Source organism: Lachnotalea sp. AF33-28 (genome assembly GCF_003477885.1).
In the GTDB taxonomy this organism is placed as follows: domain Bacteria; phylum Bacillota; class Clostridia; order Lachnospirales; family Lachnospiraceae; genus AF33-28.
This window is the reverse complement of the sequence record NZ_QUEE01000010.1, coordinates 57,672-115,342: the sequence shown is the minus strand read 5'-3', so window position 1 is coordinate 115,342 and position 57,671 is coordinate 57,672. Positions and strand designations below refer to the sequence as shown.

Below are 57,671 nucleotides of genomic sequence, written 5' to 3'. Positions count from 1 at the left end.
GCAGAGTATTTTGTGCCCCGGGCTGATGGGATTCTGGATCTTGTCCGCGGCGGGCACCTGCTTCTTCTGCCCTGCTGGAACGCAGGTATTGAGGGATGGAAAAAAGAAGAGAATCCATTTCCCAGCGATGTGATCGCCCCACATGTGGTGCTTTACATAACGGTCCTTAACCGTCTGCAAAACAGGCTGCTGATCAATCTGTACTGGGAAATCCTGCATTATGCCCGTTTTCCGTTTTTAATGAGGCAGGAGGACGCCGCACTCAGCGGCAGCATGGCTGACCGCCAGGGGCCAGATGCACTCGCTGACCTCTGCCAGGGACTGACGGACACCTTCACACAGCATGTAAAAAGCCTCTTCACATTCATTGAGGAGGCCCGCATAGGTTATTCCCTGGAACAGACCGCCCCCGTCCCCTTTCAGTGGCGCATTTACCGGCATCAGCCGCAGCTGCGGTATTCATTTGCTTCCCATCTGATCCGCGGGATCATGTATCACCGATATCCGGTCGGCAGCAAGCTGCCCTCTCTGTCCTGTTTGGCAAAACAGCATGGCATCTCTGTGAATACGGTGCGCCGCACATTAAATCTGCTGGAAAAGCTGGGCGTCGTGGAATCCCATCAGGGCAAACGGAGTACGGTCCGTATGGAGGCCGCCGCCTTTGACGTAGACGAACCGGAAATCCGCGAAGGACTCCGGCTCTATCTGGATGCTCTGCACATTGTCGAACTGACTCTACATCCGGTGATGCTCCATGTGCTGGAAAACGCTTCTCCTAAGGTTCATACAGAATTGGAAACAGGGTTTACCGCTATGCGGGAACAGGGAAAAAGCAACGCATGTTTTGAAGTGATCTTCGCGTTTATTATCAAACACAGCGCGTTTGCGATTGTCCGCGAGTGCTACAACACGCTTCTGGATCTGATCACCTGGGGGTTCCCTCTGGCCCTGTACCGGCTCTTTGGACACAGCCTTCATGAGCAGTATCTGGATTTTAACATCCGGGCCGAGCGGCATCTGCAGGATCAAGACTGGTCCGGTTTTTCATATGGCTGTATGGGATTAATGTCGGACGAACGCCGGCAGGCACTCGCTTTTATCTCACAAAAAAGCGGCAGACCTACCGATTGGCAGCATTAGAGGACATGGTTTCGCGTACGGAAACGGCAAATCCGGTAAGAATCTGTTCCAGCGGCTCTCCGTCTGCCATCTGTAGAGTCGCCTCATTGAGCAGTTTTAACAGGTTAAACGGGATGCGGGCATCGGTATCGCTGAAAATTCGGCCGGCCTCAATCAGAGCGAGTGGCTGTGCAAGCAGCGGATCATCGGTTTTTGCGCCGGCGAGAGGACTTAGGCTGGTCTGCGCGGCCGCATAGCGTTCAATATGTTCCGGCTGCATCAGGAAATCCAGGAAAGCGGCCGCCTCTTTTCTGTGCTCCCCTTCGTTGTTGACCGCCACCAGAACCGACGCACGCACACCTGCCAAAGGGCCCGCATCGCCCACAGGCAGCCCGGCATACCGGTATTCAAATTCCGGTTCTCCGGACTGAAATGCAGTCAGCGTCCAGCTGGGAGCCACGGCAAAAGCCACACCGCCCGACGCGAACTCTTCTCCCAGTACGGTTTGATATGCCCGCGCCTCTGTCTCCCCTGCAAACTGTGCCCGGTCGATGAGCCCTGCCTCTATCAGCCCATATATGTCCGTGATTCCCCGGGAAAATACTTCCGCGGCTGTTACACCTTCATCATAGGTTTTCACGCCTTCCACATAAGCTGCAACCGACCGGCCGGCCATCAAAAATGAGAGGCTCGCGGCATTGCCCTGATAGTTGACCATGGGCGTAAATCCATATTCCTGTACGGTTTCCATATCCCTCACCCACTCGTTAAAGGTATCGGGCATCCGGTCAATTCCACAGGCGCTTAAGACATCCATATTTCCCAGCATCCCTACCGTACTAAGGCACATGGGAACCGCCGGTACCTGACCGTCCAGGGTGATCATCTTCCGGATCATGGGGCTGTACTGCCGGACAAATTCCTCTCCGGACAGATCAGCAATCTTCGTGCCGTACCAGCCATTGGCCGCATAGGTGGATACCGCCTGGTCGCCGATCATAAACAGATCGCCGGCCCTCCCGCTTTGAAGCCGGTCACTCATGATATCCACATATTTTTCCGCAATACCCTCATATACAATGACCACATCTTCATTTTCTTCCATATAGCGGTTTAAGATCGTGTCGATCTCTTCCACCTTGGATTTTCCCACCTTATAGCCAATAAAGCGCAGATTCACTGTGTCCGCCTTCTGCCCCACAATCTGGATGCCGCTGCTTCCGCATCCCGCTGCCAGCATGACCGCAATGAGAAACATAGCCAGAAGAAGGTGCCCGGCGGCGCTGGATTTAGTCCTCATGAATATCCCCCCTTTTGATGGCTTTTTGAATCTCCCGTATGAGAATCTTCACATCTATGGGCTTGGCGATATGGCCGTTCATGCCGGCCGTTTCCGCCAGGATCATATCTTCCGTAAAGGCATCCGCCGTCATGGCGAGGATCGGAATCCGCGCAGCATCCGGCCTGCCCAGGGCCCGTATAGCCCTGGCTGCGTCATAGCCATTCATCCGGGGCATCTGGATATCCATCAAAATCAAATCAAACTGCCCCTCCTCCCCGCTCTCGAAAAAGCGCACTGCCTCCTCGCCGTCCGTGACCCTTTCCACCTGGGCGCCAAAATAGCTTAGCAGCTCTTCAGCGATCTCAGCGTTCATTTCGTTGTCCTCCGCCAGGAGGATACACAGTCCTTTCAGAGGCGCCTCTGACTGTTCCGAGGAATTCCGTATCTTTCTTGGTTCCAGCGCATCCAGAAGCTTCTGCAAAAACAGGGGTTTCGCCAGAAAACCGTCTGCTCCCAGCGCCTGATACCCGGCGGGCAAAAGCCCGTATCCTGACACAAAAAGTTTCGCACCGCAGTTATGTGCGGCCCCGGCGATCTGTAAAAGTCCTTCAAACCCGCTGTCAAGTATGACGATTCCGGGCTTATTTTCCGCCGCCAACGCCTCCATGGCCTCTTCCAGCCTGGCCGCGGTACTCACCCGTACAAATAGGGTTTCAAACGTAGGACGGGCGGTCTCCAGGATCTCCGGATCCCGGTCAATCAGTAAAATGCCTGTGTCTGCCTCCGGCGCAGTGCTGCGAGAGTCCTCCACCGTCGCCGGCAGCGACAGCCGTATGCAAAAAGTACTGCCTTTATCCCGCTCACTTTCCACGGTAATCTCACCGCCCATCTGGCGGACCATCTGTGCTGCGATGGACATGCCCAGGCCGGTTCCTCTGCTTAGAGAATTTTTCTCCTGGGAGAACGGCTCGAAAATAATCTTTTGATACTCCTTGCTCATACCGATCCCGTTATCCGCCACCTCAATGCGAAGCCAAACCGTGCCTTTTCGGTCCGGATCCCACCCACCGGACAGCCGCAGCCGGATCTGTCCGCCCTCCGGCGTATACTTTACGGCATTGGAAAGTATATTGACCAGTACCTGGCTAAGCCGCATCCCATCTCCGGTGAGACAGTCCGGTCCCTCCCAGCGGGCGCAGGCGCTAAACGTATGCTGACGCATCTGTACCTGGGGCTGGATTAAGTCCACCGCCTTTTCTATCACCGTGCTGATGGAAAAAGGGCTGTGCTCCAATATCATTTTCCCGCTTTCAATCTTGGACATATCCAGAACATCGTTGATGATACCAAGCAGATACTGGGAAGATGCGCCGATTTTTTCGATACAGGCTTTCACCCGTTCCTCATCCGACAGATCCAGTTTCATCAGCTCCGTCATACCGATGATCGCGTTCATCGGGGTGCGGATCTCATGGGACATATTGGAGAGGAATCCGCTTTTTGCCTGGTTTGCCATCCGGGCTGCTTCCATCTCATACCGCAGTTTCCATCGGCGTCGGTCGACCACAGTCAGGGCCACTGTTCCCAACAGCAGCACCCCTGTCAGAAGCAGGATGGCCAATATAGCGTCCATACCGTTTTGCTGCAGAGCCGCCGCAGGAATCACCGATACGATGAACCAATCGGTATGATCGGTGAGCGGCACGAAGCACAAATAACAGTTCTCTCCCCGAAAATCCATCCGTACCGTAAACTGCTCCCTGTTGACCAGTGCGGCACGCATGCTTTCAATTACCGCAGGATCATTGCCCTGATAAGCTTCAAGCATGGTAAACAGGCCTGAGTAAAGTCCCTGTCCGAATCGATTCTTGGGAAGCATGATAAAATCCCCTTCGCTCCCGGAGACCATGTAGCAATAGCCCTGTCCATTGTGGAAGACCATAAAGTCTTCCATATACAAATCATCCAGCACACACTCAGCATAGATTCGGCATGGAATTTGGTTAATCACCGCGGAATATGCGATAGCAGTCTGCCAATATCCGCTTTTCCCAATGTAACAACTGGAGAATTCGCCGTCATTCGGGCAGCGCTCCGCCAACTCTTCGGCTCCCTCCAAATCCAGGGCCGATCCTTCTGTCAACGGCGTACCGTCCTGCGCAAGGATGTGGATATGGTAAACCGTGCCGGCCCCCAGTTCATACGCGGCCAGCCGGTCCACTCCGTCCGTACCGATACTTTGCAGAGAGACCTCATTGGCAAAGGAGCGAAGCGAAGTCCTTATGTCATCCAGACGCAGCTCCAGCACCTCGGCGGACTTCACAGTCATCTCCCATGCCAATGTTTTGCTTTCGTCCACAATGCGCGTATAAAGCTGATATGTATAGACACCCACATAAAGCAGGACCAGAAACAGCAGAACAGCTGCTCCGGCGCCAAACCGTACACCGCCCGATCTTTCACTTTTTTGAACCACAATCGTTCCCTCCCCGGAATACCCGCCGAACATCCACCTACTCTGTCTCGTATTATAGCATTTGTTGCAATCTGTTACAAGGGTGGACAATGTTTTCGAGGAACAGAAATCCGGGTACGGCTCGGCGTACCCGGATTTCCGGCAGATTATTTCTTTTCCTCTTTTTTCAGTAAATCGCGTCCTAAATATTTATCCAGCTCTTCCTTCATATTATCAGGCATTTCGCGAACGACCGGAATCACGTAAGCATTCGCCATTGTTTCAACAAACTTCAGGATAAATTCGGTATCTTCTCCTAATATCCTCTGTGATAAATGTTCCATTACATCAAAGCGGCAGTGAATCCTCGCGGTACCCGCGCTGCCTCTTGCAAATGAAACGGCCGGAACACCCGCGTCCGCAAAAGGTGTGGAATCACTGGAATATACACCCTGGCTGGATTCCAGCGGATATCCCTCCACCCTGGCATAATAATCTATGTAATGGACCAGCGACATGTCCGCTGTGCTGACCGCAATCCGATTGCCGAGAACAGAGCCTAACATATCCACATTTACCACCAACTTAATATGCTCCAATTCCTCCCCATGGTCTTTCACATAAGCCTTGGAACCTAACAGCCCTCTTTCCTCGCTTCCGCACCATATAAAACGGATATTATGCTTTAAATGCCTATCCTTTAATTCTTCCGCAATGCTGTACAGACAAACGGCTCCTGTCGCATTATCATAAGCGCCTTTCGAATTCGGCACGGAATCATAGTGCGCGCAGCAGACAATCCAGTCCTCGCTCTCACCTTTGATCTCACAAATCAGATTGTGCGATTTTTCATCCTGCATGGTCTGTTCGACCGTTAGCTTTACATGTGTGGCCTGGCGTTCAATTAATTCAATCGCATCCTGAATACGTATATTGACACCCGGCATATTTCCAAATACCTGCGAACTCTCTCTTAATTCTCTAGGATCCAGATCATTTTCTTCCCGGTCAATATCACCGTTATACGTTATGAAACCGATCGCATGCGCTTCACATAAGGCTTTGAATTTATTCATGCCCAAATACCCATTTACAAGGGCAATTCTGCCCTCTGCGTTTTTGCGTGAGACCGGTGTATCGCTTTCAAAATATGCCAGCTCTGCCGACAGTCCGTCCGCATTTACACATCCCATATAAGCGGTTGCTTCATATACTTTATGGTATGGCTCTGTCACTTCGAATTTAACTTTCTGTACTGTATTTCTCACCACATCAAAGGCCTCAATCCGGCTATCCAATCCTATCTTGGTCAGTTCATCCGCAATGATTCTGCAGGCCTTTAATTCTGACTCCGTACCGCTAATCCTTTCAAAATATAGCTGATTTAATAATTCATATTCCTTGCCGATATTCATCTTTAACTCCTTCCTTTTTATCATGCATTTTTCTTAGGTGAATCAAAGGTCATCTCTGATGAAGCGTTTTGGTTCAATAGGCCGTATTTTGCTAATGAACGAAATAAAAAAACCGTAAACACCTGCTAATGAGGCATCTTACGGTTCTTTTGCTCTGCAGATGGCGGGACTTGAACCCGCACGGGCGTTATGCCCACATGAACCTGAATCATGCGCGTATGCCAATTCCGCCACATCTGCTTATACTGCACTTGGCATGCTTAATTATTGTAATCAACATTTAAAGAAATGTCAAGATTTTTCTTGGATTATTTAGCAATTTCGGTAACAGTGTGTTACTGTTCACACGCTGCCAATAAAGCAGCGTAAGAGAGGGCAGGGTATGGTCCTCATAGGGATCCCTTGAAGCCCGCCGGTACTTATTGCTGTGTATTTTACAGCATTAGTACCGCTGCGCGCTTCACGGAGCGAGAGCGGGTCCCAATGAGGACCATACCCTGCTCTCTCTTACGCGGGAATTTTTCGGTAACTGTGAACAGCAACAACAGTGTTTATCCAAACACTTTTTCCGCCTGTACCATCCTCTCCCGGACCTTCACACCGAAGGGACAGCGCTTCTCGCATCCGCCGCAGGCAGTGCAGTCTTTCGCATTGGCCGTCAGGCTGCCGTAATGAGCATGGACGGTGGCCGGCACTTCCTCCTGCATAGCTGCCAGATCATACAGCTTGTTCACCATAGCGATATCAATGCCTGCCGGACAGGGAGCACAGTGCCCGCAATAGGTACACTGTCCGTAGTAGGCATGCTTCGGCGCACCGGCCAGAACGCTGGCATAATCCTTTTCCTCTTCTGTGGCCGTCTCATATGCCACGGCGGCACGCACATGCTCCGGCGTATCGTATCCCACCATCACGCTGGCCACAGCCGGCCTGGTGAGCGCATAGTGCAGGCACTGTACCGGCGTCAACGCAACGCCAAAAGGCGAGCTTTCCGCCGAAAACAGGCGGCCCCCGGCATACCCCTTCATCACGGTGATGCCCACGCCCTCCCTCTCACATACGCTATAGAGCTCGGCCCGCTCCGGCGCTATACCGCCAAGCTCTTCCGCATAATCATCGCTGAAATATATATTCAAATCTTCAGTGGCCGGCATCATATCAAAAGCCGGATTGATGCTGAACAGAATCATCTCGATCTCACCCTGCAGGGCCGCCAGACGGGCCACATGGGAATTATGGGTGCTAAGTCCGATATGCCGGATCATCCCTTCTTTTTTCAGTTCCCGCACATATTCCATGAATTCCCCATCCACAACGCGGCGAAATTCCGCCTCCTCATCCACAAAATGAATCATTCCCAGGTCTATGTAATCCGTGCGCATCCGCTCCAGCAAGTCCTGAAACGCTTCCTTTACCTTACTAAGCTCACGGGTCCGCACATACTGCCCGTTCTGCCAGGTTGAACCCAGATGTCCCTGAATCACCCATTTCTCACGGTGCGGTTCAATAGCCGCGCCGATATTTGAGCGCACATTTGGCTCCGACATCCAGCAGTCCAGGATATTGATCCCATTCTCCTCACAGCAGCGAATTACCTCTTCTACCTCTTTTGCATTATGGCGCTCCAGCCATTCCCCTCCCAGACCGATCTCACTGACCTTTAATCCGGTTCTTCCCAGCTCTCTGTATTTCATATTCCCCTTCTTTCCCCGCACTCTCCTCCTGTGACAGGATGTCCTTATGTGCAGCATTTTGCATTACTTCCAATACTTCTAGCGGACATCGATTTATTTATTATTATAGCTTTACCCTCCAAAAATCTCAACACTTTTTTCGGCCTTGGGGGAATAACTGACGGTGCAAGCGCCATATAGAAAAATATCCTGAAGTATGGTATCATTAACAGATAGAATCCCATTCCCAATAAACCGAGGTGTCTGCATTATATGGAAAACAAAGAGAGCAGGATAACAAAGAAAATTACAATCGCCGATATTGCCGATATGGCCGGGGTCACCAAAAGCACAGTCTCCAGATATTTTAACGGGGGCAGTGTCAAAGGATCCACCAGAGAAAAGATTCAGGAGATCGTTAAGGCCCATGACTATGAGCCCAATACCTTCGCACGTTTAAAGGCCAGCAAAAGCAATGTGATCGGGGTTGTGCTCCCCACTCTGAACTCCAAGGTCACCAGCAGGGTGATCACCAGTATCGGCCGCTATCTGCGCGAACATGGATATGAAGCTCTGATAAAGGACTCTGACCACAGCAGCGAACTGGAACGCAGGAATATTCAGTGGCTGATCGCCCAGAATGTGGACGGGATACTGTTAAGTGCTATCACCATGTCTGAGGAGCACCGGCAGCTGATCCATGAGTGTCCGGTTCCGGTAGTGGTGCTGGCGCAGGACTATGGGGACGGAATCACGGTAACCCAGGACGATTACGGCGCGGGCAGAGCCATGGGAATGTATATCGGCAGGAGCGGCCCCGGCAGAGTCGCATATCTGGGTGTGAATGAAAGTGACGCGGCTGTGGGCATCGAACGCAGACGCGGAGTGATTGACGGTCTTAAGGAATGCGGCATCACGGATATCCTGACCGTTACAGGCGATTACAGCTATCAGAGCGGCCAGGAAATGGCCGAAGCGGTGCTGAAGGAAGGGCCGGTGGACGCAATGATCTGCGCTACGGACCGCCTGGCCTTCGGCGCATACCGGGTTCTGGAACGTCACGGTCTAAATATACCGGATGACGTATCGGTTGCGGGCTTTGGAGGCTATGATGAAAGTGAACTGCTCAAGCCGCAGCTGACCACTCTGCGCTTTGACTCCTATACCCTCGGTTATCTGGGCGCCGAAACACTTTTGAAACGCATCCGCAAGGAACCGGTGCCAAAAAAGCAGATCGTAGATTACACTTTAATTGAAGGCCAAAGCGTAAAAATTCCAAGCAGGTAGCCGGATTCTGTAATATTTTCTGCCGTAGGCGGACCGCACGCAAGCGGAAGGGCTGTTGCACTTTCATACAAAACGAACAGAGCTTGCTTATACAGCGAAGCTTATTTTACTTTGTCCAACAACTTATTGGCATAGTTATTCAGTTTTTCACACGGCCCATATTTTGTCTTATATCCTGTACCGTTAATTACAACAAACGGATTGTATGCCGTAATTTCTTCCTGGGAACCATCAGCCATTGCAAGTGTGAACATAACTGCCTGACCGTCATATTCCGTATATGAGTTATCTTCGTTATAAATAACGACTTCATTGAGATATGCAACAAGTTCTTTAATCTCTGTTACTTGGATTGTCTTATCAGGCGGAGCCAAATGGACTGTTGCAGAAACAATATCCGATGCTTCTAAATCCTTATAAGGCTTTCGACCAGAAAAAGCAAACACAACAATACCTATAACGGCTAAGCAGCCTATTATTGCTAGTAATCCTTTTTTTCTTCATAGATATATCCCCTTTCAAAATTATGTTTCTATTTATATAGACGAAAAAATCAACAAAATGTTACAGATTTCAGTCTGAAATACCTTTGTTGCACGTTTATCTGCTTGTGTATATGTAATTGTACTTGAAAAACTATCCAAAAACAATTGCTTACTTAAAATAAAGAAAGAGTGCGTTCGCTGGTGCGGCAGCTCTTTTTATATATATTGCACAAAATATCACTGTGTTTTTCTACATTTAAAAACGGTACCGGTTCCATTATTCGCATTGACTTTTACGGCTTCAAGCGTTATCATTTAAGTATGGAACCGGTGCCAACATTAAAAGGAGAAGGAAAGGGGCAGAGCAATGAATTATACGGAAACAGCCAAAAAGGTAATACAATACGTAGGGGGAAAAAGCAATATAAAATCGGTGACGCACTGTGCGACGAGACTTCGGTTTCAGCTGCGTGACAACGGACTTAGAAACGAAGACGCGATCAGCGATCTGGAAGGGGTAAAAGGCGTCTTTCTGACACAGTCCCAGTTTCAGATCATATTCGGATCAGGCACCGTAAATCTGGTTTGTGATGAGGTGCAGAAGCTCCTGGGGGAGACATCGGAACAGCCCGAAGAAAAGGAAGAGAAGAAGGGCAATCTCCTTCAGCGTTTTATCAAAATGCTAAGCGATATCTTTGTACCGATCATCCCCGCCATTGTGGCCGGCGGTCTGCTGATGGGGCTGAACAATCTGCTCACATCCCCCCTGATAAACGGCCACTCCGTCATAGAGCTGTATCCGCAGTGGCAGGGACTCGCCTCAGCCATCAATACCTTTGCCAACGCGCCGTTTACATTTCTCCCAGTACTGATCGGCTTCAGCGCAACGAAAAAGTTCGGCGGCAATGCCTTTCTGGGCGCCGCCATGGGCATGATCATGGTGCATCCCGACCTGCTGAACGCTTATCAGATCGGCCTGGCAGACCCGCCGGTATGGAGTATATTCGGATTTGAGATCGCTGCCATCGGCTATCAGGGCACTGTGCTGCCAGTGCTGGCCGTATCCTGGATACTGGCATCCATAGAGAAACGGCTGCACAAGGTGACCCCGTCCTGGCTGGATAACCTGACCACACCGCTGCTGTCCATACTGGTCACATCCTTTCTGACCTTTATCTGTGTCGGCCCTGTTTTGAGGGAAGCCGGCAACCTGCTGGCTGCGGGCATCACCTGGCTCTACAATACGCTCGGCCCAATCGGTGGCGCTTTATTCGGCTTCGCCTACGCACCCATCACAATGACCGGCATGCATCACAGCTTTATCGCCATTGAGACACAGCTTCTTGCAGACAGCGCCAATACCGGCGGCAGTTTTATCTTCTCCACAGCCAGCATGAATAACGTGGCCCAGGGGGCCGCTGTCCTGGCGGTGCTTTTAATGACGAAAAACAAAAAGATCAAATCCATCTGTTCCGCTTCCGGTATCTCCGCACTCCTCGGAATCACCGAACCCGCCATGTTCGGCGTGACGCTGAAGCTGAAATATCCTTTTTATGCAGCCATCATAGGCTCCGCGGCAGGCAGCGCTTACCTGGCCTGGACGAAAACATTGGCACAGGCGCTGGGTGCGGCAGGGCTTCCCGGGTTCATCTCCATGAAGCCGGATCACTACCTGAATTTCGCTGTTGGCCTGGTGCTGTCCATGGGGATTTCCTTCGCGCTCACAATCCTGTTCTGGAAAAAGTTCGGGCTGGAAAAGGAAGAGGCACGCCCAGCATCAGGCACAGATGTAACAGACACAGACAACGCGGCAGCAGAACCCTCTGCAGCGCTCCTGTATCCGCCCATGAACGGAGAACTGCTGCCTGTAGAGCAGGCGGACGATCCGGTTTTCGCATCCAAGGCTCTGGGCGACGGCATCGCCATAAATCCGGCGGACGGTATGGTTTATGCCCCCTGTGACGGCACGGTAAGCCTGCTGTTTCCGACAAAACACGCCATAGGCATCACGTCGGACAGCGGCGTTGACGTGCTGATCCACATCGGAATCAACACGATACAGCTGGACGGGGAAGGTTTTGAGGCGTTTGTGGAACAGGGAATCCGGGTGAAAAGAGGCGACCGGCTCATCAAAGCGGATCTGGACTATATCAGGCAAAAGGGGCTGAATCCGCAGACCATCATGATATTTCCGGAGGGGGACGGCCTGACTGTCGAAACCTTCCCGGCGGCTGCGGCTGATCTGAATACCCCTGCAGTTAAAGTAAGCAGACATTGACCCGTTGGGCGCAGCCGGTCTGCGTAAGGAACATATAAACGATACGTATGCCCATAAGGCCGCCACTCTCGCGCTGATGGCATAGACCAGGAGGAATTTCATGAAAAAATACGAAAAAGTTACCAAAGCGGATTATGAAAGATGGTATCGGGAAAACGAGGAATACCGCCGCCGTGTAAGCCAGGACGGCTGCCGGCTTAGTTACCACCTGATGCCGGAGACCGGCTGGCTCAATGACCCCAACGGCCTGTGCCAGTTTCACGGTATCTATCATATCTATTTCCAGTACACCCCCTTTGAACCAAGCGGACAGATAAAGCTTTGGGGGCATTACACCACAGAAGATTTCATCCATTATACGGACTGCGGGCCGGTGCTGTTTCCGGATCAGGATTTTGACGCCCACGGTGTCTACTCAGGCTCCGCCTTCATAGAGGATGACGTAATCCACTATTTTTATACCGGCAATGTGAAATACTTCGACCGGAACGATTACGATTACATCATGACCGGACGCGGCAGCAATACCGTACACTGTACCAGCAGAGACGGTGTTCACTTCTCCACCAAGGAGCTTTTGATGACCAATGCGGATTATCCGGCGGATATAAGCGCCCATGTCCGTGATCCCAAGATTATTAAAAAAGACGGTATCTACTATATGGCCCTCGGCGCCAGAGATGTCCATGATAAGGGCATGGTGCTTTTATACCGCTCCGAAGATTTAAAACACTGGAACTCTTACAGCCGCATCACCACCGGCGAGTCCTTTGGCTATATGTGGGAATGCCCGGATCTCTTTTATCTGGACGGCAGGCTCTGCCTGATCTGCTGTCCCCAGGGAGTGGAGCCGGACGGCATGGACTACTGGGATGCGCAGCAGTGTACGGTTATGATGTTAGAATACGATTTCACACCGGGGCAGTGCAGCCCGGATGCCATAAAGGATATCCGGGTGGTGGACCGTGGATTTGATTTCTATGCCCCTCAGACCTTTTTAGATGAGCGGGGACGCCGCATCCTGATCGCCTGGATGGGAAACGCGGGGACGGACTATACAAACCCCACTGCTGCCGCGGGATGGCAGCATGCCCTCACCCTTCCCCGCGTCTTACACGTAAAAAACGGCCGGCTGATACAGCAGCCGGTCGAAGAGCTGAAAAACTTAAGGAAAAACAGCAGCACCTGTTCCCTGCCCTGCGAGTCGGGCTGCCGGTCCGGGATTATCTATGAAGCGGAACTTGTATTCAGCCGCTGCGAAACCATGTGCGCGCAGCTGCGAAACAGCGTCCTCCTCTCCTATGAGGCAGGCTTGCTGACCCTGGATATGGGGAGTGCCGGCAGCGGCAGGAAACGCCGTTATTTAAAGCTTAACGGACTGCATTCCCTCCGGATTTTTTCCGATACCACATCTCTGGAAATCTTCGTAAACGGCGGAGAAGAGACATTTACCACCAGAGTTTACGACGGCGTTCTGCCGGAGGGAGAAATACAGCTCACCATAAACGGAATATGTGAAGGCACGCTGACACTCCATGAGCTTAACGGCGTATCCTGGATGCAGGATCACTGATCCTGCTGCGCCTTCTCTCAAACCAGCAAAGCAGGCCGTCCATGAGGGAGCAGAGCAGGGAGCCAATAAAGAGGAGTATCCCAATCTGGAACAGGATGGCGGCGAACACGGCAAAGCCGCTGCTTTCTGCCGCCTCTTCCAGCAGCCTTTTTCTTTTCCTACCGGTTTTATCCGATGATTTTCTGATGAAATTATCTGTCCTCACAGGGCATCCTCCTCTCTTTCCGGCTGCAGCGCACTACTCTTTTCTGCCGCTGACAATATTATAATAAGCGTGTGACGTCATGTTGTATACCATTACATAAAACAGCGAAAATACCAGAAAACAACCGGCGGTTACAAGGATCAGCAGCTTTGTATTGAGTAGGTTAAACAGCGCCAGCAGTTTTGAAATCATCGGAAACGCAAAGGCGACATGCATGCCCGCGGTGACGAGCGGCAGGAAAAATACCGTGAGCACTTGGGAATTGATGCTCTTTTTAATCTCCCTTTTTGTCATGCCCACCTTCTGCATGATCTCAAATCTGGACTGATCCTCATATCCCTCAGACACCTGTTTATAATACATGATCAGAACCGCAGCGAATATAAATACCAGTCCCAGCAGCACTCCCAGGAAGAATAATCCGCCATAGAGCGCGTAAAAACCGCCCCGTTCATTTGCAACGCTCTCCACGGGAACGCTGGGAAAGCTGTTGTCGTCTATCTGCAGCTGCCGCACCTTTTCTTTTATCCCTTCATAAACGGCAATCTGCTCTTCATCTGCACAGTCCAGATCAAAACAGTAATAATAATGCTTGTAGGAACGGTTATCCCCATACTTCTCTGCCTGTATGTCGAATATGTCTTCCATCACATTTAGATCCGGCACAAACAGATAGATGCTGGGAAGCACCTGCATGGCGTCATTTCCGTTATCCAGAAATCCCGGCACCACCTCTTTGATCTTCAGAGTGCCGCAGTCCTCTATGCTGATTGTATCATACGGGTAATCCGTATCCGTGCTGCAGATCAGCACCTGGTCAGCCTCCAGCGTCTCCGTTCTTCCCATCAGCCGGTTATAGTCCTCCAGCGGGACGAAGAACAACTGCCGCATCTTGCCGGCATCCGTCAGCTCAAATCCGGTCATGCTGCTCTTGTCAAACAGCACCCGGTCACCTTCCAATAAACCCGCCACATCCAGATACCGGTAATCCAGGACATTTTCCTGAATAAGCCCGTGCTCCGCAAGAGTGCTCTGCACCGCTTCCTGCACTCTGGCCACATGCGGCTCCTCTATGGAATAGGTATCCACAACGATGTTTCCTGGATAGCGCGTTCTTAAGCTCTCTTCTGTCCCGATATATAAGCAGACCGTGGACGAAAGCATCACCAGAACCATCGTGGAGAGGATACAGATGGATGCCAGACCGGCCCCGTTGCGTTTCAGCCGGTAAGCCATGGAGGAGACGGACACGAAATGATTCGTCCTGTAGTAATAGCGCCTGTTTTTCTGAAGCAGCTTACAAACAGCCACCGAGCCGGCGGTAAACAGCATATAGGTGGCGATGATCACCATGATTACCGCGACAAAAAACCAGAGCATGGCCGCCAGCGGTTCCTCCACCTTGACCGCCACATAATAAGCGCATCCCAGCATCACCGCTCCGATTAATGCCAGCAGCCAGTTGGCTTTCGGCGGTTTCTCTCCTACCGATTCGCTGTGAAGCAGCTCCACCGGCTTTGATACATGGATCTGCCGCAGTGTATTCAGCAGGATCAGCAGAAAGATCGCTGCAAAAAGCGTAAGCGTCTGCGCAATAGAGCTAAAGCCTACAGTGAAAGTAAAGCTGACCGTGCCTCCCAGTATGTTGGTCATACAAAGCTCCGCCGCTTTGGAAAACAGGATGCCGCACAGCAGCCCGCCTGCCATGGAGATCACATAGATGATCAGGCTCTCCCAGATCAGGATTCTTCCCAGATTCCATTTGCCCATGCCGAGAATATTGTAGAGTCCAAACTCCTTCTTCCTTCTGCGGATCAAAAAAGAATTGGTATAAAACAGGAAAATCAGTGCAAACACATCGATCACGCCGCAGCCCATGGACAGGATCATCTGCATCGACTCACCGCCCGGCATGGCGGACACCGCCTCACTGCGGGAGAGAAACGAAATGATGTAAAACATCATCACAATTCCGATGCAGGTCAGGATATAGGGCAGATACGTCTGGCGGTTTTTGCGTATTCCGTTCCATGCCAGCCTGGAATAAAAGAACCGCTTCATGATCTATCACCGCCTGTCGCGAGCAGTGTGAGCGTATCGGATATTTTCTGATACAGCTCTTCATTCGTGCTGTTGCCGCGGTAGATCTGATGGAACACTTCCCCGTCCTTGATAAACAGCACCCGGCCCGCATGGCTGGCCGCTTTAACAGAATGCGTCACCATCAGGATCGTCTGGCCGTCCCAATTGATCTCCGAAAAGAGCTGCAGAAGCTCTGCTGTCGCCTTGGAATCCAGCGCACCGGTGGGCTCATCCGCCAGAACCAGCCTTGGGCCCGTGATCAGCGCCCGTGCCACTGCGGCGCGCTGCTTCTGCCCGCCGGATACCTCGTAGGGATATTTCTGCAGCAGTTTAGAGATTCCCAGCTTTTCAGCGATGGGGGTCAGCCGCTTATTCATATCTTCATAGGTATGCCCCGCCAGCACCAGGGGAAGAAAGATATTGTCCTGCAGGCTGAAGGTATCCAGCAGGTTAAAATCCTGAAACACGAACCCCAGATTATCCCGGCGAAACGCCGCGATTTCCGATTCTTTGATCTTGGACAGGTCATGTCCGTCCAGGAAAACAGTGCCGCCGCTGGGCTTATCCAGCGCGGCCAGTATATTTAAAAGCGTCGTTTTGCCGGAGCCGGACTCTCCCATGATCGCCACATATTCTCCCTTTTCCACGCTGAAGGTCACATCTCTTAAAGCCTGTACCTGGTTTCCTCCAAAGCGGGTGGTATAGATTTTTTTCACATTGTTTACTTCCAATATCGGCATCTCAATTACCTCCGTTTGATTTCTTACGGGCTCATTATAGCAAAAGAGGGAAATGCGCCGCCATCGATCCGGCTTACATTTCCCCATTTTGATCTTACACTTTTGAAAGGTGCCGGTTCACTCCGTCTCCAGATCGGCGCTGTCCAGGCAGATTCGGATGGAGGTGCCGGCACCTACGGCAGAGGAAACCTGGATCTTATGGCCCAGGTTTTCGCAGATGCGGCGGCAGAGATAGAGGCCGATGCCGCTGGCCTTTTTATCGCTGTGGCCGTTGTATCCGGTATAGCCCTTTTCAAATACCCGGGGAATATCCTCCAAAGCTATGCCTATGCCTGTATCCCGGATACAGAGAGTCTTCGGCTCCTCCAGCGTGATGGATATGCTGCCGCTCTTCGTATATTTAATAGCGTTTGACAGCACCTGTTCGATGACGAACAGCAGCCATTTCTCATCGGTCAAAACGCTGCAGTTTACGGGCTCATATTCCAGGCGGAGCTTTTTGCGTATAAACTGTGAAGAGAACCGCCGCACCGCCTGCTTTATGATGCTGTCCAGATCGCAGCGGCGGATCAGGTAATCCGTAGTGCCCGCATCCAGCCGAAGATATCCCAGCACCATCTCCACATACTGCTCGATGCGCAGCAGATCATAGGAAAGCTCCTTATTAAGAGGCGTATCCTCGCTCTGCAGATTCAGGCGCATGGAAGCGATGGGGGTTTTAATCTGATGGGCCCAGACCGTATAGTATTCCACCAGATCCGTATATTTCGCGTTCATCCTGTCCTCCAGCTTCTGGCGTTCATCATATACAATGCGGACCAGCGCCTGATAATCCTCTTCCAGCAGCCCTTTGGGGGCCGGCAGATGATCGGCGGTAACCGTGATCTCATGCATCAGAAATTCCAGCTGCCGGTGTTTCCTGTAAAAGGCGATGTAATCCAGAAGCACGGCTGCCGCGCCGATAAAGGCGCTGATGGCGCAGGCATACCCCACGGCGGATACCGGCAGCCGGTACAGCGCAAATGTGACGGCAAATACGGCGCAGAAAATAAGATAAACAATAACGTTCCTTGTGTGTATTAAAAGATAGCGCATAAATAATTTCATGATGCTCTCCTGTCTTAGGTGAGAACGCATTTATTCGATGATATACCCCATCCCCACTTTGGTTGTGATAAATCCGGTCAGGCCTGCATTGTCCAGTTTTTTTCGCAGCCTGGCCACGTTGACCGTCAGCGTGTTCTCATCCACAAAACTGTCCGTCTCCCAGAGCCGTTCCATCAGCGAATCGCGGCTCACAACTTTCCCTTTGCTTTGCATCAGGGCCTGGAGTATGCGGTATTCATTTTTGGACAGATCGATTTTCTCACCTTTGTAGGTCAGCGCCGCGTCCGCGATGTTGAGCATAGCGCCTCTGTGCTCCAGGATATTCACCTGTCCTCCAAAATCATAGGTCCGGCGCAGCACCGCCTGCAGCTTGGCCACCAATACATTCTGGTCAAAGGGTTTGGCGATAAAATCATCCCCGCCCATATTCATCGCCATGACGATGTTCATATTATCGGAAGCGGAAGAAATAAAAATGATCGGGACCTTGGATACCTTCCGTATTTCCGTGCACCAGTGATAGCCGTTGTAAAAGGGCAGAGATATATCCAGCAGCACCAGATGGGGATTGAACTGTGCGAAATCCGCCAGCACATTGCGGAAATCCTCCACACACTTTGCCTCCAGATCCCAGGCTTCAGTCAGCCTGCGGATCGCACCGGCGATGCCCATATCATCTTCTACGATTAATATTCGGTACATATGATTCCTCCATTTTAAAATGGTATGTAAAAATATGCTACCATAAAGATGCGCTGCTGTCAGCTTAAATTTATTTTATGGATATTTATACCCATAATCGGTTGATGCATATCAAACTTGGTCTGCAGGTATAATCAAGATTGACAGTATAACGGTTGACCGATATAATAATATTAAGGCAGGTGATTATAATGACTATAAACGAAATTATGGAAAAACGAAACATCTCTAAATATAGATTATCAAAAAACAGCGGTATCCCATATACCACTCTGACAGATATTATAAACGGCAAGGCGCAGCTTGAAAAGTGCAGTGCACAAACCGTATATAAACTGTCACAGGAACTCCATATTACAATGGAAGATTTGCTTTCCCCTTATTTAGAAAAGCGGTGTAGCTTTGAGCTGTTCAAAAGCAATGTCTGCCATACGTTAAGAGAGCTTGGTGATATCGACTTTATTATCAACACCTTGCAAAAAAATAAAATCCGAACGTATTATGAGCGCAAATGGTATCCCGAATGCTTTTATCTGCTGGCAATGCTAGATTATATCAGCCGTATACATGATGTGCCGTTGTGTAAAGAATACAGCGATCTTCGCAGACAATCTCTTAAAGATGTGTTGTACCCTGCCAGTATTGTAGCAGCTGCAGCCATATCGAATGACGAGATGGTAAAACAAAGGGCAATAGCAGAATCCATTCCTGAATTCATGCGATTTAATATCGTAGAAAATGAGGTGCGAAATGTCATCTGAAGACACAAATTATTTCACTAAAGCAAATCTTGATGATTATCTCAGAGAGCTTGGCAAAGAATATAGGCGTCTGAACGGCAAGAAAGGTATGCCTGCCGAAATCATTTTAATTGGCGGCGCTGCTATTATTGCCAATTATGGTTTCCGCGATACGACTACCGATGTAGATGCCGTAATACATGCCGTATCTTCGATGAAAGACGCAATTAACCGTGTAGGCGATAAATATAAACTGCCGAACGGCTGGTTAAATGCAGATTTTATGAAAACAGGCTCTTATTCCCCAAAGCTGGAAGAATTTTCGGTGAGATACCGTGAATTTTCAAATGTGTTAGAAGTACGGACAATTGCGGCTGAATACCTGATCGCGATGAAGCTGCGATCAGGCAGAAAATATAAGAACGATTTATCTGATATTATAGGGATTCTGTATGAACACGAAAAACGTGGTAATCCCTTGATGCTGGAAGATATTGATAAAGCCGTCTCCAATCTTTACGGAGGATGGGAAACCATTCCTGCCGACTCAATATCATTTATTAAAGATACAATGAAAAAGAGCAATTTGGAAAAAGCCTATCAAGCTGTACGCAATGAAGAAAAACGTTCAAAAGATTTGCTTATTCAGTTTGAGGCTGACTATCCCGGTATAACCAACACCGAAAATGCAGACACCATACTGGATACGCTTAAGCGTAAGAAAAAACAGGAATCGGAATAATAACCGAATATACAAAACAATTGCATGCGCAGATCAGCCGATTGCCTGCTGCGCTTCTTCACACATCAGGAGAAACGCGCCTGCGCCGTGCAGGTCATTGACCGATACCGGACGGTCACAGTAATGTTTGTAGTCACCAACGCCTGTTCCGATGCAGACATTTCCCACAAGCAGATCCTGCCCTTCCCATTCCAGGCTGCGGATCACGCCTTCATATCCTTTTCTCGCATACTGCAGATAGCGGGAGCTTAATATACCGTTTCTCACCGCCTTACACAGCGCAGCCGTAAACAAACAGCTGCAGGAGTTCTCCAACCAGTTACCGGCTTTTCCGCCTTTATCCACCACCTGATACCAGCGGCCCTCATCGGACTGGAATGCACAGACGGCTTCCAGCAGACGCGCCGTCATATCAGACAGTATCATACGGCCCGGGTGCCCGGACGGCAGAAAATCCAGATCGTCCAGAAGCGCCACCGGCACCCATCCGATGGAGCGGCCCCAAAATTCCGGCGAACGCCCCGTCACAGGATCCGCCCACTCCGCCTTCCTGCGAAAGTCCCAGGCATGATACAGCAGCCCGGTCTTTTCATCCCTGGTCTTCTCTTCCATCATTAACGCCTGATGCACCACCAGATCCAGAAGGTCCGGGCGCCCATACTTCGCTCCGTACTCGGCGCATACAGGGCCTCCCATATACAGTCCGTCCAGCCACATCTGATCCGCAAACAGGTCCATATGCCAGAACCCGCCCTCCGGATTTCGCGGATACTCATCAATATGGGAAATCAGCTTATCCAGCGCTTTTCGGTATCTTACATCCCCCGTCCGCTCTATCAGCGGATACAGAAGGATGCCGGGCTGGATATCGTCCAGATGCTTCGGCGCGTAATCCAGGATATTCCCTTCCTTATCCGTTACCGAATCCACCCAGTCCTTTATATAGTCAAAATATCTGTCTTCTTTGCTCAGAAGCCAGGTTTTATATACCCCTGACAAAAATACCCCCTGGTGATAATGGAAGTGGCCCTTTGGCGGCAGGTCTGCGGCTTCATATTTTCTCATTATTGTATCGCAGGAGCATTTCGCATAAAAGATCGGTTCATGCAAGTCTTTCATAATTTACATCCTTTCACTGCAGGCTGTTTTCATTTTTAATATAGATTACATAACCGGATACGCCTTAGCGTCTCTGCACCGGTATATTTCCCATGTCCTTCACCATGTCCCGCAGCGTGTCCATACTCTCCGGGAGTGCTTCACGTATGAATTCCAGCGCCACGATCACATTGAGACACCACTGTGAGATAAAATTAGTGGATATCCAGGGTTCTTCCTGCAATTCTTTATCCCCGTTCTGGCCGCGCTGCACGGCATAGGTCACCGGTTCGATACCGCATCGGCCATTAAGCATCGCATCAGCCAGGACCTTCCAGGCAAGCTCCATCAGATGCCGGTCGCCTGTTTCCCTGGCGGCATAGGCTGCCAGCGCGCCTTCGGCAATGGGAAATCCAAAGGACCGGTTGGTGATCTGCCCGCCGGTGAGCCGGATCTTCTCCTCTTTTGGCAGCCAGTAGAATCTGCCGTGTTCAATCAGCATCCGCCTAAGTCCCTCATGCTCCAGCATATCCGCCAATTCCAGCCAGATCTCCGGCCCGCCCATGCAGACCTGCAGATGCATGTTGGGGGTCTCTTCATCTTCTCCCTTGTATATCAGATGTCCGCTTTCCATATCGTATTCAAATCCGGGGCCGGAAAGCAGACGGAAGGGTGCTGCGGCGATATCGGAAAGACCTCTCTCTATTCTTTCAAGATACTTTTGATCCAGCGTCCGTTCATACTCCGTCATCCAGTTGGATACAAAAGAAGACCAGTCCGGTCCGCTCCGCACACAGAGCTTTTCCGAACCGTCTGCACCGGGCCCCATATAATAATACAGGTCTCCCATGGACTGATCCGCATCCCGCACATCCTCAAATACGTCGCCCAGCCTGTAATCTCCGGTCAGATAATAGAGATACCGGTGATGTCCCGCCATGGAAACCCTGGGTTCCTTGCAGGAGCAGCCCCAATGGCGCACATTGTGGCGGGAGCCTATGCCCTTTTTCGGGCCGAAATGGTAGATGTCCACCTCGGAGCAGTGTCGGGACATGGCCTCCATCACCGTATACACATCTTCCCGTCCGGTGCGCAAAAAATACAGCCACAGCCAGTAAGTCGGCACCAGCTCCGTGTTCTGCCACGCAAAACCTCCCATATCATAGCGCCAGCAGTGACGGACTTTGTCATAAGTATGCATGATATCTCCGTAGTCAAACAGCCCGTACCAGCTCCTGTTTTCGATCTCATCCTGATAAAACTCAAATGCCCGGTCAAGCTGCTCTTCCAGCCACTTTTCCGTTTCCGTATTCTCTTTCCTTAAGCTCCAGTAACCGAAAGCTCTCTTATCATGATAATATTCCGGTGTGCCCACATAGACCGGCCCCTTCGCTGTCCTGTCCGCAAATGCCTTCACTTCGCCGTCCGACGGCAGGGAACCGGTTAACTTCACCAGGCATTCGCTGGTGACGGCGATGCCATACGCGCTGGGGCCCGGCTTTTCAAAGCCCTCATACAGGGACAGGTTGTAGCTCTCCGTAGTATAATGGCGGAAATCGTACGCCTCCGCTTCCGGAGAATAGAACCAAGCGGTGCAGCAAGTGTTCCCGTCTCCCAGACCGTCCGCCTCCAGACCGGAAGGGTACTTCTGCCAGAAATCTTTTATGCCTATCATAAGGCCGCCTGCCTCACCGGCCACGGCCATCACTCCGGGCGCCCTGTATCCGTGCAGGCAGCTCACCGTGCAGCACTCCGGCCTGATCTGCTTTTTAATCTGAAAATGGGACGGGCTGTCCTGGCATAACGCAAACCGATTCCACATGGGCAGGTGTTTCACCGCCTCTTTCACGTTGTCCCCCTCTTTAGGTATATATCTGCCGCCGTCCATCTGGTTCTGATAAATGTCCTGTGCCACCCTCGGATGGTTGCAGAACAAAAGCATCGCAGCTTCATGAAAGAGGTTTCTGTCCGTGGCTATTTTTACATGGCGCTCCCAGGCGGGGCCTGCTAATGCCGCGTCAAAGCGGATGCCCATGCACTTTAAATAATCTTTCTCTTCCTTTCCCGCAAAGAAGAATGTGTGCACGAACCGGATCTCCGGGCTGCCGTTCCACAGATACATGCGGACGGCAAAGCGCATTGGCCCATGTGCTCCCTTAAAACAAAATACGCATTGCAGCGGACCGCTCTCTTCCATTTCTACCGACTCGATCACCGCGGGGCAGTTTTCTGTTTCCGTATATGCGGCAGCGCACCCGCCCATTTCCCTGAAACCTCTGTGTTCCAGCGCCAGGACGGGATATGCCTTTGAAACAATAAGCTTTCCGTCCATACAGATATCTTTTGCGATACAGCCGGACTGCCCGCAGCCAGCCGCAGGAACGAGCAGCGAGAGCCTGCCGGTATTTACATGGTAACCGTTCTCGTCCTGCCTGACCAGCATATTTTCAGGACTTTGGCTGACTTTTCCACCGTTTTTCTCTGGAATGAGGCTGACACAGTCCCCCATCTGCTCTGAATCCGCCGTATGCGCTGCCCACTTTACGCTTCCGTCCGGCCACCAGGCACTTATCCGGGTCTGAACAGGGATCTTTTTCCCCTGCCCGTTTAAAAGAGTGAATTTAGGATCTTTAACCTCATTCTTTTTCCATACGCTTCCAAATGTTGTATATCCGCCGATTGTTCTATTTTCCAAATTATGTAATTCCATATGCTCCCCATTCCGCGCAGCAAAGCGCTTCCCTCAGACATAAATACAGAGCTGCTGCGGCAAAAGCCACAGCAGCTCCCTTCCTCTTTTACCGTTTTATCCACTGACTCCAGTTCTCGTGTGCTGCCAGTATGATGTTTAGTTTCCGGACTCTAAGTCGGCCTTGATCGCTTTCGCATTTTCCAGATCCTGAAGTCTCCAGTCGATTATGGACTGTGCATCCAGACCTTCGCAGTCAGCTACCATGGTTTCCCAGATGCTCTCAAATTCCTCATCGCTGTTTGCATATACCATCTTCCAGCTGGCGGTAACCACCGTATCGCGCAGCGCGTCTACGGTCAGCTGCATTGTGGGATCCGGCAGAGTGCAGAGCGGCTGTACGCCGGTCAGTGCGCTGTCTGATACATAATTATCACCCAGCCATTCTTTCCATGAATTGTATCCGGTTGTCTTTATCCATTTCTGGAACGTTTCATCCTGCGCATTTAACGCGTTTACTTCTTTCCAGTTTTCTATTCTTCCGACTCTGTAATTTCCCTCTCCATCCATATAGGAGTTAAAAACACCGGTATTCACAATCCAGGGGGTATTCCAAAGTTCAGGCTTTTCACCGTCAGAATAGGTGAATGTAGACTCCTCGCCTGCTCTCGTCGCAATCATATCGTTCATGGCTTTTTCAGTGATAAACGCATTTCCATTCCCATCTGACTCCCAGCGCTCGCCGTCCTCTCCGTTAATAACCCAAAGATAAGCATCAGGATCAGCCAGCATATCCAAAAATTTCAAGCAGGTATCCACTTTTTCAGTCGCAGCGTTGATGCCAATGAGCTGACCGCCGTAAGGACTTTTATAGGAATAGTAAATCTTGCTTCCCGGAATATAATACTCCAGATAACTCGGCGCCCATCCCGGCAGATTGCCGCTCGGAACCATTGCATACCCTGCATCCACTTTTGCTTTCTGTGTAGGCCTGTCATTGTTAATGCTGTCAGGGTCCATTAATCCCCTTCTATAAACCTCATTATACCACTTCAGCCCTTCATAATACTTGCTGTCCTTGCTTAAAATGGAGCTTACCGTACCTTCCACCATATTTGTTTCCAGCATGTAAGCCAAATTCCATTCATCATAACCAAACCATCTGTCATACTGCTGTATACACGCGAAATAGTTCGTATCCGATCCGCTGTTTAATATGGTCCCATAATTAGGGTTTCCTTCCTCATCGGTCGGATGTGCCGCTACCATTTTTTCCATTACGTCAATGAGATCACTTGTGTTTTTGATCTCCGGAGCGCCTATTTCTTCATAAACATTCCACTTCAATCTAAGGCAGTTTCTCTCTGTAGAATCTGCAAAGCTCACTTTCGTTGAATGGTCGCCTACCGTAGTAGGAAGTCCGTATACTTCGCCGGTTCCACCGCTCTTATACTCTCTTACATAGTTCAGTGCCGTTGATAAGTCTTCAAAATTCTGTACATGCGGCATTTGATCTAAATAATCCTCGAGGTTTAACAGCATACCGGACTGTATCATATCATCCCTGTTTACCTCCGGTACATACATGATATCCGGCAAATCTCCGCTTGCCAGAATCGCATTGGTCTTTTCATCGGAATATGCCCATACCTCTACCTGAAAGCCCAGCGACGCAAAATATCTTCCCTTATAACCGCCAATCATTCCGCTGGATATGTTTCCTGCAGCAGGATATAAAGTTATTGTTGTTAATTCTCCGGAACTTGCGGCGTTTGTCGTATCGGCATCTGCTGCCTTAGTCGTATCCGCTGCGCCTGCTGCCTTAGTTGTTTCTGCCGGGTCAGTTGCACTACTGTTCTCCCCGCTGCCGCATGCGCCTAGTGACAATGCAAGCACTACAGCCAACCCCGAAGCCAACAGTCTTTTCATACTTCTTTTTTTCATAGAATCTCTCTCCTTTTTATTTTATTGCTGCGGGTAAACCCTATTATGGGCTTCCCCGTTAAAACCTGCTTAACCCTTAACTGCCCCTACCATTATGCCTTTCACATAATATTTCTGGACAAACGGATAAACCAGCATAATAGGTATTACTACCACCGCCGTTAATGTCAGTCGAATACCGGTAGGTGTGATTTTCGCAAACGGATCATCGTTTGTAATCTGCTCCGCCGCTGCCGTTATCTGATTCAAAAGCTCATACAGCAAAAACTGCAGGGTATACAGACGGGGCTTCGTAATATATAATTTTGTTGTAAAGAAATCGTTCCAATGCCCAACTGCCGAAAACAAAGCTACTGTTGCCAGAATGGGCTTCTGCAGTGGGAGCACAAGTTTAAAAAATCTGGTAAAATAACCGGCCCCGTCCAGATACGCAGATTCTTCCAGGTCGGGCGGCATGGCTTCGATGGACGTTTTAATTAATATCATGTTATACACGGAAAGCAGCCCCGGAATAATATAGATCCAGAAAGAATTTAAAAGCCCTAGCATCTTATTATTCAGGTATACAGGTATCATTCCTGCTGAAAAATACATGGTAATAACCACCAGGCGGTACCAGAATTTACGCCCCCACATCTCCTCCTTGGTAAAGAAATAGGCCATATAGGAAGAAACCAACATGCTGGCGGCTGTCCCGGTCACTGTTCTCACCACCGATATCACCGCGGCATTTCCCAAATTTTGTACTTTAAATATTTCCAGATAGTTTTTGATATGAAATCCCTTAGGCCACACTAATACCTGGCCCAGATCCACCGCCTGATTATCGCTGATCGTGCAGATCAGCAGATAATAAAACGGATAAACACACATCAGCGCAATCAATGAAAATACTGCTATTGCGACAATATGATACACAATGTCATTACCGGACATTTTCTTCTTACGGGAAGATACAGTTTTAACAGCCATTAGATAACCTCCAGTTTTTCGTTAAAATACGCTGGTTCCACGTATCTTTTTCGAAGCGAAATTTGCAGTTGCAAACAATACTACTGCTACCAGCGATTTCATAACGCCAACTGCCACACTGAATGAAATCTGTCCGCTTCCTATGCCCAGATTATATACATATAAATCCAACACTTCTATGTATTCCTTGTTCAATGCGTTGCCGAAAGCCAGATACTGATCCACACCGGTATTCAGGAAATTACCGATGCTCATGATCAGCAATACAAAGTACGTGGGAATCAGCAGCGGAATAGTAATATAGCGGATCTTTGCCCACCGCCCCGCGCCGTCCACCATCGCAGCTTCATAAAGTTCCTGGTCAAGACCGGCAATGGCAGCGAAATAAATGATTGCGCTCCATCCCAATCCTTTCCACTGCTGCAGCAGTACCTGTGCCAGCCATACATGCTTATCTGAATTCAGAAAATTTACATTTGCCGATATACCCAGATCTTTCAATACCGTATTAAACAGACCGTTTGATCCAAACATGCTAAGCGCCAGAGAAAACATGATCACCCAGCTGATAAAGTGCGGAAGCGTGGTAAAGGTCTGCACCAGCTTCTGGAACTTCTTGGATCTGATTTCGCTTAACAGCACCGCAAACAGCATGGGCAGCGGGGAAAACACATACCCCAGAAAATGTATTCCGAATGTGTTTTTCAGCACCCGGATCAGATTTTTTCTCATAACCGCATTGCCAAACAGCTGGGTGAAATTATCCCAGCCGACGAAATCACAGTCGAACAATGCCCTTCCGGGCCTATATTGGAAAAATGCAAAAGACCATCCCCACAGAGGGAGATAACTAAAGATCAATACCAGCAGTACGCCCGGCAGGATAAACAGAAACAGCTTAAACCTTTTCCATTTTTTCCTATCCGCGGCACTCATTGCAACCGCTGTTGTTTTTGCTTTTTTCACATCTTTCACCTCCTCATATCTCCTTTTTGTTTATGTATCCATTATAATTTTAAAGTTTCGAAATGTATATTTTAAAAAATTTAGTTATTTTTAATAATTTCTGTTTTATTATTTCAATACGTTTAAGTAATTATATATAATTTCAAAAATTACAGTTTTTCTGGGATGTCTGCAGTCCATTTTTATGCTATATGCGCCAGGCAGCCGGATATTCTTATGCAGAAAGCCCTACAAAACAAATGTTCCGTATTTATTTTTGTGCAATTATAAGGTAACGTATTATTCATAGCTGTTTTATCAGCGGCCCCATGGCCGTCAAAAAAAGGAGGCCGATCATGTATACGGTTCTGATAACTGATGATGAGCCCGCCATACTCAAGGCTTTATCCGATAGAATTCCCTGGCAGCAATTTGGCGTGGATACCTTATTAACCGCTGCCGACGGGCTGGAAGCGCTGGATGTGATGAAGGATAAGCGCGTCGATCTGCTGATCACGGATATACGGATGCCCCATATGGATGGGATCGAACTGCTTCACAAAGTCCGTGAAAAATACCCGGCCACCCACTGCATCCTTCTCACCGCCTACAGCGAATTTGAGTACGCCCGCACCGCCATGCAATTGGGAGTGGAAAACTATCTGCTCAAGCCCTTCCAGAAAGAAGAGATGGAGGCCACCATAGAAAAAGCGCTGGAGAACATCTATACCAGCCGGGAAAACTCCAAGCATCTGTTCCGCAACAATATCCTGCTGCGCTGGGCGGCCGGCACGATCAGCAGCGAAGAGCTTGGCGAGCGTTCCGGACTTCTGGACATCAATATCTATCTGCCCGAATATATGAGCGCCTGCATCCGGAAGAAGCAGAAGGGCTCTCTCTCCGCCTACTGCAGCGCCTGCGTGGAAGAATTATCCGGGGATTATGAGGTCCATCAGTTCTGGGACGACAAAGGGCGCTATGTTTTTATCATCGGAGGAGACGGCCTAGAGACAGACCGGATCGCAAAGACCTTCTCCCGCCTCGCCAAAAAGCTCGGAATGGAGAATTTGATTGCCCTTTCTCTCGGGTCTGCGGTAAGCGATGCCGATACTCTGTCACAGAGCTATAAAGAAGCGTGCAATCTGCTGGAAACGGCGGATCTGTCCGTTGCCGGCATGCAGATATTTGACCAGAGCCGGCACAGCATACGTCCGGACAGCCTGTTCATCGATAAACTGAACGGGCTCTTCCATCAGCCTTCTGAGGAGCTTAGAAATGAGGGCTATCAGCGGATCGGGAAAGAACTGCTGCCGTTCTTTGAGAAAGAAGAGACCAATCCGGCTCTTTTTATCCTCTCTCAAAGCCTGCAGCGGCTGTTTCTTCAGGAATTCCCGAACCGGCCGGAAATCCGCCAGCAGCTGTACAGCCGCATGCATCTGTTTTCCATCGCCTCTCTCGAGGATTTTCTTAACTCAGTGGTGGAACTGCTGGAATACAGCTATCTGCTGTTCAATTACTACTTCGACCAGCTTAGCCCCGTCATCCGGCAGGCGATCGGATATATCCACAAACATTATGCGGATGGGATTTCCATCAAGGATCTGTGCGTTAAAACCAGGATGAACCAGGCTTATCTGGGATTCCTGTTTAAAAAGGAGACCGGCATGTTTTTTAATAATTATCTGACCCAGTACCGGATCTGCTGCGCCATCCAGCTGCTTAAAAATTCCGATATGAAAATCAATGACATCGCCGGAAACGTCGGATTTTCCTCCGCCAGCTACTTTGTGACCAGCTTTAAAAAACAGACCGGCATATCTCCGGTCAAATACAGGGTATTGAAGCAGAATCTGTCCAATATGGAAGAAGTGCCGGAAGGGGATCAGGATGATGAACAGACCGTCAGATAAAAATACCGCCAGAGTGTCGCAGAATAAAACATTCCTGTCACTTACCGCTCTTTATCTGCTCCTTTTGATGCTGATTGCCGTCATCGCCTGCTTTTTTGCATACCGCCAGCGGCGGGAAGAGCTGTTCTCCCAGATGGATCTCACCTATATGCAGATGCAGCAGGACTATCAGGATACTCTGGATAATTTCTGGCAGATCTATATGCCGATCTATGAGAATAAAGGCACGATTCACGATGTGCTCCAGGCATATTTTACCACCGATGTGGATCCGGCCTCGGAGCCCTTTGCCAAATTGGATCTGAAAGACGCGCTTCAGCAGATGATTATCCGGGACAGCCAGGCTCAATGGATCGCCCTGTATTCCGATACCAGGGATATCAATTATATCCTGTTTAATACGGGCGGGAGCATACGCGAGCTTCCGGCGGATTTCCCTTATCTGGACAATATCCGGCTGGATTCATCCCTGATGGAAGTCTACGGCATGGAGCCGATTGTAAATGATTCAAATACAATTCAATCCTATGCGATCTGCGGCGGCATCCCATCCACCTGGGGCAGGGGGAAAATCCTTGTGGGCTACAGCACCTCCTCCCTGGAACAGATCTGTAAAAGCAGCATCTCTCCTCTGGAATCCTTAAGCTACCAGCTGCGAACCGGCGATGAGCTGATCTATGATTCCAGCGGGAGCTATGACAAGGCCAGGCTCTATCTGCCGGACGGCGGTCAGGAGGGCATACGGACCGGGGAAGGCGGCAGGAAACTTTATGTCCGTTCCGGGGTCTGCGGCAACCGTTTTTCCGTCATCAGCTACAACGCTTCCTGGCAGGAGATTTTCCTTTACTCCCATAAATTCACCCTGCCCATCCTGCTGATCGTGCTGCTGTTTGCGGGCCTTTCCATCATCCTATATCTCATCATGCTTCAGATGATCACAAAAGAAGTGAATGTGATCCGGGAAGGCTTAAATGATATCGGAGAAAACCATCTGGACCGCCAGATCCCTACCGGATTCAAACAGAGCGGGCTCTCTGAGATCGCCGAGTCCATCAATCATATGACCGTCCGCTTAAGTGACAATATCAACCGGGCCTATTATTACGAGCTGAAACAGAAAGAAGCGGAATTATCGGAGCTGCAGGCCAAATTCAACCCGCATTTTCTGTACAACAGTCTGGAGATGCTCTGCTCCCGCTGCTACCAGAGCGGCGATACAAAGACCGCGGAGCTGATCACGCAGCTGTCCGCGATCTTCCGGGGCTTCATCGGTTCTAAGACCTTCATTCCGCTGCAGGATGAACTGGCCTTCAGCAAACGCTATCTGGCCTTATTTGGGGCGCGTTACGGCAACAGGGTCAAGGTCAGATATAATTTTGAAAAGGGAATACTGCGCTGCGGCATCATACGCAATGTGTTTCAGCCCCTGATCGAAAACTATTTTGTACATGGGTTCGAGGTCTCCGAAGAAGATAATTATATTCTTTTCAGCGGCAGATCCCTGGATGAGAAGACCATGCTGATCACCGTGGAGGATAACGGCTGCGGCATGGAGGAAGATGAGCTGGAAGAATTAAATGCCAGGCTGCACGAACCGATCCAGCTGGATACCGAGAGTTACGGGCTGAAAAACCTGCATCAGCGCCTGCGCCTGTTCTACGGTGAAGACTGCGGCCTAAACATTGTGAAAAACAGCGGCAGGGGGATCACCATACGGATGACCCTCTTAAAGCTCACCTGTGAAGACATAGAAAAAGAAACAGCAAAACACGCAGCCGGCACACATCTGTAAATAAGGATTATAAACTTTTTACCGACTGCCGATTCATGTCTTTTTCCGTCCGTTTCATGCACACTGTCCCTTTTTCAGGAGAACTTCTATTATACTGATAGAAATATATGAAAGAAAGAAGGATTTTGCGATGAAACGAACATACCTAAGCCTGCTGCTGGCGCTTAGCATGGTGCTTTCTCTGATGCCTGCCACAGCGCTGGCAGCGCCGGCAGTATCTGTCACCGTAGGCGGCGTGTTATTAGATGCCAGTACTCCGTATCTGGAAAATATTGACACCACAGCTCCTTAAGTGGCAGGCCGATGCAAACGGCCACTGGAAGACCTGCGCCTATTGCGGTTTAAAGTTTGAAACAGGCAGTCATACCGGCAAAACCGCCACCTGTACACAAAAGGCCGTGTGCGAAATCTGCGGGCAGGAATATGGAGGCTTCGCTGCTCATATCCCGACGGTCATAAATGCCAAAGAAGCGACCGAAACCGCTCCGAAAATCGGAGATACTTACAATCCCTGGCTCTGGACTGCGCTGGCCCTGACAGCCTGCTGCGGAACGGTTGGCGCGGCATCATACGGACGGAAAAAAGAAATACAACACTAACAGTGCTTCAGCCCCTTTTTCATACCTCTATGGAAAAGCCGTCATATGCTATGAAAAATCCCATGCCTTTTGTGAGTGTCTCGAGTTCTTCCTGAATACCGCCATGATTATGTGAAAAATGCGTCAGCACACACGGAGTCGTCTTTTCAATACAGTTCATTAAAAGCAGGCGCTCCCGCACCTTCCTGCAGCACGGAATGCTCATATGATTGTGATAAACCTGCATATCCAGATGATTGCAGTCCAGGCTTACCAAATCAAACTTCCTGCCCTTCAAATACTCCCACACCTCATCCTTAAAATATCCGGTATCATTGGCATATAAAAGCGTCTTTCCATCCTTTTGTATCATATAGATGAAGCATTTCTCAGCCGGATTGTGGTCGGCTAACAGCGGAGTCACCTCATAGCCGCCCACTGTTACCGTTTCGAATTCCTCAAGCTCTACGATACGCAGTGCCTTGTCGGTGTTCGGATAGATTCCCCTTGTCACCACATTATGATGATACAGGGCGGAAAGCATATTATTACCGTATACATGCATAATGCCATCGGCATTGCCGAATGGAGCCGCTCTTGTCAGCAAATCATCGATATAGAAATGATCCTGATGACAATGCGTAATCAGCACATGTTTTATCTGCGTCAGATGAAGATTGTGCTGCAGCATATGCATATAGGTATCCGGTCCAAAATCCACCAGAAGCGCATCGTCTATCAGCGCCTGGCTTCTGGTGCGGATGCTTTTTCCACCTGCTTCTCTGGCTTTCTTACAATGCTCACACTCACAAAACAGAGCCGGAAGCCCCTCCGAGGCCGCCGTTCCCAGATAGGTCAGTCTCATCCTTTTTCCTCCTCAAATACCAGGCTAAGAAGCGGTATTCCGGATACAATATCCGCACACTCCGTTGTTTTAGCCGTAATATCCGCATAATGCTCCCTGCGCTCTGTAACCAGAATATATTCCCGGCCGGCTTCCAGTGTCACTGCCGCAGGAAGTGTCTCATAGGAAAATCCCAGCATATCACTCGGTGCGTCCGCTTTGCAGATCACCGTGCACAGCATCCTGCCATCCGCGGTCAGCAGCGTAAGCTCTGCATCTGTTTTATCCTCTGCCGTAAACAGACATCCGAGCATTCTTGCCTTACGGTCTTCCTTCAAACGGATCCGCAGGCTGGCGGCAGTGTTTTCCCGGCGGGTCGTGCATAGCTTCCAGGTAGTATACAGAGATCCTGCCTGCACACAATCCTCTGCCTGACGGTCAATCAGGGAACGGATCTGCGTCAGAGCCGCAGCATCCTCTTCCCGTACCCGGCCGGTAAAATCCGGGGCTGTCGATAAGATAACGTTGCTTGCGCCTCTTTGATACGCCTTGTGAATAAACGGGTACAATTCTTCGATAGGTGCCGGATGGCTCGGTGTCATGCCCTCGCGCGCACTGTAGGTAAACCAGCGCGTTCCCTGCACATATCCCTTTCCAACATTTTCTTCCACTTTTTGGAGGCAGATTTCATACTCAAACGGCAGATAATACGTCTCTTTGTCAACCTCACGCAGCTTGATGTGCCCGGTTTCGGGCGGAATCCGCTCTTCTCCGTTCACAGCATCCGTAGGGAAATAATGCAGTGCCGTTCCGTCCTGGATATGCTGGTTAAAATGCACCAGCGTATCCGGCTGCCTGTTTTTAATAAAATCGTAGATTCCCTGCACCGTCATTCCTTCCGGTCTCCAATTCGCCATATCCATCCACATCAGATAGATATCCCCATACTTTGTAAGCAGCTCTTCGATCTGCTCCAGCATAAGTTCGTCCGCATGTTCCTTCGGATTATAAGCACCGCCCCATATACAGTAATAGAAGCAGGGTTTAATCTCATATTTGCGTGCATAAGTCACAAATTCTTTCACAATATCTACGGGAACCGGGCTATTCATAACATTCGATTCTGTCGTTTTAGTATCCCAAAGGCAGAAATCCGATGTGTGCTTTGTCGTAAGCACCGCATACTTAACGCCTGCTTCTTTCCAGCGCCGAAACCACTGCTCCACATCCAGATCCGTCGGGTTCCAGACCTGCGGATCATTCACCTGGGTAAACTCATCTTTGGTATAGACAAACTGCTGCATATTAAAATGCACAAATACACCGAATTTTAATGCCTCATATTCCGCTATGGCCGGTGTCCGGCCGGCAGCCGGTACAAAATGTTTCATGATTTCTTCCTGCCTCCGCTTATTTGATATCATATACGCTGCGTACGGTTACGGTTTTTACCTCCCCGCGCAATACACGAACGGTCTTTGTGCCTGCATCCATGTTGAAATAATTATCCGACAATACCACATCGCTGTCCGGGAATTCGATCTCCACACCTCTTGCATACGCGCGGGCAGTCACTGTGATTTCCCTGCCGTTAGATTCCACCTGCAGCTGCGGATCTACGAATGCAAAATGCTTCGGCGGACAGAATAAGACGGAATCACAGGAAATCTCTGCGCCGTTTTCCCCTAAAAGGCGATAGCTGATATAATTTTCATATACCTTGGCCTCATTGAAATCAAAGTCTCCAACCCACTCTGCCGAAAGCGCACCGGTATGTACTTCTATCTGTCCGTTTTGCAATACTTCGGAAGCCGGATTTCTAAGAGACCATTCTACGGTTCCGTCAAAGGTCTGCATGGTTTCATTGCTGACGGAGAATCTGGCACGCTTCTTTACCTCAAATGCCTGAGCATTCACATCGATCGTCTGGGAAAGCAGCCCTTCTTCTTCACAGGACAACAGCACCGGTGCAAAGAAGCGCCGCGCTGCATAATGCAGTGCTTTCCAGCGTCCGTAATAATCGATGCTGGCCCAGGAGGCTACCGGCCAGCAGTCATTCAGCTGCCAGTAAATCGCACCCATACATCTGCCGCGGTTCCTTCTCCAGTGCTCTACGCCATAGCGAATGGCTTCCGCCTGCAGAAGCTGGGAAGCATATAGCAACAGTTCGAATGTTCCCGGATATAAGAAGGTCTGGGAAATATATTCCATGATTTTTCCGTTTGCCAGTTCATTTCTCTGATGCTTTTCCATCACATAGGAAAATATATTCCGGTCTGCCGGAAGCGTAAAGCTCTCTACGGTTTTCAAGGACGGGAAGGACTGGAATCCAAATTCCGATGCATAGCGGAAGAAGTATTTCCGGTAATCGGTAAACGGTTTGCAGCCGTGCCATACCTCCCAGTAATGGGTATCGCCTCTGTTATAATCATTCGGATCATCGAAGGAGCCGCCGGAGGAAGGGCTGGCCGGCCAGTAAATGCCATCCGGGTCATGCTCTGCAAACAGCTTCGGGAATACATACTCATACATTTTGATATAGTCGGCCTTCTGTCTCGGATGCTTGATCCATACATCTGCATGCACAAACATTTCCATCTCATTGTTGCCGCACCATAACGCGAGGGACGGGTGGTGGCGCAGCCTGCGGATATTACAAATCAGCTCTTCTGTTACGGATGCTTCGAATTTCTCTGTCAGGGCATATACCGCACAGGCAAACATCATATCCTGCCATACGAGAAGTCCCAGTTCATCACATAAATCAAAAAACACATCTTCCGGATAGTATCCGCCGCCCCATACACGGACCGTATTAAAATGAGCAGCGATACAGTCTTCCAACAGCCTGCGTGTACGCGCCCCATTCACACGCGGAAGAATATTGTCTTCCGGAATATAGTCGGCGCCCATGGCAAAGATTGCGACGCCGTTTACCACATGCGCAAAGCTTTCTCCCCATTCATCCTTTTCCCGCTTCAGACCGATCGTGCGCAGACCGATGCGTTTCTCCCAGCGATCCAGTTCCTGTCCGTCCTTGTATGCAGTCACTGATACCCGGTACAATGGCTGTGCGCCATATCCGTTCGGCCACCAGAGCTTAGGCTGTTCCACGAGGATTTTCTCTTCTGCTGTCACCGTTTTTAAAAGTTCACCCTCCGGTGTATAGACAGAAAACAGGATTTCATCCGGTTCTCCGGTGATATATTTGCAGAAAGCCTCTGCAGTTAACCACACCTTACCGTCTTCATGCTTTTGTCTGACAGAAACACTTTCAAATACTGCAGTATCCTCTCCCCGCAGTTCAATCTCCCGCCAGATGCCTGCATCAGGAAGGCGCGGACCCCAGTCCCAGCCAAACATACAATGCGCCTTTCTTAAGTTGGGGAAACCCTTCATCGCATAGTCGGAGCCGTCATTTGGATTCTCCTCATAATGCTCCCGGATATATCCGGTTGGAGAAGAAAAGGTTATCTGAATCTCATTCTCTCCCTCCGCCAGATACGATTTTACCGGATATTCCCACTCTCTGTGCATATTATCGGCCGTTCCGATCACCTGACCGTTTATGCGGATTTCGGCCAGTGTGTCCAGGCCTGCGCAAAAGAGCATGACCTCGTCATGAGCCAGCAGCTCTTTTTCCACCCGGAAGCTGCGGCGGTAATGATAATCGTATTCCATCAGGGCAAGCGCCTTTGTTTCATTGGCTCTCCAATACGGGTCTTCCATCCGCTCCGCCTTTAGTAAATCATTGTATACACTGCCCGGGACGGAAGCCGGAATCCACTCTTCCCAGCCGTCCTGCTGCATCTGCCAGACTCCGTTCAAACTCAAACGTTCCATTTTCCTGGTCTCCTTTGTTCTCTTAAACTATCTTCTTAACCGTAAGCGAGCCGCGTTCCCCTTCCCCGAGGCATTCGATACAGCCGCGCACGCCTGTTTTGCCGCCCTGCGCATCTTCCACCGCGGAGGTGCGGGTCAGATTATAGCAGGAGCCCTCTTTTATCACGGAAAGCACACCGTCTGTGACCTGTCTCTCCAGCAATACCTCCAGCTTCTCTATTCGAAGCGCCGCAGATCCCTCTGTCAAAAACTTCAGTTCATACTGTCCCGGCTCTGTCACAATGCGGCTGATATCCACATCAAACATAAATTTCTTTTCATGCACATCTTCTGCATTCCAGGCGAGTACGCGCTCTCCTTCTCCCGGGCTTACCCAGGAATCCGTTACCGGGTCATATACCAGAGAAACGGAATTCTGAGCAGTAAGCAGTGCCGCATGATCTTCGCATTTCACAAAAAACGCTGCCATACGCCGAAGGAGCGGCGTATCTGCTGCCTTGTCGATCACAAGACGTATCCGCTCTGCCTTTACCGGCTCTACGACCACAATTCGCTTCCTTCCAATCTGGAAGCCCGCACCGATTTCCTGCCATGCACCATTTACTTCTGCCTCCAGACGGTATCTGCGCACGCGTTCTCCTCCGCGGATGTCTTCCATTAACATCACATGATTGATCACAGCCGCCTCTTCCAGTTCTAATACCAATTCGTTTCCTTCGCCGTTACATTCCGCCAGCGGTTTCGCAAACCGTCGGTCGATTTCTTTTCCAAACCGTTCCAGAAGCCTGATATCTTCCGCAGGAATCCGCCCGTCGGTGTTGGGCGAGGTATTTAGCAGCAGCACGCCGCCTCTTCCTGCAGAATGATAATAAATCTCCATCAGATCAGACAGCGTCTTCTGTTTCTTTGCATTCTCCGGACTCCAGAACCAGAAGTGATTGTATAATGTCGTATCCACCTCCAACGGTGCCCAGGTGTCTCCCTCGGGATCGCTTTGCACAACGGTCGCGGTTCCGGTCTCCAGGTCTTTCTTATTTATGCTGCTCCAGGCAGGATCCGGCATGGTTCCGCGTTCTGTTCCGCACCACCGGATACTTGCATACGGTCCCTGAAAAATGACCGAATTCTTCGCATACCGTTCCAGAATATCCCCTACCTCGATCACACAGGAGCCGTCAAACCAGACCTCTTCTATCTCACCGTATCTCGACAGCACCTCGGTAAGCTGCGTGCGAAACACCTCATTATAGGCATCCTGAAGCGAAGGATCCTCGGTCTTTCCGCCGCCGCCGATATACGCCCCCCAGGTACGGTCCCCGGGATATATATATACTCCCAGACGCAGTCCGTGTTTTTTACAGGACTGTGACAGTTCTCTTAAGACGTCCCCTTTACCGCCCTTCCACGGGCAATTTTTTACACTGTATTCTGTCGTATCGGTCTGCCACCAGCAAAATCCACCGGTATGCTTGGCGACAAATACAATTCTTTTCGCGCCAAATGCCAGTGCCGCCCGACACCATTCCTCGGTATCCAGCTGCGTTGGATTGATTTGTTTTACAGGTACAGAACCGTCGTCATATTCTCTTCCCTGCCAGGTGGCCGGGCCAAAGTGAATAAACATGCTCCGCTCTGCTTCCTGCCATGCATATTGCGCAGGTGACGGTACTGCTGTCATATCTTCCTTCCTCCTGTCTGTTCTCTTCAAAAGGGGCTGTCGCTTTTTGCGACAGCCCCTTTTTCATGCCAGCTTATTTTTTGCTGCAGGTATTATTTGTACTGACGGTCATAAGCTGCCTGATATACAGTAATCAAATCCTGCATACCCATATCTTCCAGACCCTTTACATAGGTATCCCAGTCTGTATCCAGGTCTAATGCGCCTGTGATAAACTGTACCTTGCTCTGGTTGTAGTAGTTCTGAACCTCTACGGATTTTGTCTGGATGTTTGTAGCTTCGTCTGCAGTAAGCTTTAAGTTGTATGGAAGGCTGTCTACTGCAGCAGACTTATGCGGTTCATATAAGTCATGAGTAGAACGGTACAGTAACAGTTCAAGCCCTTCCGGTGTAAAGATATCCAGATCCGGGTCGGTAGCTTCTCCGAAACGGTATGCGGAAGAAGCGTATGCTACACCGGCATCCTGCCAGGTATCATTCTGCGGCTCTAAGGAGTACGGACGGAATACCTGATACAATGCAGGATTTCCGTCAAGGCCTACCATACCTTCTGCCGGATCGTCCCAGTTGCCTTCACCCTTTACGCCGGATTTTGCATTCATAGCACCTTCCATGCTGTACAGGTAATCTACCATACGAGCTGCTGCTTCCGGATGTTTGCATGCGGTTGTAATCGCAAACGCCGGTGCTGCGGTTGTCGGGAAATAAGTGGTATTGTTCTCGCCGTTCGGTCCGGTCAATGGCTCCATCGGATAGTAATGGCTGTAAAGCTCCGGATTTGCAGCAGAATCTACAAAGCTGATGCTTGCTGCGCCGCTCATGAAGAGTACCGGTTCGCCATCGCTCGCTGCAAGTGCTTTTGCCTGTGTACCGTCCATAGTGAAGGTTCCTTCATATAATAAGCCTTCTTCATACAGCTGATTCATGAAACGAAGTGCTTCACGATATTCTTCTGTATTTGCCATCGTAGATACGGTACCCTCTTTTACTACCATACCGTGTGCAGAACCGGTACCCGGATGATAGGTGAATGGGTTGGTCAAAAATGCTGTCGGATCGCCATTCCAGAAGGTGCCGCCGCATACTGCGATTCCGTCCGGATACTGCTCTTTGTATTTCTTACATAAGTTATAGAATTCCTCGGTGGTCTTCGGAACTTCTTCCCCCATTTCTTCCAGAATTGCAGTGTTTACCCACATTTTCTGGGACATGGTTACATGGTATGCTTCGTTGTAAAATGGCAGGCTGTAGATTTTGCCATCGGTGGAAGTGATCTGTCCGCGAAGGCCTGGGGTCTCCTCCAGAATTTTCTTAAAGTTCGGCATCTGGGTTTCAATCAGGTCTGTCAGGTCGATCAGGTTGCCCTCTTCTACACCGAAACGGGTTTCGTCCGGTATAGCACCGCTGTTTCCCACGAGGAAGATTTCCGGCATATCGCCGCCTGTCATAATTAAGTTTACTTTTTCTTTTGCAGCATCCTGCGGTGCTGTTTCGAATTCAAGATCAATACCGGTTAATTCTTCCATGTATTTGGTAAATGCATTGGTATTGAAATCAATGATGTTAACCGCCTGAGACGCAAATACGCTCATGGTGATCGGTTCGTTTACGATAGGATAGGTCCCCACCTCAGTGTAAAGGTCTGTTACGCCCTCTGTTGCCGCCGGCGCAGTCGTTTCTGCCGGTGCTTTGCTGCTGCAGCCTGCAAGCAGCATGCTTGCTGCAAGCAATAAAGCAGTAACTTTGATGAACTTGTTTTTCATTTTCATTTTCCTCCTGAATGAATATTTTCATTTTATCTCGAAGGGAGAATTATCCCTTTAAAGATCCTATCATAACACCCTTTACAAAGTGTTTCTGTACAAACGGATAAATACACATCATCGGCAAGCTTGCCACAACGATGACCGCATACTTTAACAGATTCGAAAGGCCCTGCATTTTCTCCAGTGCAGCCGCATCCGTTATCATCGTCATATCGACATTGCCTAACAGCAGAATTTCACGAAGCACGATCTGCAGTGGCTGAAGATCCGGAGACTTCAGATAAATCATCGCATTAAAATAGGAATTCCAGTGACCTACCCCATAATACAGTACGAGCACCGCCATAATCGGTTTGGAAAGCGGAAGCACGATTCTAAGGAAAAAACCGATTTCACTGCAGCCGTCTAAGGAAGCTGCCTCAAACAGCTCGTCCGGGATGGTGCTCTGCAGATAGGTACGGGCAATAATGACATTCCATACCGACATCGCCACCGGAATAATCAAAACCGCTCTGGTATCCAAAAGTCCCAGATTCTTCATTAATAAATAAGAAGGAACCAGGCCGCCGCTGAAGTACATCGTAAATACAAATATTCCTGTCACCAGCTTTTTTCCGTAAAATTCTTTTCTCGAAAGCGGATAGGCCGCAAGCATTGTCATCATCAGATTCAGCGCCGTACCTGCAACCAGATAGAACACAGAGTTTAAAAATCCGGTCACAATCTTCTGATTCTGAAATACCGCCTCATAACCAATGGTGGTAATATCCACAGGAAGTAAAAACACTTTTCCGTTTGCCACTGCGTCGGGACTGCTAAACGAAGCACTCACTACATAAATCAGCGGGTAAAGCATAATCACGAGGACTGCTGACAGAAAGACATATATGCCAGCCATAAAGGCTTTATCTCCAAAAGAACTTTTTATTACTTTATTATTCACCGACTTAACCCCCTTTCTATGTCACCAAATGCCTGTATCTGTTGTTTTCTTCGCAATGTAATTGGTTGTAGTCAGAAGAATGATACTGATCACAGCATTAAATAAACCGACTGCGGTAGAGAAGCCATAATCTGCATTTACAAGACCAACCTTATACACAAACGTAGAAATCACTTCTGAGGTCTGAATGTTCAAATCATTCTGCATAAGATAAATCTTTTCATACCCGATGTTGAGTACATTTCCGACACTAAAGATAAGAAGGATGATAATCTGCGGGCGAATGCTCGGCAGATCCACATGCCAGATTCGTTTCCATCTGGAAGCGCCGTCTACCACTGCCGCCTCCTGCAGTTCCTTGCTTACTCCGGCCAGCGCCGCAATATAAATGACGGAATTATAGCCAACACCCTGCCAGATTCCGGACCATACATATAAGTGATCAAACATCTTGGGGTTTCCCATAAAATTAATGGGGTCCCCGCCGAACAGCTCAATGATCTTATTCAGCACACCCAGACGGGGATCGGTAATCTGTGCCAGAATACCTACCAATACGACTGTAGAAATAAAGTACGGTGCGTAGGTAATCATCTGTACGGATTTCTTAAACCTCTTATTTGCCACCTCATTTACAGCGACTGCCAGAATAATCGGAATCGGGAATCCCGCAATCAGGGAATACAGACCGATGCGCAGGGTGTTCCATATAATTCTGGTGCTCGACGGGGAAGCGAAAAACTGTTTGAAGTGCTGTAAGCCTACCCAGTCACTTCCTAATAATCCTTTGGACGGGCTATAGCGTTCAAATGCCATCAAAACACCCGGCATTGGAATATAGCAGAATACGATAATATAAATAAGTGGAAGTGCAATCAACAGATAAAACTGCCAATGCTTTCTCATCTGCTTCAGCCCCTTGCGCATTTGCTGATGTGTGATAAAGAAGTAAGAGAAGTGTAAAAAATTTTGCCGTTCCTATCCGGCACTTGCGCATTGTGTCGGATAGGTTGGGCGGTCATTCGGGCAAATCTACCTTGCCGACGAAAGAGTAATAGATTTCAATTTCCTGTCTGCGGGTTCCGTTCTCGTCATAGCTGCACTCATGCACTATGATTTTCTCCACAAACTCCCGCAACAGGGTAGGGGTAAGTTCCTCAAAATTCATGTTCTTGCGGACGATATTCATAAACTTTCCGGCGTTTACGGTGGCTTCCTGTGCTTTGGAAAGTTCCGCCTGTAATGCGGCGGCTCGCTCTTTCAGTTCTTTCTGCTCGGCTTCATAGTCTGCCGACAGTTCCGTAAACCGTTCATCAGAAATGCGCCCGGTCACGCTGTCCTCATACAGCCGCTTGAAGATAGCGGAAAGTTCGCCGATACGCTTCTCGGCGGCTTCCAGTTCCTTTTTCTTTGCAGCGTTCCTGCGCTTGCCCCCGTCCTCGTTCTGCTCAATCAGCAGCTTCATAAAGCGGGCTTCGTGCTTCGCCGCATAGCTGGTAACTTTCCGCAGATTGTCCGTCACTCCGGCGGTCAACAGGTCGGTGCGGATAAAGTGCGCCGTACAGTCATGGGTACGCTTCTTGTAGCTGCCGCAGATGTAGCAATCCTGCTTCCGGGCGGCGTTCTGGTAACGCTGCTGATAAAGGACGCTGCCGCAGTCGGCGCAGAACAGCAAACCGGAAAACAAGCCCACTTCATCATAGCGGTTCGGGCGTTTGCGCTGCTTTCGTAACTCCTGCACTCGCTCCCACGTTTCCCCGTCAATGATAGACTCATGGTGGTCTGGGAAAATCGCCTGTTTCTCAATGGGGTTTTCTACGCTGTGCTTGGTCTTGTAGGACGGCTTCTCCGTTTTGAAGTTTACCAGACAGCCCGTGTACTCCCTGTTTTCAAGGATATGTACAACGGTGTTCGTCGCCCACTTGCACTCATAGCCGGGGTGGTAGCGGCGGGTGCTGCCCGTCCTGCGGTATTCCAGCGTCCCCGGCGTGGGGATCTGCTGCTCCGTGAGCATACGGGCGATTTTGGTCGGCCCGTTCCCGGCAAGGCACAAGCTGTATATCTGCTTGACTACGGGGGCGGCTTCCTCGTCAATGATGAAATTTTCGCCCTCGTCCATGAGGTAGCCATACACGGGCTTGCTTGTGACAGGCTTGCCGCTCATGCCCTTAGACCGTTTTACTGCCTTGATTTTCTTGCTCGTATCTCTCACCAGCCATTCATTGAAAATGTTCCGCAGCGGGGCAAAATCATTGTCGCCCTGTGCGCTGTCCACTCCGTCATTGATAGCGATAAAGCGGACGCCTTTCTGTGGGAATATCATTTCTGTGTACATTCCCACTTGCAGGTAGTTTCGCCCTAACCGGGACATATCCTTGACTATGACGGTGCCGACTTTTCCGGCTTCAATGTCCGCAAGCATGGCTTGAAAACCCGGTCTTTGGAAGTTCGCCCCAGAATAGCCGTCGTCTGTGTACCATTGCAGATTAGAAAAGCCGTTCTGCTTTGCGTAGGTTTCAAGGATTCGCTTCTGGTTGCTGATAGAATTGGATTCCCCTTGCAGTTCGTCCTCGTGGGATAATCTCGGATAAAGGGCGGTAATAAGGTTTCGGGTGGTCTGTCTTAACATAGTGTCCTCCATTTCCGACAGCCAGCCCCACTATTCCGTAGCTTTATTGTACCACGGAACAGGGGCGGTTGTATAGCGGTTTCTGCTTCTTTACGTCCCGTCAAAATGACGGTTTTGATGTAGCAAAATCTTCTCTGGGACAAGAAGTAGAAAATTTCAAAAGAATGTGATATACTTTACTCCGAAGCAAAAATGACATAGTTGAGGAAACAAAAATGGAGCAAAAAATATATCGCTTTTTGGGCGTAAATCAGTATCGCAAGTTTGTTATTAAAGTGAAAAAGCTGTATGATAAATGGCGCGGCAAACAAGATACGGATAACTATTTCTTGAAAGATTATTCCAAAGAGGGGATTATCTTTTTGAAAAATCAGTTTATAAAAAATGCAAAAATACATTCATTAGGCGTTTTCGCTGGTTTACTTGCTATGCTGGTTGCCGATTACTTATGGGTGCAAATAATTGCATTTCTTATTTTTCTGCATAATCTATACTGTGTAATGATACAAAGATATAATCTTATTCGTATCAATGCTTTATTGCAAAAAAAGAAATCACACCGACAAAAATCAATGTAAAATATCATTCCTGCGGTCATGCTCCCCGACATGACCGCTTTTCCTTTGTCTGGCATTATGCTGTATGCGGCGTATTCTGTCCGGCTCTGGCTTCGGCTTCCAGCACTTTCATCATTTTGTCGGCGGCGGTGGCGGTAGTGTTCTCCTTGAAATAGCCGGAAACGACAAGGACAGAGTTGCCTACACGGATTTCCGTCACGCAATCCGGGCGGCGGGCGGTGCAGTCATGCTTTGGGGTGTTGGTCATAGGCGGCTCTCCTTTCCATTTAGCAGCGTTTTCAAGCGTTTCATTTTCTCCTGTGCCGTGGCTTTTCTGAAATTCTCCCCGGTAAAACGGACGGGGGAACACATTTCAAGCAGACGGTCATAAATGCGGGCGTGGGCGGTGTCCTCCGGGTGCTGCAATTCCTCCAGCGTGAGATTGGTCGTAACGATTAGCGGCTTGTTGCTGCGGTATCGGCTGTCAATCACGTTGTAGACCTGCTCTAAACCGTATTCCGTCCCCCTCTCCATGCCGAAGTCGTCAAGAATGAGAAGCGGGAAGCTGCAAAGGCGGGATATATATTCGTTCCTGTCCTTGAAGCTGGCAGCAAGGTCACCCAGTATCAATGCAAAGTTCGTCATACACACGGCAATTTCACGCTCCATGAGGGCGTTTGCAATACACCCGGCGAAATAACTCTTGCCTGTGCCGACTTTGCCCCACAACAGCAAGCCGATATTTTCCGCTTTCATCTGCTCCCAACATTCCGCATAAGAACGGGCGTGTTTCATCTGTGGGCATTTCCCGTTGTCGTTTTCAAACGTCCATTCCCGCATAGCCGGATTGGTAAAGCCCCGCTGCTTCAAACGCTCAACAGCTTCAAGGTGGGTGCGCCGCTTCTCGGCGGCTTCCCGCTTTTCCCGCTCTGCCCGCTGGCAGTCGCACTCTGCCGGGTGGCGGTCACGCCCGAACAGGCTTTTGCCCTCCGGGAAATAGGCTTCTTTCGGCTTGCGGCACTTCCCGCAGTATAAAAGCCCGTCCTCCCCGGTATAGTCCTCCGGCTCCGGCGTGGTCTGCGTCATATTCAAAACCATATCGTCAAACTGGCTCATAAACTTTCTCCCTCCTTGCAAGAATAGTCCGGGATGCCCTTTCTCCCGGCTCCCTTTGCTGCGTCCTCCTGCGCCCACTTGTAAATCGTGGCTGCATGGCTCCTGTATTTCTTCCCGCTGGAAGCGATATGGCAGGATAGGCGGTCAATGTAATACTCCCACTTGCCGGGAAGTTCTGCTTTCAGTTCGGCAAGTTCCTTGTCCGAAAGAAATACATTGTTGTATCTGCCATAGGCGGCGGGGTGTCCCGTTTCTAACTCTCTCTCTTTTTCTATCTCTATATCTATCTCTTTCTTTATCTCTATCTCTGGTGGACGAATGTCGGACAAATGTCCGCCGTTTGTCCTGGGCGGCAAAAGCGCCCGGTTTTCCAGCCTTGCAGCCCGTTTCCGCTCCGCTTCGGTAGAGGACTGACCTATCATCAGTTCAATGTCGGTCATGTAGAGAAGCCCGCTGTCAAGCTGCTCCACAAGCCCCAACTGCCGGAAAATCTCTAAAGCCCGTTCAACCGTCCCTATCTGGTGGCGGGTAAGCGTCGCAATCATCTGTGCCGTATAGGGGATATGTTCGTCAAGCTGTAACTTCCCGCCGTTTTTCAGCGATTTTAAGTACAGCTTCAACAGGATATTGGAGTACAAAATCCCGTCTTTCATATCCTCCAACAGTACAATGGAGTCGCTGTCAAAAAAGTTCTCTTTCAGTTTGAGGTAGTAGTATTTGCGGTTATCTGCCATTGGCTGCGCCCTCCTTTTTCCAGCGTTTGGAGTAGTAGCGGGGGCAGAGTATGATAATCGCCCGGAAGCTCTGCTTGCAGTCACGGGTGCAGCCCCGGCATAGGTCGTTATAAGTGATACGGTTGCGGTGGTTGAGGAAGAAAGACCATTCCTCTTTCCGCTTCTTGCTCATTCTTGGCAATCGTAGGCTCCTTTCTGCCGCTTCTATCGGCGTGGCGGGATAGGCGGCATTTTCTGTATGTTCTCGGTGTCATTTTCGGGCTTTTTCCGCTCTGTAAGCCCCGTTTGGAAGTTGGGGAGTATTGCGGTAAGGGAAAGCCCGTACCCTCGTTTTTGTATGGTTTCGGTATCATTTCGGGGCGGTCTTTAACGCTCCTGTTCCTGCTTTTTCTGCTGGCTCGGCTCCCGGCGCAAAATCTGGTCAATGTTGCCCTTGACGGTCTGAAGCTGACGGACACGCTCACGTTTTTCCCGGTAGTCGTTATATCCGGCGTTCTTCTGGACGGTAAGCTGCTCAATCTCCCTTTGTAGGGCTTTGCTGACTGGCAGCTTCGTGATTCCATGCGCCTTGAAATAGCGGGTGGCGGATTCCGCAAGGATAAAGTCGCTCTGGTGCTGCTCCCGGTAGGCTTTCCGGGCTTTCTCCGATTTCTGCGCTTTCAGCCCGTCACGGGCGGGCTTGGTGCCGATGTAGCTTAGAAGATTGCGCTGCAACTCCTTTTTGTCTGCTATGCTGGCTTCCAGTGCTTTCAGTCCGGCAAGGCTTTCCTGCATATCCGCATGGGCGGCGGTAAGGGCTTCGTCCAGTTCTTCCGGGGAAGAAAAGCCGTATTGCTGGTAGGCGGCAAGGGTAGCCGCCATTTGCTTTAGGTTGTGCATGGTCGCCCACTTCTCATAGCCCCGTCCCTTGCCCTCGGCTTTCTTTGCGGCTATGTCAACCATGCGCTGTACAGCTTCCCGCTCACGGGCAGCGTCATTCTTCGGGGCGTTTTTCGCTGGTTTTGTCCGCTGTAACCGCTCTTTGATACTGGCGGGGTATTCCGGTATGGCTGCGGCTTTTTCGGCGGTTCTGGCGGCGTTCTGCTCCAAAGTGGAGAGTACAGCGATGCGGTCAAAATCGTCCCCCAGTTTGCGGGCAGTAATAGGTTTTGTCCTGTCCGGCGTGAGGTAGGACAGCCGTCCCCGGCTCTCCTTGACGGTCACGCCCTCCCGGAGAAGCAGAGAAGAAAACTCGTCAAAGCTGGTCGCTTCGGAAAGTGCCGCCCGGATAGTCCGGCGCAGCTTCGCCTTGTCTGTTTCAAACTTGGTCGTGCGGGGTGTGATACTGTCCGCAATCATGGGGGCGTTGCGCTCGTCCAGTGCGGCTTGTCCTTTCTTCTGCGCCCAGTATTCCCGGTCGGTCACTCGTTCCTTGCTGCCATTCAAAAGGTCAATCTGATAAAGCCTCTCGCTGTGGCACATTTCCATGACTTCGGCTTTCAGATAGTTCATGGCTGCGTCGGTGCAGCGGTGCTTGCAGCCAGCCCGCCGGTCTGCCGGTCTGTCCATGTGGGGCAGCATGGGAACCTCTGCAATCCGTAACGAATTGATTACGATATGCACATGGATATTTTCAGTGTGGTTATGCCCGTCCGGGTGGGTGCAGACTAACGCCTGATGTCCGGGGAAATGCTCGGCGCAAAACTTCTCGCCCAACTCCTGCGCCCGGTCTACGGTCAAGCCGTTGTCTGGGCCGTCACGGGGGTCAAAGCTGATGATATAATGGTGGCTCTTTACGTCCTCCCGCTTCTGGTTTTTCTCATAGCGGAGATTCGCCCGCATACAGGCAACGGCGAAATCCTCCCCGTCACAATTCAGAGAGGAAATGCGGTAGTCTGCCCTCGGTATCAGCCGCCCGTCTGCGTCAAGGGTGGGCTTCATGGTAAACTCGTCATGCTCAAATATGAGGTACTTTTCAGCGTCCCCGTAGTCCGCATTTTTAGAGCTGATATGTTTGAGTATCGCCAATAGCGTCACCTACTTTCTGCAAGACTTCAAACTTGAGGGCGGCAAGGTCGGCGGCGGCTCCCCGTACCTCGCCGGATAAGCTGGTGTAGGGTGCGCCGTACTCATTCAAAAAGCGGGCTATCTGGTTTAAGTTGCCGCCGATCCGTCCGTACTCGGCGGTTAGCTTCCCGACAGCGGAAAGCAATTCATCATTGACGGGGGAAACGGTAATCACGGGGCGTATGGTCGCCCCTCGTATGGCTTGCCGGATAAACTCGGACTGGCTGATTTGATAAGCCGCCAGCCGCTCCATGAAGTCGGCGTGTTCTTCATCAGACAACCGGGTTTTTACCACATGGCAGCGGCGGGGCGTGTTGTATTTCTTTCGCATGGTCGTTGACCTCCTTTCTCGCCCGATAGGGCGCATAGCAGGGTTTGGGGAAGGCACTCCCCAACAAGATTCCCGCAGGGGCAAAATGAGCGGATAAGCGAATTTTGGTACTGTGGTAGAATCTTGCTCTAAGAAACTGCCGGACTGCCGTTCACTTGCTACTACCACTTTTTCGGGAAATCTATAACCAGCTTTTTCGTAAAAGGTTGCGGGCAGCGTTCTCCCCCCTTACTCCCTACAACACCGCAAAAAGCAAAAATGACGGACTTTCCGGCAAGAACTTTTCCGGCGGCTCGGTCTTTCCCGACAATAAGGCGTTTCGGAAGCTGTGTTTTGCCCGCTGTTTGAAAAAAGCGGCAACCTTTTTTTGCTTCACTGTCTAATACGGAACATTGGGAATTTGCCCAAAATGGGCGCAAAAAAAGCAGCAAATCTTTTTCTGATTTACTGCTTTGTGTGCCACTGCGGGGCGGCAGGCTATTCAGTTTTTATAGTGGTTCAGTGTAGTGTAGTAAACTGGAAGTTCATCAATTACTCTGCACTATGAAACTAACACTTCCTTTTGCTTTTTTTCCTGTTACTTCAACTGTGTATGTTCCGCTTTCATCAATTTCAACATCAAACTCATTAGATGTGGAAATTCCGTTACTTTCATAGATAGGTTCTTCCCCGTCTTTTTGAATTTTTATTGATAAGCTACCTTTATCTATTACAATTTTAGCACTAATTGTATCTCCAGATTCAATAGTTAAATCCTGTGCGTCCGTTGTATTTAACACACTATATTCCATGATAAATTCACTATCGTTTCCAGTACGACTACCATCAAATTTTGTGCCACACGCAGTTAAAGATATAAGAAAGACTAATGTACAGATTATCAATATAATTTTTTTCATACTAACCTCCCGTTCGCATTTATTGGACTAATTTTATCATATCATCAATCCAAACTCAACGGTCAAGCCGGAACTTGAACAGGCTTTCAATCAGCTTTGTTCTGATGTAGTCCTCCATATCAGAGTTATAATAGCCGTTCATTTTGGAGAAATAGCGGATATATCCGGCATAGCGGTCAAGGACAGCCTGTATTGCTATGGGGTCGCCCTCATGTGCCTTTATAATAGTTTCATAGGGGAGAAGTCGGTTACTCATGGGGCAGCACCTCCATTTCCTCTTTCAGCCGCTTCAAGGCAAGCTGGATATGTCGCCCGATTGTGCTACGTGTCCAGCCGCTTTGTTCTCCGATTTCTTTCTGCGTCAAGTGCTGGAAGTAATATAAAAAGATTTCCTCCTGCGTCTGTTTCGGCAGCCCGGCAAGAGCCGCCGCAAGGGAGCAGCTATCTAAAAGTATCGTCTGACCCCGGACAGAGAACGGATAGGTTTCGCCATAGTCCGGCACTTGAAAATACTCGTCTGTGGTGCTTAGTGGGACAAACTTTTCTTCGGTCAAGTATTCAAGGGAGATTTCCCGTTTCCACCTCGCCGCCAGCATACGGGCAGCGTCAAAGGACGCATGACGAATAACAATCCGGCAATAGGTATCATGGGTATAGCGGATATGTTCTTGATAGGCTTCCTGTTCGGTCATAGAAAATCCCCCTTTCTTCGATTATGGGAAAGGGCGGCAGCACTTTTTTGCTGTCGCCCCTTGAGTTACCCACCAGCAAGGACAGACGGGGCTGTCAACGGTGGGCGCAGCCCATTCACTTGCCGTTGACTGGCTCGGCTGGATTTGTTACTCGGAATTAAATTTATAACCATAGCCAATTACTGTTTTTATATACTCATGCCCCTTGCAATATGGTTTTAACCTTTTTCGTATTTGAAAAATCGTGTTTTCTACTGCGTGCAAATGGTTATTTGTGGGTTCATGCCAAATCTGTTCATAAATCTGTTCTTTTGTGAATGTGGTTTGAGGAGATTGCAGTAGCAAATAAAGGACTTCAAATTCGTTTGTTGATAAATAAACTTCCTGCTGTTCTAATATTACACAATGCCGGCTAATATCAATGTGTAAAGTGTGATTTGTTTGATTTAATCCCCAAAATTCTTGTGCTATTGTCCGGTCATTTGCAATCTGTTCAAGCAGCAGGGATAATTCATTAAATTTTTTAACTTCTCTCAATTTCTTATATAGGTTGACAGTTATCGTACACCCATATATATCCTTATCAAAATCAAAAATATGTGTTTCGATTGAAACAAAGCTATCATTATCAAGTGTAGGGCGCGTTCCAATATGGGTAACACCATAATATATCTTGCCACTTACAAGAATATCTGCCACATACACCCCTGTCTTTGGCAAAAATGTATTTTTTGCTATTTCTATGTTTGCGGTAGGTGTCCCCACATGCTTTCCAATACCTCGGCCATGTATAACGATCCCTGTTAGTGTGTAAATAGGCTCATTTATTTTTTCTTTCATCTCAATCCTCATATAATCCCATTCATTGACAGGATAATCAAAACACAAGTTACTATTATAAAACTTGCCAGTATAAGCAGACCAGTATGCTTTTGTCTTGCTTCATTTTCCAAAGTAGTAACATATCCGCTTTTTCTCAAAGCGGTAACTATGGGCTTATACAGTAAAAATGTAATGGACGCATTTAACCCACCTTTCAATAAGTTAAATGGAAGAAAGGCAGGAAGTAACAATTCTACAACTGCTTCTCTTGGATACCCCATATAAAGCGGCGTTACCAAATAGTTCCACAACAGCATAACGATAACCGTTATTAGCCATCCCGATGCCAGACCAATCACTGCACCAGATAAAGTGTGCTTTTTTTTGTAAATGACAGATGCCGTACACGCAAAAGATAGTGTTTGTACGATATTCATAATACAACCTAATATTCCGGTATCGCTTACTGTAATCATTTCAAGGGTTGCTACAATAACAGATACAATGCAGGAAGTCATCGGCCCCCAAATAAAACCACCTAAAGTTACAATAACATCTGATGGGTCATACTTTAAGAATAAAATAATCGGAATCCTGCCAACAACCATAGTGACATAAGTGATTGCACATAGCATACCAATAACTGTGATTCTTTTTGTTTTACTGTTCATAATTGCTTTCCTCCGTGGCAAAAAATTAACACCCAAAAGAAAATGTCTTTCAGGTGTTAGCATTATCATTAGGCCACAGAAAAGAAAGTAACACTCTCAAAATCTGCGGAATCTAACCATATCTTCTTTCATCCAGACTATACTGTTGGTTTTGGAATTACACCAAATCGTGCGTTTTACGCTCGCGGACTTTACCGCCAATCGGGAATTTCACCCTGCCCCGAAGACACTTTTATTCAGTTGTTCGTTTTGAATTATAACATTTCCTTCTTTTTGTAGCAATGGGCTGAAGAAAGTTCGGAAACATTTCGGAAACTTGCATTTTACGGAATGGGACTGACTATCAATTCAGTTATCATGTTACTTTATCGCACATGAGCATTCTGTCGGGTAACGAAGCTGACCCGCTTTTTATCATCATGTTTGTTCCTCCTCTCGGGGCAGGTTTTATTGTGATTTCATGATAACAGACGGCTCATTTTCCGTAAACTTTCTAACTCAAAAAGCGCCCTACAATTCCTTTTTTCCGCGCCATACCTTTCCTGCAGGCCACCTACAATTCCTATAGACCCCAGTATTTCAGGGCTTTTTCGACCGTCTGCGCCATCTTCTCATGCGTGCGGATGGTCGGGTGAAAGCATCCGCCGCGTCCGTCCTTTGGTCTCTGCTCCGTCAAAAAAAGCATCTGAATTCTGTCATCCCCGGTCTCTTTGCGAAATGCCCGGACCACCTCTTCCGTCTTTTCGTTCAGGCCCTCTCCCATCACACCGAGACAGCACAGAATATACGGCTGCGGACCGTTTTTTAGGCGGACAAGCTGCAATAGCTCATAATAGCTTTTCTGAAATCCGGGTGCATACGCTTCCTGATGATACTGCACATAAGAAAAATCATTTGTTCCCAGACAGATCACGATGGCATCCGGACGATACCGGTTAAAATCCCACGCTTCCTTTGGCGATACGAAATAATCGGTGCAGCCGTACACCTCTCCCATCAACAGCTGCGTATTTCTTTTCTCCACATCCGTGTAGCTCGAGTACACACCGATTCCCGATACACCGATTATGTGGAACTGTGCGTGCAGTTTTCTGGCCGTTTTCGCCGCATAGGCCTCCCATCCATTCTCCTGACACGCAAGAAATCCGTCCTCCGGACAGCTGCTTTCATTTCCAAAGCCGCATGTAATCGAATCACCGATAAACTCCAGCTTTAAGGTCTCCTCCCTCGGCCACAGGGAAAGACTCCCTCCCTCGGCCTTTACCTGAACCAATGCATTTTTGGCATGCTGTGCTTCTGTCCGCTTTATGACACGGATGCGATGCGGCGAAGCACTTCCTTCATACAATAAATACCAGTGTTTTCCCTCTTTTAATTCGATGATTTGATACGGCTGTTCCATATCATCCAGAAACACTGCCAAAAACGGTGTCAGCACCTCTCCGTTTTCCTCTGCATATACGGCAAAAAACTCTGCTTCCACTTTATTTGCCTCAAATGCAAACTGAAATCCGGAGCAGGTCCAATTAAAATAGGTCATTCCTTCCTCTTCCAGTGACCTTCCCAAGAATGTGATTTCCTGATTCATTTTCTTTCTCCTTTGGTCTTTGTGATAGCTCTTTTTGTAAAGCCGGTTGCAACCGGCGGACTTCTATATTATAATATTTTGGGTAACAGTTCCGGACAGGAAGATCCTGTTCTTATCAGTTACCGTTTTTGTTTGAATCAGAAAGATGAAATACCCCCGATAAAAGGAGCTTCTTTATGGATACTTCCGAAAAACATATGTTTTTCCGCATCTTGCTGTCCTATCTTTCGGTTTTAATCGTACCGGTTTTAATCGGTATTTTAATATATCATTCCGCAGTAACTTCTGCCACGAAAATCGTACGGAACTATTCCCATAATATGTTAAACCAAAGCGTCAATACCATTGACGCCCGCTTAAAAGAGCTGGAATCGCTGCCTTTTTTTCTGGAGTCCATGCCGGAACTGATTTCCCTCTCAAGCTATGAATCCATCCCAAAGGGCAGTCCCGAAATGTACGATGTCTATCAGTTTTATAAACGTATGCCGAAGTTTTCCCTGATCAATAATATTATCAGCAATATCCAGGTGGTATTGTTAAACAATGAATTTATCCTGATGGAAAACAATGCGCTTCGTATTACGCCCCAGACCTATGCCGGTCTCTTATCCTATACGGGCATGAGTTACGACGATTTTCTTACCTTTTCCAGGGATCGGTTGTACAGCAATGAGTTCGTGCCGTTTACGGGGACGGACGGAAAAGTAACGCCCACCGTCATCTCCAGTGTTACCGATGGCAATACCCGATTTCCTTTGGCGCTTATCATTATTCAATTAAAGGAATCCTCTCTGAAGAAAATCATGACCGAGCTTTTGATTGATCCCGAAAGCAGCGTCTTTCTTCTGGACGAAAACAATAATCTGATTACCTCTGTACAGGGAGCGGACTCGATGCTCTCCTTCGAGGATGTCAAAGCCTATCTGCTTACTCATCCCAAAACGGATTCTGAATATCAGGATGATATCGTCACCACGATTCAATCCCGGTATATCGGCTGGCAGTACTGCATCTTTTCTCCAAAGGAAGCGGTGATGTCCAGCATGCTGGCCGCCAAGCAAAACGTGATTTTGCTGGTTGGGCTTTCTCTTGTGATGAGCATTGCCTTTACTGCCATGCTTTGTCTTCATAAGGCCTCCAGCCTAAAAAAGGTGGCGGCTTACTTAAGCAGCGGTTCTCAGGATATGACCTTCTCTGTCAAAGACGAGTTTTCCTGTCTCGTAAATGCCGCCTCCAAATTAAAGATGAGTAATCAGGAGCTGCAGCAGAATCTTCTGAAGCAAAAGCCGCTCCTGGAAGCTACCACTTTGCGAAACGCACTCTCCGGTGCCATCAGCAAACCGGAAGAATTGCAGTACCTTTTCACTACGTTGGGGATTCAGCCAGACCATCAGTATTTTTCCGTGCTTTTAGTAACCGCATCTCCTGCCGATGAAGAAAAGCATCCGGAATTCAGCCGCTTCCCGGTGCTTCTATCGGCACTGGTTCGGGAATATATCGAGAAGAATGCCCCATGCCCGGTATACTGTCTGGATATTGACAGCAGACAAAAGGCCGTGGTTTTTATTGGCAGCCACATCGAAAAGAATGTTTTTCAGAAGCAGCTTTTAATGTTTGCAGACCAGACGAGACATATGGCATTTGAAGAAAGCTCGATTTCCCTTACATTCTGTGTCAGCGACAGCTACGATATGGTTGATGACCTGTCAAAAGCATATAATCAGTCCGTCGTTATCTCGCAGCACGCCACCAGAACGCAGGGACAGTATTTCTTTACCTCCACAGATATTCCGGAGATTCAAAAGCTATATGTCTATCCGATTCAAACCGAGCTGGAGCTGATTCGTCTCATCAAAACCGGCTCTCAGAGCGATTTGACGCACTTGCTCGATACGATCAGGAATAACAATCTGGTAGAGCGCGCACTCTCCTCCTCCATGATCCGCCAGCTGACTTTCTCCATCCGCAGCTCCATCATCCGGGGACTGGCTGATTTGCCGCAGGAGCAGCTTACCAGCGATGCGTATTTAAAAATCCGCAGGACCTACGACCAGACACTGGACGAGTTGTTCCAGGCAATTCTGCAGTTAAACAGCTATCTGGTGCGCATAAACAACCAGCTGAACACATCCAAAAACGAGCGCCAGGCAGAAAGAATCATGGAATATATTAACAGCCATTATACAAACAGCGATTTCACCATCTACACCATCTGTGAAGAATTCCACATCAGCGAATCCTTTGCCTACCAGATTTTCCGTGAAGTCATCGGCACTTCCTTTGCCGATCTTTTGGAACAGATCCGCATCGAGCAGGCCTGCCAGATGCTGACCGAGGGAAACCACCTGATCAAAGATATTGCACTTCAAATCGGTTATACCAATGATAATTCCTTCCGCCGTGCTTTTAAACGCGTCATGGGTGTCACCCCGGGTGAGTTTGCTTCAAACTAGAGCACGATCCGGGACACCGTTTCTTAAGGGAAAGGCCGCTGCAGGGAGCATGCAATCATAATATTTCTTCCTTATGACTGCATGCCCCCTGCAGCGGCTCTTTATTTTTCTCTTACTTCACCCTGCGTTTTATTGATTTATGATTTCCAGATTATGTCTGATAAGCCCGCATCTTTGCTGTACACAAAGATTACTGCGAAGCGGATCCTTCGGAGTATGGAACGCATAATCAAGCAGTCTGTCAATCGTGGACGTCGCTACATGAAGGCGCGTATCCGAAGATGCATAGTAAATATAGACCTCTCCGTTTTCTCTGGCAACCGCACCGTTTGTAAACGTTACATTCGATACATCACCCACACGCTCGTTTTTGTAAGGCGCAATAAAGTAACCGGACGGCTCTGCGATCACTTTGGTCGGATCCTCTAAGTCCGTAACAAATACATAGGTGACATATCGAAGCCCGGCTGCCGTATTTCTTACGCCGTGCGCAATATGGAGCCAGCCTTTTTCTGTTTTTATCGGCACTGCTCCCGCTCCGTTTTTGGCCTCGGTCAGAGTATGATATTTTCTCTCATGGATAATCACCTCCGGCCCGGTTACCGGATTATTAATATCTTCGCATAACGCAAAACCGATTCCGCCGCCGCTTCCGGTATTGATAAATCCATCCTGCGGTCTGGTATAAAACGCATACTTTCCGTCAACGAATTCCGGATGAAGCACGACATTTCTCTGCTGCACAGACTGTGTTTTAAGGTTGGGAAGACGCTCCCAGGTCTTTAAATCTCTGGTACGCACAATCCCGGCCTGCGCCGTTGCCGCAGATAAATCATTGCTCTTTGTGTCCTTGCTTTCCGAGCAGAACACGCCATAAATATAACCGTCCTCATGCCTGGTCAGCCGCATATCATATACATTCGTCTCTTCCGGCTCTGTATCCGGCAGCTCTACCGGATAATCCCAGAAGCGAAATCCATCCACGCCATTCTCGCTTTCTGCAACCGCAAAGAATGATTTTCTGTCATAGCCCTCTACTCTGGCCACCAGATAAATTCTGCCGTTCAACTCAATTGCACCGGCATTAAATACCGCATTGATTCCCAGACGTTTCATAAAATAGGGATTTGTCCTCTCATCCAGGTCATACATCCAGTGCAGCGGCGCATGGTCTCTGGTAAGTACCGGATTCTCCCATCTGTCATAAATACCGTTGTATTCTTCAGACATCTGATTTTTCTTTGCAATCAATGCTTCGTACTTTTTCATTTCTCGTTTATAAGCTTCCCAAAACACTTTTCAGACTCTCCTTTTGACTTCTTTTAATCAGCTCCAGGCACATGCGTCCATTGTGGTACGGACACTTCCACGGCTCTACGATGGGCTTATGTAACGGCTGTCTGTCCTTATCGACGGACCAGAACCACTCGGAGCCCTCCCGTTTATCTATCATATAGGCTTTGATATAGTCCCAGATATCTGTTACCGCCTCCAGGTACCTGCTTTCTTCCGGCTGATTTTCATATGCATTCAGGAAACCAACCATCGCTTCTGCCTGTACCCACCATACTCTTGTGGTATCCACCACACCGTTTTCTGCTTCATTTTCCAGAGAATGATCCCGATATGCTTTCTCGTATACACTAGCTGCCAGCGCCCGGATGATCGGCTTTAATTTCGCTGTATAGTCGTCATCCTCCAAAATTTCGCAGGTACGGTCTACGAGCCAGCTCGTTTCGATATCGTGTCCAAAGGAATGCAAATCGATCAGGGTATTCCATGATCTGTCAAAGAAAACCTCCTGCCGTGCCAGTTCTTTGTTATAAACCTTATCCGCAATCAAATCCAGCATAAACCGAAGGGCTTCCCCTGTCTGCGTATCCTTCGTCACACGGTACAGCTCGGTATAGGCCTCGAGGACATGTAACAGGGTGTTCATCGTCTTTTCTGCCGTTACGCCGTTCTCTGATAATTTGTCGTTTTCGATCGGTTGAAAGGTGGCATCAAACGCCTCCAGATATCCGTATTCATCTCTGCACCGCTTCTCGATGATATCGCGAAGACCGAAGGCGATTGCAAGCGCCTCTTTCTCTTTGGACGCATCATAATACGAAGACAATGCATAGATCGCAAAGGCCTGGTTATAGGTATGCTTTGTCGTATCCTCCGGTGTTCCGCCATACGAAATCGACCAATAGATGCCGCCGTTTTTCGTATCCAGACAGGCATTCTTCAAAAATGCATAC

At 49.1% G+C, this 57,671-nt stretch carries 49 protein-coding genes, 1 tRNA gene, 1 pseudogene and 1 riboswitch (2 of these 52 cut by a window edge); of the genes and pseudogenes, 12 read left to right on the top strand and 39 right to left on the bottom strand.

Annotated features, from left to right (window positions below):
- On the top strand, positions 1-1,140 hold the 3' portion of the coding sequence (locus tag DWZ56_RS14825) for a GntR family transcriptional regulator (RefSeq protein WP_118557411.1). It extends 249 nt beyond the left edge of the window; only the last 1,140 of its 1,389 coding nucleotides appear in the window; its start codon lies beyond the left edge, outside the window; the stop codon is at positions 1,138-1,140.
- Here DWZ56_RS14825 and DWZ56_RS14820 read toward each other — a convergent pair.
- The 5 genes from DWZ56_RS14820 to DWZ56_RS14800 all read right to left on the bottom strand — a co-directional run bounded on the left by DWZ56_RS14820 (position 1,121) and on the right by DWZ56_RS14800 (position 7,965).
- A complete protein-coding gene (locus DWZ56_RS14820; protein WP_118557410.1) occupies positions 1,121-2,419 on the bottom strand; it encodes an ABC transporter substrate-binding protein in 1,299 nt (432 codons plus the stop codon). The genes DWZ56_RS14825 and DWZ56_RS14820 overlap by 20 nt on opposite strands.
- Complete coding sequence (locus DWZ56_RS14815; RefSeq protein ID WP_158584609.1) at positions 2,409-4,877, bottom strand: ATP-binding protein; 2,469 nt, start codon at positions 4,875-4,877, stop codon at positions 2,409-2,411. The genes DWZ56_RS14820 and DWZ56_RS14815 overlap by 11 nt, the downstream gene beginning before the upstream one ends.
- A gap of 146 nt (positions 4,878-5,023) precedes the next feature.
- Positions 5,024-6,271, bottom strand: coding sequence for a M28 family metallopeptidase (locus DWZ56_RS14810; protein WP_158584608.1), 1,248 nt, complete (start codon positions 6,269-6,271; stop codon positions 5,024-5,026).
- 155 nt (positions 6,272-6,426) lie between these two features.
- Positions 6,427-6,511: transfer RNA gene (locus DWZ56_RS14805), tRNA-Leu, on the bottom strand.
- A 311-nt stretch (positions 6,512-6,822) separates the two neighbouring features.
- On the bottom strand, positions 6,823-7,965 hold the full coding sequence (locus DWZ56_RS14800) for an aldo/keto reductase (protein ID WP_118557499.1): 1,143 nt from the start codon (positions 7,963-7,965) through the stop codon (positions 6,823-6,825).
- Positions 7,966-8,217: 252 nt separating this feature from the next.
- Here DWZ56_RS14800 and DWZ56_RS14795 point away from each other — a divergent pair, with 252 nt between their 5' ends.
- On the top strand, positions 8,218-9,231 hold the full coding sequence (locus DWZ56_RS14795) for a LacI family DNA-binding transcriptional regulator (RefSeq protein WP_118557407.1): 1,014 nt from the start codon (positions 8,218-8,220) through the stop codon (positions 9,229-9,231).
- 101 nt (positions 9,232-9,332) lie between these two features.
- Here DWZ56_RS14795 and DWZ56_RS14790 read toward each other — a convergent pair whose 3' ends face one another.
- Positions 9,333-9,677: a hypothetical protein gene (locus DWZ56_RS14790; protein WP_243095289.1), complete on the bottom strand. Its 345-nt coding sequence runs from the start codon at positions 9,675-9,677 to the stop codon at positions 9,333-9,335.
- 406 nt (positions 9,678-10,083) lie between these two features.
- Between DWZ56_RS14790 and DWZ56_RS14785 the strand changes: the two genes are divergently transcribed.
- Both DWZ56_RS14785 and DWZ56_RS14780 read left to right on the top strand, forming a co-directional pair.
- Positions 10,084-11,994, top strand: coding sequence for a sucrose-specific PTS transporter subunit IIBC (locus DWZ56_RS14785; protein WP_118557405.1), 1,911 nt, complete (start codon positions 10,084-10,086; stop codon positions 11,992-11,994).
- Between the two features lie 100 nt (positions 11,995-12,094).
- Positions 12,095-13,567 carry a glycoside hydrolase family 32 protein gene (locus DWZ56_RS14780; protein WP_118557404.1) on the top strand — a complete coding sequence of 491 codons (1,473 nt, stop codon included), beginning with the start codon at positions 12,095-12,097 and terminating at the stop codon, positions 13,565-13,567.
- Here DWZ56_RS14780 and DWZ56_RS14775 read toward each other — a convergent pair.
- The 5 genes from DWZ56_RS14775 to DWZ56_RS14755 form a co-directional block, all read right to left on the bottom strand.
- Complete coding sequence (locus DWZ56_RS14775) at positions 13,536-13,772, bottom strand: hypothetical protein (protein WP_118557403.1); 237 nt, start codon at positions 13,770-13,772, stop codon at positions 13,536-13,538. The genes DWZ56_RS14780 and DWZ56_RS14775 overlap by 32 nt on opposite strands.
- Before the next feature lie 33 nt (positions 13,773-13,805).
- Positions 13,806-15,833 carry an ABC transporter permease gene (locus DWZ56_RS14770; protein WP_118557402.1) on the bottom strand — a complete coding sequence of 676 codons (2,028 nt, stop codon included), beginning with the start codon at positions 15,831-15,833 and terminating at the stop codon, positions 13,806-13,808.
- The gene (locus DWZ56_RS14765; protein ID WP_118557401.1) at positions 15,830-16,594 is read right to left on the bottom strand and encodes an ABC transporter ATP-binding protein; all 765 of its coding nucleotides are present in this window, start codon (positions 16,592-16,594) and stop codon (positions 15,830-15,832) included. The genes DWZ56_RS14770 and DWZ56_RS14765 overlap by 4 nt, the downstream gene beginning before the upstream one ends.
- A 117-nt stretch (positions 16,595-16,711) precedes the next feature.
- The gene (locus DWZ56_RS14760) at positions 16,712-17,701 is read right to left on the bottom strand and encodes a sensor histidine kinase (RefSeq protein WP_118557400.1); all 990 of its coding nucleotides are present in this window, start codon (positions 17,699-17,701) and stop codon (positions 16,712-16,714) included.
- A gap of 30 nt (positions 17,702-17,731) precedes the next feature.
- Positions 17,732-18,403 (bottom strand): response regulator transcription factor, encoded by a 672-nt coding sequence (locus DWZ56_RS14755; RefSeq protein WP_118557399.1) that lies wholly within the window; start codon positions 18,401-18,403, stop codon positions 17,732-17,734.
- 191 nt (positions 18,404-18,594) lie between these two features.
- Here DWZ56_RS14755 and DWZ56_RS14750 point away from each other — a divergent pair, with 191 nt between their 5' ends.
- Together DWZ56_RS14750 and DWZ56_RS14745 are read left to right on the top strand one after the other, a co-directional pair.
- On the top strand, positions 18,595-19,164 hold the full coding sequence (locus DWZ56_RS14750) for a helix-turn-helix transcriptional regulator (protein ID WP_118557398.1): 570 nt from the start codon (positions 18,595-18,597) through the stop codon (positions 19,162-19,164).
- On the top strand, positions 19,154-19,885 hold the full coding sequence (locus tag DWZ56_RS14745; RefSeq protein WP_118557397.1) for a DUF6036 family nucleotidyltransferase: 732 nt from the start codon (positions 19,154-19,156) through the stop codon (positions 19,883-19,885). The genes DWZ56_RS14750 and DWZ56_RS14745 overlap by 11 nt, the downstream gene beginning before the upstream one ends.
- Before the next feature lie 33 nt (positions 19,886-19,918).
- On the opposite strand, the gene DWZ56_RS14740 is transcribed toward DWZ56_RS14745, so the two are convergent.
- The 5 genes from DWZ56_RS14740 to DWZ56_RS14720 form a co-directional block, all read right to left on the bottom strand.
- A complete protein-coding gene (locus tag DWZ56_RS14740; RefSeq protein WP_118557396.1) occupies positions 19,919-21,004 on the bottom strand; it encodes a glycoside hydrolase family 88/105 protein in 1,086 nt (361 codons plus the stop codon).
- 64 nt (positions 21,005-21,068) lie between these two features.
- Positions 21,069-23,693, bottom strand: coding sequence for an exo-rhamnogalacturonan lyase family protein (locus DWZ56_RS14735; RefSeq protein WP_118557395.1), 2,625 nt, complete (start codon positions 23,691-23,693; stop codon positions 21,069-21,071).
- 138 nt (positions 23,694-23,831) lie between these two features.
- Positions 23,832-25,616, bottom strand: coding sequence for a hypothetical protein (locus DWZ56_RS14730; RefSeq protein WP_118557394.1), 1,785 nt, complete (start codon positions 25,614-25,616; stop codon positions 23,832-23,834).
- Positions 25,617-25,685: 69 nt separating this feature from the next.
- Positions 25,686-26,588, bottom strand: a complete 903-nt coding sequence (locus tag DWZ56_RS14725) for a carbohydrate ABC transporter permease (RefSeq protein WP_243095288.1) — start codon at positions 26,586-26,588, stop codon at positions 25,686-25,688.
- Positions 26,589-26,609: 21 nt separating this feature from the next.
- A complete protein-coding gene (locus tag DWZ56_RS14720) occupies positions 26,610-27,554 on the bottom strand; it encodes an ABC transporter permease (protein ID WP_243095286.1) in 945 nt (314 codons plus the stop codon).
- A 335-nt stretch (positions 27,555-27,889) separates the two neighbouring features.
- Between DWZ56_RS14720 and DWZ56_RS14715 the strand changes: the two genes are divergently transcribed.
- From DWZ56_RS14715 to DWZ56_RS22770, 4 genes are all read left to right on the top strand, one after another.
- Positions 27,890-29,443 (top strand): response regulator, encoded by a 1,554-nt coding sequence (locus tag DWZ56_RS14715; protein WP_158584607.1) that lies wholly within the window; start codon positions 27,890-27,892, stop codon positions 29,441-29,443.
- Positions 29,421-31,235, top strand: coding sequence for a sensor histidine kinase (locus tag DWZ56_RS14710; protein ID WP_118557392.1), 1,815 nt, complete (start codon positions 29,421-29,423; stop codon positions 31,233-31,235). The genes DWZ56_RS14715 and DWZ56_RS14710 overlap by 23 nt, the downstream gene beginning before the upstream one ends.
- A 130-nt stretch (positions 31,236-31,365) precedes the next feature.
- A complete protein-coding gene (locus DWZ56_RS22775; protein WP_158584606.1) occupies positions 31,366-31,527 on the top strand; it encodes a hypothetical protein in 162 nt (53 codons plus the stop codon).
- Positions 31,481-31,834: a hypothetical protein gene (locus DWZ56_RS22770; protein ID WP_158584605.1), complete on the top strand. Its 354-nt coding sequence runs from the start codon at positions 31,481-31,483 to the stop codon at positions 31,832-31,834. The genes DWZ56_RS22775 and DWZ56_RS22770 overlap by 47 nt, the downstream gene beginning before the upstream one ends.
- A 19-nt stretch (positions 31,835-31,853) precedes the next feature.
- On the opposite strand, the gene DWZ56_RS14700 is transcribed toward DWZ56_RS22770, so the two are convergent.
- From DWZ56_RS14700 to DWZ56_RS14665, 9 genes and pseudogenes are all read right to left on the bottom strand, one after another.
- Positions 31,854-32,678 carry an MBL fold metallo-hydrolase gene (locus tag DWZ56_RS14700; protein ID WP_118557390.1) on the bottom strand — a complete coding sequence of 275 codons (825 nt, stop codon included), beginning with the start codon at positions 32,676-32,678 and terminating at the stop codon, positions 31,854-31,856.
- The gene (locus DWZ56_RS14695) at positions 32,675-34,048 is read right to left on the bottom strand and encodes an alpha-L-fucosidase (RefSeq protein WP_158584604.1); all 1,374 of its coding nucleotides are present in this window, start codon (positions 34,046-34,048) and stop codon (positions 32,675-32,677) included. Before DWZ56_RS14695 ends, DWZ56_RS14700 begins: the two co-directional genes overlap by 4 nt.
- Positions 34,049-34,067: 19 nt before the next feature.
- Positions 34,068-36,500, bottom strand: a complete 2,433-nt coding sequence (locus DWZ56_RS14690) for a beta-mannosidase (RefSeq protein WP_118557388.1) — start codon at positions 36,498-36,500, stop codon at positions 34,068-34,070.
- Between the two features lie 22 nt (positions 36,501-36,522).
- Positions 36,523-38,178: an alpha-L-fucosidase gene (locus tag DWZ56_RS14685; RefSeq protein WP_118557387.1), complete on the bottom strand. Its 1,656-nt coding sequence runs from the start codon at positions 38,176-38,178 to the stop codon at positions 36,523-36,525.
- A gap of 92 nt (positions 38,179-38,270) precedes the next feature.
- Positions 38,271-39,941, bottom strand: coding sequence for an extracellular solute-binding protein (locus tag DWZ56_RS14680; protein ID WP_158584603.1), 1,671 nt, complete (start codon positions 39,939-39,941; stop codon positions 38,271-38,273).
- Between the two features lie 49 nt (positions 39,942-39,990).
- The gene (locus DWZ56_RS14675; RefSeq protein ID WP_118557385.1) at positions 39,991-40,887 is read right to left on the bottom strand and encodes a carbohydrate ABC transporter permease; all 897 of its coding nucleotides are present in this window, start codon (positions 40,885-40,887) and stop codon (positions 39,991-39,993) included.
- Positions 40,888-40,908: 21 nt separating this feature from the next.
- Positions 40,909-41,793: an ABC transporter permease gene (locus tag DWZ56_RS14670; RefSeq protein ID WP_243095284.1), complete on the bottom strand. Its 885-nt coding sequence runs from the start codon at positions 41,791-41,793 to the stop codon at positions 40,909-40,911.
- A 10-nt stretch (positions 41,794-41,803) separates the two neighbouring features.
- Positions 41,804-41,884: pseudogene (locus DWZ56_RS23825) on the bottom strand (Maff2 family mobile element protein); the annotation flags it as partial.
- Positions 41,885-41,905: 21 nt separating this feature from the next.
- A complete protein-coding gene (locus DWZ56_RS14665) occupies positions 41,906-43,516 on the bottom strand; it encodes a recombinase family protein (RefSeq protein WP_118557383.1) in 1,611 nt (536 codons plus the stop codon).
- Between the two features lie 215 nt (positions 43,517-43,731).
- Here DWZ56_RS14665 and DWZ56_RS14660 point away from each other — a divergent pair, with 215 nt between their 5' ends.
- The gene (locus tag DWZ56_RS14660; protein ID WP_118557382.1) at positions 43,732-44,094 is read left to right on the top strand and encodes a hypothetical protein; all 363 of its coding nucleotides are present in this window, start codon (positions 43,732-43,734) and stop codon (positions 44,092-44,094) included.
- 55 nt (positions 44,095-44,149) lie between these two features.
- Here DWZ56_RS14660 and DWZ56_RS14655 read toward each other — a convergent pair whose 3' ends face one another.
- The 12 genes from DWZ56_RS14655 to DWZ56_RS14595 all read right to left on the bottom strand — a co-directional run bounded on the left by DWZ56_RS14655 (position 44,150) and on the right by DWZ56_RS14595 (position 52,972).
- Positions 44,150-44,341 carry a transposon-encoded TnpW family protein gene (locus DWZ56_RS14655; protein WP_118557381.1) on the bottom strand — a complete coding sequence of 64 codons (192 nt, stop codon included), beginning with the start codon at positions 44,339-44,341 and terminating at the stop codon, positions 44,150-44,152.
- Positions 44,338-45,189 (bottom strand): ATP-binding protein, encoded by an 852-nt coding sequence (locus DWZ56_RS14650; RefSeq protein WP_118557380.1) that lies wholly within the window; start codon positions 45,187-45,189, stop codon positions 44,338-44,340. Before DWZ56_RS14650 ends, DWZ56_RS14655 begins: the two co-directional genes overlap by 4 nt.
- Positions 45,186-45,923, bottom strand: a complete 738-nt coding sequence (locus tag DWZ56_RS14645) for a phage replisome organizer N-terminal domain-containing protein (RefSeq protein WP_118557379.1) — start codon at positions 45,921-45,923, stop codon at positions 45,186-45,188. The genes DWZ56_RS14650 and DWZ56_RS14645 overlap by 4 nt, the downstream gene beginning before the upstream one ends.
- A complete protein-coding gene (locus DWZ56_RS14640) occupies positions 45,913-46,104 on the bottom strand; it encodes a hypothetical protein (RefSeq protein ID WP_083787635.1) in 192 nt (63 codons plus the stop codon). The genes DWZ56_RS14645 and DWZ56_RS14640 overlap by 11 nt, the downstream gene beginning before the upstream one ends.
- Before the next feature lie 185 nt (positions 46,105-46,289).
- On the bottom strand, positions 46,290-47,930 hold the full coding sequence (locus DWZ56_RS14635; RefSeq protein ID WP_118557378.1) for a relaxase/mobilization nuclease domain-containing protein: 1,641 nt from the start codon (positions 47,928-47,930) through the stop codon (positions 46,290-46,292).
- Positions 47,902-48,300 carry a plasmid mobilization protein gene (locus DWZ56_RS14630; protein ID WP_118557377.1) on the bottom strand — a complete coding sequence of 133 codons (399 nt, stop codon included), beginning with the start codon at positions 48,298-48,300 and terminating at the stop codon, positions 47,902-47,904. The genes DWZ56_RS14635 and DWZ56_RS14630 overlap by 29 nt, the downstream gene beginning before the upstream one ends.
- Before the next feature lie 527 nt (positions 48,301-48,827).
- Positions 48,828-49,199, bottom strand: a complete 372-nt coding sequence (locus DWZ56_RS14625) for a hypothetical protein (protein WP_101877136.1) — start codon at positions 49,197-49,199, stop codon at positions 48,828-48,830.
- Between the two features lie 55 nt (positions 49,200-49,254).
- A complete protein-coding gene (locus DWZ56_RS14620) occupies positions 49,255-49,455 on the bottom strand; it encodes a helix-turn-helix domain-containing protein (protein WP_058351293.1) in 201 nt (66 codons plus the stop codon).
- On the bottom strand, positions 49,448-49,891 hold the full coding sequence (locus DWZ56_RS14615) for an RNA polymerase sigma factor (RefSeq protein WP_118557376.1): 444 nt from the start codon (positions 49,889-49,891) through the stop codon (positions 49,448-49,450). The genes DWZ56_RS14620 and DWZ56_RS14615 overlap by 8 nt, the downstream gene beginning before the upstream one ends.
- A 147-nt stretch (positions 49,892-50,038) precedes the next feature.
- Complete coding sequence (locus DWZ56_RS14605; RefSeq protein WP_158584602.1) at positions 50,039-50,731, bottom strand: riboflavin kinase; 693 nt, start codon at positions 50,729-50,731, stop codon at positions 50,039-50,041.
- 8 nt (positions 50,732-50,739) lie between these two features.
- Positions 50,740-51,384, bottom strand: coding sequence for an ECF transporter S component (locus tag DWZ56_RS14600; protein WP_118557374.1), 645 nt, complete (start codon positions 51,382-51,384; stop codon positions 50,740-50,742).
- Positions 51,385-51,500: 116 nt separating this feature from the next.
- Positions 51,501-51,616, bottom strand: a riboswitch (FMN riboswitch).
- 330 nt (positions 51,617-51,946) lie between these two features.
- Positions 51,947-52,972 carry an SGNH/GDSL hydrolase family protein gene (locus tag DWZ56_RS14595; RefSeq protein ID WP_118557373.1) on the bottom strand — a complete coding sequence of 342 codons (1,026 nt, stop codon included), beginning with the start codon at positions 52,970-52,972 and terminating at the stop codon, positions 51,947-51,949.
- 176 nt (positions 52,973-53,148) lie between these two features.
- Between DWZ56_RS14595 and DWZ56_RS14590 the strand changes: the two genes are divergently transcribed.
- Complete coding sequence (locus DWZ56_RS14590; RefSeq protein ID WP_118557372.1) at positions 53,149-55,425, top strand: helix-turn-helix domain-containing protein; 2,277 nt, start codon at positions 53,149-53,151, stop codon at positions 55,423-55,425.
- Positions 55,426-55,554: 129 nt separating this feature from the next.
- Here DWZ56_RS14590 and DWZ56_RS14585 read toward each other — a convergent pair whose 3' ends face one another.
- The gene (locus DWZ56_RS14585) at positions 55,555-56,694 is read right to left on the bottom strand and encodes a glycoside hydrolase family 130 protein (protein WP_118557496.1); all 1,140 of its coding nucleotides are present in this window, start codon (positions 56,692-56,694) and stop codon (positions 55,555-55,557) included.
- Between the two features lie 7 nt (positions 56,695-56,701).
- A protein-coding gene (locus tag DWZ56_RS14580) for an AGE family epimerase/isomerase (protein ID WP_118557371.1) crosses the window boundary here: on the bottom strand, positions 56,702-57,671 show its 3' portion. 227 nt of this gene lie beyond the right edge of the window; only the last 970 of its 1,197 coding nucleotides appear in the window; its start codon lies off the right edge, out of view — the gene reads right to left on this strand; the stop codon is at positions 56,702-56,704.

Bases quoted from the DNA above. Each gene is read 5' to 3' on its own strand.
- DWZ56_RS14760 (WP_118557400.1), bottom strand. From the start codon at position 17,701: ATGAAATTATTTATGCGCTATCTTTTAATACACACAAGGAACGTTATT.
- DWZ56_RS14655 (WP_118557381.1), bottom strand. From the start codon at position 44,341: ATGACCAACACCCCAAAGCATGACTGCACCGCCCGCCGCCCGGATTGC.
- DWZ56_RS14690 (WP_118557388.1), bottom strand. From the start codon at position 36,500: ATGGAACGTTTGAGTTTGAACGGAGTCTGGCAGATGCAGCAGGACGGC.
- DWZ56_RS14615 (WP_118557376.1), bottom strand. From the start codon at position 49,891: ATGACCGAACAGGAAGCCTATCAAGAACATATCCGCTATACCCATGAT.
- DWZ56_RS14765 (WP_118557401.1), bottom strand. From the start codon at position 16,594: ATGCCGATATTGGAAGTAAACAATGTGAAAAAAATCTATACCACCCGC.
- DWZ56_RS14780 (WP_118557404.1), top strand. From the start codon at position 12,095: ATGAAAAAATACGAAAAAGTTACCAAAGCGGATTATGAAAGATGGTAT.
- DWZ56_RS14665 (WP_118557383.1), bottom strand. From the start codon at position 43,516: ATGTTAAGACAGACCACCCGAAACCTTATTACCGCCCTTTATCCGAGA.
- DWZ56_RS14630 (WP_118557377.1), bottom strand. From the start codon at position 48,300: ATGCGAAAGAAATACAACACGCCCCGCCGCTGCCATGTGGTAAAAACC.
- DWZ56_RS14710 (WP_118557392.1), top strand. From the start codon at position 29,421: ATGATGAACAGACCGTCAGATAAAAATACCGCCAGAGTGTCGCAGAAT.
- DWZ56_RS14600 (WP_118557374.1), bottom strand. From the start codon at position 51,384: ATGAACAGTAAAACAAAAAGAATCACAGTTATTGGTATGCTATGTGCA.
- DWZ56_RS14660 (WP_118557382.1), top strand. From the start codon at position 43,732: ATGGAGCAAAAAATATATCGCTTTTTGGGCGTAAATCAGTATCGCAAG.
- DWZ56_RS14695 (WP_158584604.1), bottom strand. From the start codon at position 34,048: ATGAAACATTTTGTACCGGCTGCCGGCCGGACACCGGCCATAGCGGAA.
- DWZ56_RS14645 (WP_118557379.1), bottom strand. From the start codon at position 45,923: ATGGCAGATAACCGCAAATACTACTACCTCAAACTGAAAGAGAACTTT.
- DWZ56_RS14810 (WP_158584608.1), bottom strand. From the start codon at position 6,271: ATGAATATCGGCAAGGAATATGAATTATTAAATCAGCTATATTTTGAA.
- DWZ56_RS14735 (WP_118557395.1), bottom strand. From the start codon at position 23,693: ATGGAATTACATAATTTGGAAAATAGAACAATCGGCGGATATACAACA.
- DWZ56_RS14605 (WP_158584602.1), bottom strand. From the start codon at position 50,731: ATGAAAGAAAAAATAAATGAGCCTATTTACACACTAACAGGGATCGTT.
- DWZ56_RS14785 (WP_118557405.1), top strand. From the start codon at position 10,084: ATGAATTATACGGAAACAGCCAAAAAGGTAATACAATACGTAGGGGGA.
- DWZ56_RS14750 (WP_118557398.1), top strand. From the start codon at position 18,595: ATGACTATAAACGAAATTATGGAAAAACGAAACATCTCTAAATATAGA.
- DWZ56_RS14685 (WP_118557387.1), bottom strand. From the start codon at position 38,178: ATGACAGCAGTACCGTCACCTGCGCAATATGCATGGCAGGAAGCAGAG.
- DWZ56_RS14715 (WP_158584607.1), top strand. From the start codon at position 27,890: ATGTATACGGTTCTGATAACTGATGATGAGCCCGCCATACTCAAGGCT.
- DWZ56_RS14585 (WP_118557496.1), bottom strand. From the start codon at position 56,694: ATGAAAAAGTACGAAGCATTGATTGCAAAGAAAAATCAGATGTCTGAA.
- DWZ56_RS14625 (WP_101877136.1), bottom strand. From the start codon at position 49,199: ATGAAAAAAATTATATTGATAATCTGTACATTAGTCTTTCTTATATCT.
- DWZ56_RS14670 (WP_243095284.1), bottom strand. From the start codon at position 41,793: ATGAGAAAGCATTGGCAGTTTTATCTGTTGATTGCACTTCCACTTATT.
- DWZ56_RS14730 (WP_118557394.1), bottom strand. From the start codon at position 25,616: ATGAAAAAAAGAAGTATGAAAAGACTGTTGGCTTCGGGGTTGGCTGTA.
- DWZ56_RS14795 (WP_118557407.1), top strand. From the start codon at position 8,218: ATGGAAAACAAAGAGAGCAGGATAACAAAGAAAATTACAATCGCCGAT.
- DWZ56_RS14755 (WP_118557399.1), bottom strand. From the start codon at position 18,403: ATGTACCGAATATTAATCGTAGAAGATGATATGGGCATCGCCGGTGCG.
- DWZ56_RS14620 (WP_058351293.1), bottom strand. From the start codon at position 49,455: ATGAGTAACCGACTTCTCCCCTATGAAACTATTATAAAGGCACATGAG.
- DWZ56_RS14680 (WP_158584603.1), bottom strand. From the start codon at position 39,941: ATGAAAAACAAGTTCATCAAAGTTACTGCTTTATTGCTTGCAGCAAGC.
- DWZ56_RS14800 (WP_118557499.1), bottom strand. From the start codon at position 7,965: ATGAAATACAGAGAGCTGGGAAGAACCGGATTAAAGGTCAGTGAGATC.
- DWZ56_RS14650 (WP_118557380.1), bottom strand. From the start codon at position 45,189: ATGAGCCAGTTTGACGATATGGTTTTGAATATGACGCAGACCACGCCG.
- DWZ56_RS14700 (WP_118557390.1), bottom strand. From the start codon at position 32,678: ATGAGACTGACCTATCTGGGAACGGCGGCCTCGGAGGGGCTTCCGGCT.
- DWZ56_RS14590 (WP_118557372.1), top strand. From the start codon at position 53,149: ATGGATACTTCCGAAAAACATATGTTTTTCCGCATCTTGCTGTCCTAT.
- DWZ56_RS14770 (WP_118557402.1), bottom strand. From the start codon at position 15,833: ATGAAGCGGTTCTTTTATTCCAGGCTGGCATGGAACGGAATACGCAAA.
- DWZ56_RS14725 (WP_243095288.1), bottom strand. From the start codon at position 26,588: ATGGCTGTTAAAACTGTATCTTCCCGTAAGAAGAAAATGTCCGGTAAT.
- DWZ56_RS22770 (WP_158584605.1), top strand. From the start codon at position 31,481: ATGCCAGTACTCCGTATCTGGAAAATATTGACACCACAGCTCCTTAAG.
- DWZ56_RS14745 (WP_118557397.1), top strand. From the start codon at position 19,154: ATGTCATCTGAAGACACAAATTATTTCACTAAAGCAAATCTTGATGAT.
- DWZ56_RS14740 (WP_118557396.1), bottom strand. From the start codon at position 21,004: ATGAAAGACTTGCATGAACCGATCTTTTATGCGAAATGCTCCTGCGAT.
- DWZ56_RS14820 (WP_118557410.1), bottom strand. From the start codon at position 2,419: ATGAGGACTAAATCCAGCGCCGCCGGGCACCTTCTTCTGGCTATGTTT.
- DWZ56_RS22775 (WP_158584606.1), top strand. From the start codon at position 31,366: ATGAAACGAACATACCTAAGCCTGCTGCTGGCGCTTAGCATGGTGCTT.
- DWZ56_RS14595 (WP_118557373.1), bottom strand. From the start codon at position 52,972: ATGAATCAGGAAATCACATTCTTGGGAAGGTCACTGGAAGAGGAAGGA.